Consider the following 56,748-nt stretch of genomic DNA (forward strand, 5'->3'; position numbering starts at 1 on the left):
TCTTCATCGGCGAGATCCAGCCGCACTGCGAGCAATCCCAGCTGTTGCAGCCGCGCGACGTCTTCTTCCCGGCGGGCCGAGGCGATGACGGTGAAACCCTGTTCGCCGAGCGCCTTGGCGGCGGACAGGCCGATGCCGCTTGAGCAGCCAGTGATGAGCACGAAGGGGTGGGGCATGGGGATCCTTGCGGTGTCGAGTCCTGTGATGGGGCATGGTAGCCTGCCCGGCCCAAAAACAAAACCGGGCCCAAGGGCCCGGTTTTTCAGCAATTCACGTTCCCGATTACAGGATGGTGAACGGCATGATGATGTGGAACTTGACGTCATGCTCGGAGCTGAACATGTTCGGGTAGTACCAGCTGCCCTTGTCATCCTGCTCGTTGTTGTAGTCGGTGTAGTGCAGCTTGAACAGGGTGCCCTTCAGCTTGCCGTCTTGCACTGTGTACATGACGTCGAAGTTGGCCGCCCACTCTTTACCACCTTCCAGGGACTTGTCGCCATTGTTGGCATCCCAACCGTAGGCGCCGGAGACACCGAGTGCCCAGCCAGGTGCACCCACCAGATCATCCAGGGTACGGGTCACGCCGAAGAACACGGCCTTCTCGTCGTTGTGGTTCCAGTCAGAGCGGGAATCCCACCAGATCTCGTTCGCGCCCTGGGAGTTGCCGTAGCCACGGGTCAGACGGGGCAGGTAGTTGCCCAGATCCCCTTCGGCCTTGGTCCACATACCTTCCAGACGGAAGCCGTACTGGGCGTAGTTCCAGGCGGCGGTCAGCGCTTGCTGCCATGCCAGACCATCGTAATCGCTGTTGTCAGTGTCGGAACCGTAGAACTGGTAGCTGGTGGAGAGGCCACCCAGGACGTCAAACTTGTGAGCCAGCTTGAAGTGGTAGCTGTCCATGTAGCCTTCGGACTGACCGAAGCCACCGGTGACCGCGGTGCCATCCTCGAAGGTGTAACGAGCGGCCAGACCGTGGATGTAGTCGATCTTGTTGGCATCGGTGAAGGGGTCGCTGGCATAGGGGCTGCTCTTGGAGAAGCCGGCGGTATTCTTGAACCAGGGCGCCTTGTACTCATCGGCGATGGCGTAGGTCAGGTAGAGACCACCGAAGTTGCCTTCGATCTGGCCACCACGGTAGGTACCGGGTTGATAGGACCAGTTCACACCGAGGATGCCGGGTACGTACAGCTGGGTGAAGCCACCCTTGGCGGTGACGGCACCATCGAAGAATTTCAGTTTCAGGGCGGCGGTGGAGAGGCTGAAGCCATTCTCGGGAACACCGTCACCACCTGAACCCCACTTGTTGCCCCAGAAGGAGAACTCGTTCTCTTCGTTGACGCCGTTACTCTCGTCGACGGCCAGGTCATAGGCACCGAAGCCGCCCACGTCGATACCGACTACATCCCAGGCATAACCGGAGTTGAAGTTGAGGGCAGCTTGGGTGGTGGCGTGGCTCAGGTTGGAGTGGTATTTGCCATCTTGGCCGGGACCGGCCTGCTTGCGTTCACGGTCGCGCTGGAAGTAGAACAGACCACCGGTGACTTTGGCGTCTTCGGCAAACGCCTCATAGGATTTTCCGTAACCCGGACCCATAGTGTCCTGGGCGGCGAAGGCCATTCCCGGGGCAGCCAGTGCGGCAACCACAGCGGCGCTCAAGGCGGCACGCTTGAAAATCACTTTTTCCATTTTGTATTGCTCCTGATTTTATGGACTTAGCTTTTTTTTTTGTCCGGCAGTCAGGCACAGGCCCGCCGCTCGGTAATGGCATTGCAATCAAGGCCCCGGAGGGCAAAAAAATCGTTTGTCTGTGCTGTGCCCCTCCCTGCATGCCTTGGCGCATCAGTGGGGGTATCTGTGTATTTACAATCTTTATTTTTTATGTACGGCCCTTGGCGACCGGACACCACAAGAGTACGTTCGCGGTGCGAAATATCAACATGAAGTTCCATCGAAGTTTCAAAAATATGACCGAGTGCAAATAATCATGACCCTTGTTGTGGACACTGTGATCCCGCTCATATCACCAATGACAACGCTTTCATGCTGGGTTGGCCGTTTCCGTGGATGAAACTCGATGAGGAAGCTGAACTTTCTTTGTTAACCGACTGATAACAGATAATTTTGTGTTGCAAAAAAAGATGGCCCCGCAGGGAGGCGGGGCCATGGTGGGTCAGTCGTCAGGGATCAGGCTTGTCCCAGGATGCGGGGGATCTGCTGGGCTTGATGGTGAATGTGTTCCGACACCTGCACCGAGAGCTGGCTGCCCTGGCGGGCATGCTGGCTGATGCGGCCGATGAGGGCGGCGAAGCTGGCCAGCCTGTGCTCCTGGCTTCTGGCGTTGTCGGCCCCTTGCAGGGCGATGACGGCGGTGCTGCGGGCCATCTCCCGCACCGTCAATGTGGTCTGGCGCAACTGCTCGGCCTGCTGACGCTGGCCGGCGGCCTCGCTGGTGATCCGGGTCATCACGGTGGCGAGCTGATCCCCGGCCTGGGTCAGGCTTGTCAGGATCTCGGTGATCTGGCCGAGGGAGCGCTGGGTATCGGCGGAGAGGTGGCGTACCTCGTCGGCCACCACGGCAAAGCCGCGCCCCTGCTCGCCCGCGCGGGCGGCCTCGATGGCGGCATTCAGGGCCAGCAGGTTGGTCTGCTGGGAGATGTGTCCGATGACGTCGACGATGGCGGTGACATCCTCCACCGAACGCTTGAGCTGGGCCAGGGCCGCACTGCTCTCGTCGATGGCGAGTCCGGTCTGGGCAGTGGCGGCCAGCATGCCGCCGACCAGCTGCTCGCTCTGGCTCATGGAGTGCTCGTTGTGCTGGGCGTGCTGGGCTATCTCGGCGGCGACCTGGTGCACCTCGCTGGCGAGCTGGTTCAGCTCATTCATCATGTGGTCGCTCTCGTCCACCGCCTGTTCTGTGGTGCGGGTGCTGTGATGGATCTCCTGCACCTGATCCACCATTTCCTGCAGGCTCAGGGAGACGGAAGAGAGTTGCCCTGCCTTCTGTTGCTGATCCTGTTTCAAACGCAGGATGAGGCGATTGTAACTCGCCACTATGTCGGCCAGCTCGTTGCGCTCCCGCCCCTCGGGCAGCATTTGTGCTTTCCCTGTGGTATCGAGTTGCAGGAAGGCGCCGCGCAATTGCAGCAGTGGCTTGACCAACCAGCGGCGCTGCACCAGGGCGAACAGCAGGGCCACCCCCACCAGCGTGAGCGCCAGGGAGCCGAGAATGACGGCGAGCTCCCGGTTCACCCCTTGGCGCAGGGCGGCGAGGCGCTCCCCCAGTTTGTCACTTTCCTGCAGCAGCTGACTGATGTCCTGCTGCACCATCAGGCGAGCCTCCTGCTGCTGTTGCAGGGCCTTGCGACTGTTATCCAGCTCCTGGGGGTAGCGTTTTAGCAGGGAGACCAGTTCGCTGCGCGGGAGATCGCCGAGCTCCTTGCGCACCGGCTCTCCCAGGGTGAATTCGTCGGCAGGGGCTTCCTCGAACAGCCCCAGGCTCGGCAGCGCAGCCAGTTGCTCTGCCTGCCGTTGCAGGGCCGCCAGTTCGAACTTCAATCCTTCCAGCAACTTGGGGCTGGCCTGATCCATGTAGTTCTGGCGCAGATGAGCCAGGGCGGGCAGGGCCGCCAGGATGTCGGCGGCGCCCTGACGGTAGCGATCGGCACTGGACGGATCCGTCGCCTCCGCGCCTTGCTGGCCGTAGCGCAGCAGCGCCTTGGCATGGGCGGTCAGCTCGTTCTCGGCATTTTGCAGCAGCAACTGGCTGTTGCCGGAGAGCTTGCCTGCCGCCAGATAGTCGCCGTCGATGCGGCTGCCCATCTGCTCCAGCAGGGTGCGCAGCGGGGCACTCTGCTCGGGATCCTGTTGTTCCAGTTGGCCGAGTGCCTGCTTGCGTACCCCTTGTGCCTCGGTCAGGCGCAGGGGGTCGCCACTGCCGAGGTAGTCCCGCAGCGCCTCTTGCAGGGGGCCGCTCAGCCGCTGCTGGAGGCGCTCGTGCTGGCGTTGATCCTGTTCGGTGTCATTGAGTTGCTGCCAGCCATGGAACAGGGCGGTGGCCTGGGTGGCGGCCACCAGCAGCAATATCAGAGAGGAGAGGGAGGCATAATGGGCAATCTTCACGTCAACATCCTGCTTGAACCACGCAATGGCTGCGAGCTTAAGCAGGAGTGATGGCGTTTTTATGACAAGGGTTTGACAACCCTCTGACTCTTGGGGGATTTCACCATCAGGCCGAGCAGGGCACCCCCCATGATGAGGGCTCCGGCCAGCAGGTGACGAGACGTGAGTTCTTCACCGTTGAGCCACACCAGCAGCAGGGTGCTGAGAAGCGGCGTCAGGTAGGCGAGCGCCCCGATGCGGCGCGGATCCCCGTCTCGCAGTGCCAGATACCAGGTGACGAAGGCCGCCCCCATGGGCCCCATGGCCAGGCCCATGATGAGCAGCCAGTCTGCCCGAGGAATTTGGGCAAGGGGCAAGGGGCCTTCGAGCCCCCAGGCGAGCAGCAGGGCCAGCAGACCCGCCGGCAGGCAGGCGGCGGCAGTGACCACGGCGGGGGCGGGAGGCAGACGGCGGGAGAGCACGGAGTAGGTACCCCAGACGATGGCGGCTCCCAGCGCCAGCAGGTAACCGGGGAGATAGGCCTGCTGCAGCTTCAGCTCCCCATCCACCATCACCAGCACCGAGCCGACGAGACCCAGCGCCCCCGCCAGCAGATGCTGGGGCTTGAGGGGATGGCCTGGCAGCAGCGGGGTGAACAGGATGATGCACAGGGGCCAGAGGTAATTGATGAGGTTCGCTTCGAGCACGGGGGCGTGACGAAAACTCATGAACAGCAGGCTGTGGTAGAGCAGCAGGGCCGTGATGGTCACCAGCCAGCTGAGGGCGCTGGCCCGCCATTGGCGCCAGAAGGGCAGGGCCCCCAGACCGCAGAAGAACAGCACCAGCCCCACCAGCACCAGGGGGGAGACGCTGGTGACCCGGGAGGTGAGGGCGGCGAGGGAGGCCCACAGCAAGATGGTGAGCAGGGCCAGGGCGGTGGATCTATCCCACCAGGAAACAGCAGACATCCAACACTCCTTTGTCGGTGGATGAAAAAGAGGGCCAGTCTAGCAGACTGGCCCTCGCTGGGTAGTGGGTGTGTGGAGTGAACCCTTATGACTCCCGGCTCGCCACCGCACCTGCCGTGGGGGCCAGGGACTGGCCCTTGACGTACCAGACGATGAGCGCCAGCACCAGCAGCGGTAGAACCGGGTCAAACCAGGTGCCACCTGAGCCGAACATCAGGTTCAGCAGGGCGACGCCGGTGCCGCCGATGGCCCAGGCGATGGTGGTGGGAATGGACCAGACGATCATCTGCTGCTTCACGTCCGAGATCCCCATCATGCGGTTGACCACCCAGAACAGGCTGTCGTTGAAGTAGCCGAAGAAGAGCGACCCCATGGTGGCTGCCTGGGCCGCCAGCAGCATGTTGACCCCGGGGATCTGGGCCAGTATGGGGGCGGAGATGGAGGCGGCCGTCACCATGGCCACGGTGCCGGACCCCTGAATGAGGCGAACCAGGGTCGCGACGATGAAGGGGATCAGGATGGGGGAGATGGGCAGCTGGGCAATCTGCTCCGCCAGTTGCTGGCCCGCGCCGCTGTCACGCAGCACCGCGCCGAGCGCACCACCGGCACCGGTCACCAGCAGGATGATACCGGCCGATTGCAGCCCCTCTTCCAGGCGGGCTGCGGTGGCGTGCCTATCCATGTGGGGCACCAGGGTATAGACCGCCAGCAGCACGCTGATGGCCAGCGCAATGATGGGGGTGCCGATGAAGTTGACGCCCTGCACCAGCGGGTTGGCGGCCAAGTTCTCCATGCCTTCCAGGGTGGCCAGGGTGGTGAAGATGGCCTTGAGGAAGATGAGCACGATCGGCACCAGGATCGGCAGCAGCGACAGGGTCAGGCTCGGCAGGCTCTTGCCTTCCTTCTCCTTGAGATAGGTCTCATATGTGGCCTGCAGCTCATCCGGGGTCTGGGCGACCTGGGCGGCAAACTCGGGGTACTTCTTGTCCAGCCACTGGGCATAGAAGACGATGCCGAGCACGCAGGGGATGGCCAGTGCCATGCCCATCAGCAGCATGGCGCCGATGTCCACGCCAAACAGACCGGCGACGCCGAGCGGCCCCGGAGTCGGCGGCACCGTGTGGTGGGTCACCACCAGGCCGCCTGCGAGGGCCACGCCGAGGGTGAGCAGGGAGCGCTTGCCGCTTTTCGCCAGGGCCTTGGCGACCGGATAGAGGATGACGAAGGCGGAATCCACGAAGATGGGGATGCTGACGATGTAGCCGGTGATGGCCAGTGCCCACTCTTCACGGCGTTTGCCCAGCCACTTGATGAAGCTGTAGGCGATCTGCTCGGCTGCGCCGGAGACCTCCAGCAGACGGCCCATCATGACCCCGAGGCCGATGACGATACCTATGCTGCCAAGGGTGGAGCCAAAGCCCTGGGTGATGACGGTGAGGGTCTTGTCGATGCTCATGCCGCCCGTGATACCGGCGATACAGGCCGCCGCCAGCATGGCGATCAGGGCGTGTACCCGGGTGCGAACCACCAGGAAGACCAGTACGAATACGGCGATGATAAGGCCGATGATGGGGGTTGGGATGTCGCTCATGATGCCTCCTGCATGTCATGGGTGATGAAACTGTCGATGATGTCGGCAAACGTCCTGTCTGCCGTGAAGCCGAGGGCATGGGCCCGCTGGTTGTCGATGCGACCGGGCCAGCTGGCGACGATGCGCTCCACCGCCGGATCGGCGGCAAATTGCACTCGCTCCCTGGCTGCGGCTCCACCCGTACGGCCGAGGGCCTCCAGCATCTCGCCGACGGTCACGCTGATGCCGGGCAGGTTGACGCTGCGCCAGTCACCGGTGGCAGGCAGGTTGGCCGCCAGCAGGAAGTTCGAGACCACGGTGGCCGGGCTCGACAGCCAGAGCCGCAGATCCGTGCTCACCGGGCAGATGGCCTGCTCCCCTTGCAGGGGCTCGCGGATGATGCTGCTGACAAAGGAGGAGGCGGCCCGGTTCGGCTTGCCCGGCCGCACGCAGATGGTGGGCAGGCGCAGTACCAGGCCGTCCACATAGCCCTTGCGGCTGTAGTCGTTGACCAAGAGTTCCCCCATGGCCTTCTGGGCACCATAGGAGGAGGTCGGGGTCAGCGCGGTACCATCGTCCACCAGGGCCGGCAGGCGGCCGCCGTAGACTGCCAGCGAGCTGGTGAAGATGAAGCGGATGCCGGGCTTGGTATGACGGCAGGCCTCCAGCAGGGTGCGGGTGGTGTCCAGGTTTACCTTCCAGCCGAGATCGAAGTCCTGCTCCGCATGGCTGCTGACGATGGCCGCCAGGTGATAGACGATGGCGGTCTGCTCGCCGATGAGGGACTCGGCCACGCCGGGGGCGGTGAGATCCGCCTGCAGGCAGCGCACCCTGACATCCGGGAGTGGCGCCTGGGGCAGCTGGATATCCACCAGCAGCAGTTCGGTGAAGGGGTGTGTGCTTTTCAGCAGGGCTTTGGCCAGTTTCTGGCCCAGGAAGCCACCACCGCCGGTGATGATGATTTGCATCTCGTTATCCTCAGACTCGTTCGTGTGTAGGTTGTGTTTTTTTATTGTTGGGTCAGCCAGCCGAGCCCTTCACGGGTGCCGGCTCTGGGGTTGTATTCGCAGCCTATCCAGTCGTGGTAGCCAGCCTGGGCCAGCGCCTCGAACAGATGGGGGTAGGCGATTTCCCCCTCGTCCGGCTCGTGACGATCCGGCACCGAGGCTATCTGGACATGGCCGATGGCCGGGCCCAGCTTGCCGATGAGGCGGGTGAGATCCCCATCCATGATCTGGGCGTGATAGAGATCGAGCTGGACCGCCACGTTGGGTCTGTCTATCTCCTGCACCAGGGCCAGGGCATCGAGCTGGTGAGCCAGGAAGTAGCCAGGCACATCCCTGTCGTTCAGGGGCTCGAGCAGCACGCGGATGCCATCGACCGCCAGGTAGTCGGCGGCGAAGCGGATGTTGTCGACCAGGGTCTGGCGGTGGGTCGCCAGGCTATGGGCCGGGTCGACGATGCCGCTCATGGCGTGCACCTTCTTGCAGCCGAGCGCCAGGGCGTAGTCCCGCACCATGGGCAGGTGGGCGCGAAACTCCGCCTCCCGACCCGGGATGGCGGCCATGCCGCGCTCCCCCGCGCCCCAGTTGCCCGGCGGCATGTTGAACAGCGCCTGGGAGAGCCCCTGCTCGCGCAGCTGGCGACCCAGTTCGGCGGCGGGCCAGTCATAGGGGAAGAGGAACTCCACCGCCTCGAAGCCGGCGCGGCGCGCCTCGGCGAAACGCTCGAGGAAGGGGACCTCGGTAAACAGCATGGTGAGATTGGCGGCAAATTTGCTCATGGCATGATGTTCCTCAATGCGGTGTTGTCATATCGGGTCAGAGGGGCACAGCAGGCTCTGCTCATGGTTTCATCCTCCGGAGTTCATCGATTTCGTGTTCGCTCAGGTAACGGATGGACTGGCCGTGCAGCAGCAGGGCGAGACGAGCCGTCTCCTCCAGCTCCTCCATGTTGTTGACCGCATCGATGAGATCGTGCCCTGTCACCACGGGACCGTGGTTGGCGAGCAGGAAGGCCTTGCCATCTTGCGCCCGCTGTCCCAGCTCCTCGGCGATGCGGGCATCCCCCGGCTTGTAGTAGGGGATGAGCGGCAACTGACCGACCCGCATCACGTAGTAGGGGGTGAAGGGTCGGATGACGTTGGCCGGATCCAGCCCGTCCAGACAGGAGAGGGCGGTGAGATAGGTGCTGTGCAGATGCACCACGGCCCGGCACGCCGGATTGTTGTGATAAAGCGCCAGGTGGAACGCCACCTCCTTGGAGGGACGATCTCCATCCAGGTGCTCCCCCATCAGGCTGACCCGGGAGAGGCGCTCGGCGCTCAGGCGACCGAGGCAGGAGCCGGTGGGGGTGGCGATCAGGGTGCCATCCGGCAGCAGGGCCGAGAGGTTACCCGCTCCGCCGGTGGCGTAACCACGCTGGAAGAGGGAGGCCCCCAGCATCACCATGGTGTCGCGCAAGGCTTGCTCAGTCATGAAAGAACTCCTGTGCCTTGGTGAAGAACGCCTCATCGCCGAAGTTGCCTGACTTGAGGGCCAGGGAGAGGGGGGCGTCCGTGGCGCGCACCCAGGGCACCCCAGGGGCAATTTGCGGGCCGATGTGGAAGGCCTTGACCGCGAGGGCCTGGGTGATGCGGCTCGAGGTCTCGCCACCGGCGATGATGAAGCCATCCACCCCGGCGCCGCGCAGCAACTGGGCGAGCCGGGCGAAGCAGTGCTCCACCGCCTCGCTTGCCGCCTGCTGGCCGTGGCTTTGCTGGATACGGGCAAGATCGGCCGGGCTGGTGGTGGCATAGATCATGGGCGCGGGGGCGGCGGGCTGCGCCAGCACCCAGCGGGCGAGCTCCTCGGGATAATCCGGGCGGCCGAGGCAGGCATCCACGTCCAGCGCGAGAGCAGGGGCCTGCTCGCGGTAACGGGCCACCTGGTGGTTGGTCATCTCGGAGCAGGAGCCCGACAGCACTACGGCACGTGTGGCGCGGGGCCAACCCGCCTCGCGAGCACCTTGCAGATCGCCATGGCTGAGGGCGCGGGCCAGGCCAATGGCGAGACCGGAGCCGCCGGTGAGCAACGGCAGCGTCAGGCTGGCGCTGGCGATATCCAGCAGGTGCTGTTCCGTCAGGGTATCCACCACGGCGTAGCGCACCCCCTCGGTCTGCAGTTGCTCGAAGGCGCTGGTGATGGCCTCGGCACCCTGCGCTATGGTGGCGAAGGGAACCAGACCGGCGCGGCCAGCGGCCTGGGACTCCATCAGCCGCAACAGGTTGCTGTCCTGCATGGGGGTGATGGGGTGGTGGCGCATGCCGGACTCGGCGAGCGGCTGGGGCCCCACGAACAGGTTGCCCTGATAGACGGTGCGACCGTTGACCGGCAGGGCCGGGCAGATCAGGGTGAAGTCACTGCCAAGAGCCGCCAGCAGGGCGTCGGTGACCGGGCCTATGTTGCCCTGGGCCGTGCTGTCGAAGGTGGAGCAATATTTCTGGTAGATGCGTGGGCAGCCGCGGGCCTTGAGCCACGCCAGCGCCGCCAGGGAATCGCGCACCGCCTCGTCCACCGGGCAGGAGCGGCTCTTGAGGCTGATGACGATGGCATCCACCTCGGGCAGATCATGCTCTTCCGGGATCCCCGAGAGCTGCAGGGTCGAGAGACCATTCTCAACCAAAAATCCTGCTATATCGGTAGCGCCGGTGAAATCATCTGCAATGACCCCGAGTTTCATGGTGTATCCCCCTGTCCCGGCAGCTGGATGCCGGAGAACGTCTTGATGACGGCGCTGTCGTCCTCCTGGCCGTGACCGGCGTTGCTGGCGGCGAGGAACATGTTCAGCGCCGTGCTGGCCAGCGGCAACGGGAAGTGCAGCGCCTTGGCCGTGTCCGCCACCAGGTTGAGATCCTTGACGAAGATGTCCACCGCGGAGCGGGCTTGGTAGTCGCCGGTCAGCACGCGAGGCATGCGGTTTTCGAACATCCAGGAGTTGCCGGCGGCGTGGGTGACCACGTCATACATGAGGTCCAGAGAGATGCCCGCCTTGCTCGCCAGCGCCATGGCTTCGGCGGCCACGGCGATGTGCACCCCGGCCAGCAGTTGGTGAATGATCTTCACCGTGCTGCCCTGGCCGGGTTCGCTGCCGACCCGGTAGACCCGGCCTGCGACCGCGTCCAGCACCGGAGCCAGCTTGTCGAAGGCCGCCTCGGCCCCCGCCGCCATGACGGTCATCTCCCCCGCATCGGCCTTGATGGCGCCGCCGGAGACGGGGGCATCCAGCATCAGCAGCCCAAGCTGCCCCAGCTCGTCGGCGAGGGAAGCCGCATCCGCCGCCGATATGGTGGAGGAGATCATGACGGCGGTGCCCGGTTTGAGATGAGGGGCCAGCCCTTCCTCTCCCAGCAGGATGCGGCGCACCTGGGCGGCGTTGACCACCAGCAGCAGGACGGCGTCCAGCACCTCGGCCAGCGGTCTGGCGTCGGCCATGACGGCGGCGGCCCCGGGTTGCTGCAGCTGGCTGCGGGCCGATTCACTGAGATCGATGCCATAGGTGGTGAGCCCGGCCCGCAGGCAGGAACGGGCGGCGCCCATGCCCATGGCACCCAGGCCGATGACGGCGACGTGGAAGGGAGTGCTCATCTTGTGATTCCTCGGTTACGACTGATGAGCCGATAGTAGAGGCTTGTGGCGATGAAATATCAGGCGGTTGTCACAAAAATTAACTATTCGTGTGTTAATTTTTGTTATTTCGTTGAGGTTGGATTTGTATGGGTCACAGTTTTATGTGAATAAATGTGATTTGTGAGTCGCTTCGAGCTTATTTATCATTTTTTCCCATGTCACTGGGGTAGAATGACCCCCTCTTTTCCCAAGGTGTGAACCCCATGATACCCGTAGAGCGACAGCAACAGATCCTGCACCTGCTGGCAGAGCGCGGCGTGGTCAGCATAGTGGAACTGACCGACCTGCTGCAGGTCTCCCACATGACCATCCGGCGGGACATCCAGAAACTGGAGCAGATGGGACGGGTACTCTCGGTATCGGGAGGGGTCAGCCTCTCCCAGCGGATCAAGAGCGAGCCCTCCCATGCCACCAAGCGCAGCCTGATGCAGGGAGCCAAGCTCGCCATCGCCCGGCTGGCGGCGGCCCAGGTGGCGGAGGGTTGCACCGTCTATCTGGATGCGGGGACCACCTCCCTGGAGCTGGCGCGCGAGCTGGCGCTGCGAGAAGATCTCATGGTGGTGACCAACGACTTCATGGTCTGCGCCTACCTCATCGAGCACGGCCGCTGCCGGCTCTACCACACCGGCGGCCAGGTCATTCGTGACAACCAGTCCTGCGCCGGTGAGGCGACCGCCCACTTCCTGCGCAACCTGCACCTGGACGTGGCCTTTCTCTCCTCTTCCTCCTGGGACGGGCAGGGGATCTCCACCCCGAGCGAGCAGAAGGTGCCGGTGAAACGGGCGGTGGTGGAGTCGGCGGCGAGCCGCATCCTCATCTGCGACTCGTCCAAATATGGCAAGGTAGGGACCTTCAACGTGGTGGGCTGGGATGCCATCGATCAGGTGATCACCGACGATCAACTGCCGGACAGCGCCCGGGAGCTGCTGGCCCAGCACGGGGTCAAGCTGACCATGGCCCCCCTCACCATGGCGGCGGCAGGCACGGACTGAGGGTTGGGATCTGCCGCTGCTCAGCGGGCCGTTTCGTCCGCGAGCTTGGCGGATCCCTGAATGACTTCCCCGGCCCGCTCCACATCCCGACCCATGCCGTGAATGGTGCTGCAGCCCAGCAGCAACAGGCAGGCGCACAGCACCAGCAGGTTTCGACACTTGTTCATACATCCTCCTTGTGGCGCCTCGGCCATCATCACATCCGGATCAGGGGGTGAGCCTGAGCAGCCGCCCCTTGCCCGAGTCGGTCAGCAGATAGAGGGCGCCGTCAGGCCCCTCCTTGACGGTGCGGATCCGCTCCCCCAGGTCGGTGAGCAGCCGCTCCTGCGAGACGACCTTGTCCCCCTCCAGGCTGAGCCTCATCAGGGACTGACCGCGCAGGGTGCCGACGAAGAGATCTCCCTGCCACTCCTTGAATAGCGTCCCCTGATAAAAGGTCATGCCGGAGGGGGCGATGGAGGGTACCCAGATCCAGAGCGGCGCCGTCATGCCGGGGGCACTCTGGCCCGTGCCAATCTTGCCGCCCCCATACTCCTCGCCGAAGGTGACCTTGGGCCAGCCGTAGTTGTGGCCGGGCTGGATGAGGTTTATCTCGTCACCCCCCTGCGGGCCATGCTCGTGCGTCCAGAACTGCTGGTTGCCGGGGCGCAGGGCGGCCCCTTGCATGTTGCGATGGCCCAGGCTCCAGATCTCGGGCAGGGCCCCGGCCGTCTTGACGAAAGGGTTGTCGACGGGGACCCGGCCGTCCCTGTGGAGGCGCACCGTCTTGCCGAGGTGGTTGTCGAGACTCTGGGCCCGCTCCCGCTCTGTGTAGCGATCGCCCAGGGTGATGAAGAGGTAGTCATCCAGCAGCACCAGCCGGGAGCCGAAGTGGGCACCGCCGGCTACCTTGGGTTGCTGGCGAAACAGCGGTTGCCAGTCCATCAGGGTATCTTTTTGCAAGCGGGCACGGGCCACGGCGGTACCGGCCCCTCCGTCACCGGGCTCGCTGTAACTGAGATAGAGCCAACCATCCCCATCCAGGGCGAGATCCAGCAAGCCCCCCTGGCCCTGACTGGCGATGGGCGGCAGGCCGGCGATCGGATGACGCTCTCCCTTGGCATCGATGCGCAGCAAGCGGCCGGGCCGCTCGCTCACCAGATAACCCCCATCCGGCAGGAAGGCCAGCCCCCAGGGATGGGCAAGATCGGTTGCGATCGGTGTCAGGGTCAGGGCCCGCAACGGAGTGGCGAGGCAGATCAGCAGCAGGGCAAGCAGTCGAACGGAGAGTGAAAACAAAGGGATACCTCCTCTCAAGATCCTGGCGTGGTCAACACCAACATGGCTGAAGTGTAGAGGGAAAGGGGCGACACAGGATGTGACAAGCCCCTGCACGGGCAGGGGCAGGCTGGGGATCAGAACAGTTCCGGCACGTAGCGGAAGGGGTGATCGGTGGGCTTGGCCTTGCCAATCTTGCGCTTGGGCAGCTTGACGTGATCCACCGGCAGTTCCTCGTAGGGGATGTGGGCCAGCAGGTGGGAGATGATGTTGAGGCGCACCTTCTTCTTGTCCTCCGAGTGGGCCACGAACCAGGGTGCCCAGGTGGTGTCGGTGGCGGCGAACATGGCGTCCCGCGCCTCCGTGTAGTCATCCCAGCGGTCGAAGGATTTGATGTCCATGGGGGAGAGTTTCCAGATCTTGCGGCCGTCGTCGATCCTGTCCCGCAGGCGACGCTCCTGCTCCTCTGGCGTGACCTCCAGCCAGTATTTCAGCAAGATGATGCCCGCATCGACCATGGACCACTCCATCTGCGGTGTGCTGGCCAGAAACTTGTCGCTAGCCTCCGGGGTGCAAAAGCCCATGATCCGTTCCACCCCGGCCCGGTTGTACCAGCTGCGATCGAAGATGACGATCTCGCCGGCGGCGGGCAGCAAGGGGACATAGCGCTGCATGTAGAGCTGGCTCTTCTCCCGCTCCGTGGGGGCAGGCAGGGCAACCACCCGAAATACCCGTGGGCTGACCCGCTCGGTGATGGCCTTGATGACGCCCCCCTTGCCGGCCCCGTCGCGCCCCTCGAATACGATGCAGACCTTGAGCCCCTTGTGGACGACCCAGCGTTGCAGCTTCACCAGCTCCACGTGCAGGCGGCGCAGCTCTTTTTCGTACTCCTTGGTCCCAAGGGGTTTGAGCTCTGGCGTCGGCGCCGCCTGTTCTGCCTTGGTTTTCTTCTTGTTGCCCATGATGTCCTTCTCTTGCAGCGATGCCATGACGTCTGGCCACCGATATCGGCGACCGATTTTCTGAGTGTACATGAGGATGCGGGCCATCATAGCCACAGGTGGAGCCAAAGCGGCCGGGATCACAGATTGCCCCGTGCGTCTTGTCTGTGCCGGGCGACATGGTCAGGAAGGAGTATCGCAATGGCTGTGCTCATCCTGGTGGGACTCTGCAGACGGAGTGACGCTGCCAGGGTTGCAGGAGACCCATAAAAAAGAGCCGCGATGGCGGCTCTTTAGGGGGGACGACTTACCAGGCGTAATTGATCGCTGCGTTGAACGCGCGGCCCGGGTTGTAGTAGTTGGCGGTCGCCGAGCCGACCACGTACTGCTTGTCGGTCAGGTTGGAGACATTGAACGACAGGTTGGCATCCTTGGTGATGCGGTAGGCGAAGGCGGCATCCAGCAGGGTGGCGGCTTCACTCTTGGCGGTATTGTCCGGGTCGAAGTAATAGCTGCCAACATAGCGGGCACCCAGGCCGACATCCATCGTCTCGATGGGCAGGGTGTAGTAGCCCCACAAGGACGCGGAGTGGTTCGGCGTGCTGGCGAACTCATTCCCTTCCAGGGAGGCGCCGGAGCGTGTGGAGCCGCGCACGACCTCGGACTTCATGTAGGAGTAGCCGCCCGTCAGGTTGAAGTTTTTAGCCACTTCCGCCTTCATCTCCAGATCAAAGCCTCTGACCCGGGTTTCACCGACGGTTTCCCGCTCTATGGTGCCGTTGTCCTGAACGATGGCCATGGTGACATCTTTCTTGTTCAGGTCATAAATGGCGGCAGAGAAGAGGGCGTTGACCGACTCGGGCGCGTATTTCACCCCCAGCTCAAGCTGCTCGCCGCGCTCGGGTTTGACGCCGATGGCGGGCGGGGCAACGGACTCAACCTGGCTGACATAGGTGGACCACTCCTGGGTCAGCTTGTAGGTCAGGGCCGCCCGCAGCGAGGTCTCGGAGAAGTCATCGCTGCTCTCCACGTCGCTGATGTCGCGGCTCGACAAGTCCATGTAGTCATGACGGGCACCCAGGGTCAGGATATAGCGATCGTCCAGCGAGAGGTTCTGCTGCAAGAAGGCCGAGGTGGTCTGGTAGTCCTGATCGTTCTTACTGTAGGGGGCACCGATGACGGGGACACCGCTGTAGACCGGATTGTCGATGTTGATGGGGCTGGCCGAGCCATAGACGGACTGATCCTTGCTCGAGGCATCGCGATACTCCAGCCCGATCAGGGTGCTGCTGTCGATGCGGCCGAAGTTTGCATCGTATTGCAGCATGGTGTTGCCGATCAGCTCGTTGGACGAGGTGTCGGTACCGAAGTAGTAGCGGGAGACATCACTGCCGGTACGACCGACGAAGTCGTAGAGGTAGATATACCCGAAGTTGTCCTTCAGATCGCTGTAACGCAGGTTGGCGCTCAGCTTGAGATCGCTGGAGAAATAGTGGGTGAGCTGGGCACTGACGTTGGTCCGCTCTACATCGTGCTTGTTGTAGTCAGGTTCGCCATAGAAACTGCTGCGATCATACTCTTTATCCAGAGGATATCCGCCGCTGTTCGGGGTGGAGTCCCGGCCGAGGTAATCGATGATCAGGCTGGCCGTGGTATCCGCGGAGGGCTGCCAGGTCAGGCTGCCCATCACCAGCTGGGAGTCATCTTTCGAATGATCGTATTCCAGCTCCCCCTTCTTCAGCTTGGTGGTGAAGCGGTAGGCCAGGGTCTTGTCTTCGTTCAGGGTGTCGCCAAAATCGACCCCGATCTCTTTGCTGTCAAACGAGCCATAGGAGATGTAGCTGTCACCGAAGCGCTTGAACTTGGGGCGCTTGCTCACGAAGTTGACCGAGCCACCCGGATCGGCCGGGCCAAACAGGGTCGAGTTGGCGCCGCGGATCACTTCCACGCGCTCATAGGCGTAGGGGTCTTCACGCACGCCACGCATGGATCCCAGGGTCAGGCCATCGCGATAGGTGGTGGCCTGGAAGCCACGGATGGTGAAGTAGTCGTTGCGATCATCCGAGCCATAGTAGTCGGTGACCAGGCCGGGGGAATACTGCAACACCTCTTCCGTGGTGGTGGCGTTGCGCTGGTTGATCTCTTTCTCGGTGATCACGGAGACGAGGGCCGGCGTATCCAGCACGCTGGTGGCGACCTTGCCGCCCACCCACAGCTCCTTGGAGACGGTCGTCTCACTATCGTCCGATACCGGCTGGCCATAGACAGTGATGGTGTTGATGCGATAAGCCTCGGTTTGCTGATCGTCGACCTTGTCCTCCGCGTAGGTAAATCCTGAGCAAGTCAGCGCAGAGGCGCAACATAACCACAGGTATTTGATCTTATAGCGATTTATAGGTGAGAGAGTGCCACTGCTAGTATTATTCATTCTGTCCGGTTCCGTTTGACAAGCTTTTAACGTTGTGATAACGCAAATGATAATACTTGTCATTTGCAACAAATTAAATTAATATATAAACATCGATTGATGCCGACAGGGAAAGAAGTCGAGTGGAATTACGTCAGCTGAAGTACTTTCTGGCCGTTGCTGAAACGCAAAATATCCGTTCAGCTGCCCAGAGGGTTCACGTCACTCAACCTGCCATCTCAAGAAAGATAAAAGAACTGGAATCCGAATTGGGTGTGCAACTGTTTGATCGCCTGCCGAGAGGGCTGCGTTTAAACAGGGCGGGAAAGGTCTATCAGAAGGAACTGGGGGCCATCATTCGTCAAATTGACGATGCCAATGAGAGAATGCGCCAGTTTACCCATACGGAATATGGTTCGCTCACACTGGGCGCACCGGATTTCGTATTATGGGAAGGTGAAGTCACACAATGTGTTAACCAGTTTCACCACACCAATATCGAGGTCGAACTGGAAGTCTACTCGGATACGCCCATGGTGTTGCTAAAACGCCTGGAGCTGGATCAGATAGACGGCGCCTTCTTGTATCACTTCCCAGAACTTCCCTCTGAATATGTGGTGCAACCGATCGCACAAGATAAACTCGTGCTTGCCTACCCGGCCAGTTGGGATATTCATATTCCGTGTTCCATCACGGTCGAAGAGTTGAATCAGTTCTCTGCCGTTCGTCTGCCCAGAACCACGGATCCCAATTACTACGACTGGCAAGAGGCATTATTCCAGGAGATGGAATGGCGGCCGGAAGTTACCCAATGGGCACACGGTGAAGGCACCATGTTGGGATTGGTTGCCTCTGGCAATGGCATCGCCATCGTCAATGAACGCCACCTCAGTCGTCAGTCAAAAATGATCCGCTATACCTCCCTGGATATTCTGCCTCAGACGACACCGCTGCACTTCATTTATAAACACACCTCCGACAACCCTGCACTCAGCACCTTTCTCGAACTCCTGTCTCAGCATGAATAAATAATGCCCATCGTGTTGCGATGGGCATTATTTTTCGATGTTTACAGGGATGTATTCTGCTTGTGGCGCCCGATCGGGATCATCATGGGAATATGCGAGATCGGATCTTGAATAATATGGCTATTCAAGCCGAAGACCGTCTGGATCATCTCTCTGGTGAACACCTTTGGCGGCTCGCCATGGATGTGAACCTGGCCATTCTTCATCGCCAGTAAATAATCTGCATAACGTGCTGCCAGATTGAGATCATGTAGCACCATCACTATGGTGACGCCGCGCTGCAGATTCAGATCGACCAGCAGATCCAGCACGTCTATCTGGTGGGTGACATCCAGGAAGGTGGTCGGCTCGTCGAGCAGCAAGATGTCCGTCTCCTGGGCCAGGGCCATCGCTATCCATACCCGCTGGCGCTGCCCCCCTGACAGCTGATCCACGTCCCGGTCGATAAGATCTGCGGTCTTGGTCAGCGCTAGGGCGTTGGCCACGGCTTCATCATCCCGGCTGCTCCAGCGGGACATGAACTGATGGTGGGGGTGGCGCCCTCGCCCCACCAGATCCCCGACCGTGATCCCCTCGGGGGCGATGGGAGATTGCGGCAAGAGTCCCAGGGTGCGGGCCAGCATGCGGGTCGGGGTGTGATGGACCGATTTCCCGTCCAGCAGGACCTGCCCCTGGGTCGGGGCCAGCAAGCGGGACAGGGTACGCAGCAGCGTCGATTTGCCACAGGCATTGGCCCCGACAATGGCGGTGATCTTGCCTGGCATGATGTCGAGATTTACATCCTGCAGGATGGTTTTTTCACCGTAGCCAGCAGACAACTGCTCAACCACCATGCGATGAGCGATGGTCACAGCGCACCCCCTTTACGATTGACACGGATGATGAGATAGATGAGGTACGGCGCCCCCAGGGCCCCGGTGACGACACCAACGGGATAACGGCTTGGCAACAAGAACTGGCCAATATAATCCCCTGCCAACACCAGGCTGGCGCCCACCAGGGCCGCCGGAATGAATAGAGAGCCGTTCGTGCCGACGATGCGTGCCGCAATCGGGCCGGACAGGAAGGCGACGAAGGCGATGGGGCCGGTTACCGCCGTCGCGACGGCAATCAGTCCGACGGCGCAGATCATCACCACGAGACGTGTCAGCCCGATATTCACCCCCAAGGCCGCGGCCGTGTCTTCCCCCAGCCGCAAGGCTTCAATATCTTTGCCGCGATGCAGCAACAGACCGCCGAAGACGGCAAGGGAGAACAGCAGGGGCAAGGCCTGATGGAGCTGAACCGAGTTGACGCTCCCCGCCAGCCAGCGCATCGCCTCCTGCAGATCCCAGGAGTTGGCCTGGGAGAGCAGATAGGCGATGAAGCTTTCGATCATCGCCGATACGCCAATGCCGATGAGGATAAGGCGGGTGCCGGCGACCCCGTTGCAGTAGGAGAGCCCGTATACCGACAGGGCCACCGCCAATCCGGCCGCGATGGAAAAGAGTGCGATGGAGGATCCATCCATCTTGAGTACCACGATGGCAAAGACGGCGGCGGCGCTGGCACCCGATGAGACGCCGACGATATCCGGGCTGGCCAGCGGGTTGCGCAGCATGGTTTGAAACACGACCCCGGCCAGGCCAAAGCTCATCCCCACCAGCAGGGAGATCAGCGCACGGGGCAGGCGCAGCTGCCCCACGGTGAAGCTGGCGCCTGGCACCTGTTCACCGGTCAGCACTTGCCAGACGACGGAGGGTGGGGTGTAAGACTGCCCCAGCAGCAATGTGAGCCACCAGGTCGCCGCCGAGAGCAGCAACAGGGTGAAGGCGATGCCCATCCAGCGGCGGGATCGTTGCAAGCGTACCGCTTTTACCTGACGGATCAGGTTCACTCGCTCATTCATCACAGCTCCCTGACCCGTTGACGACGGACCACCCAGATGAAGAAGGGGGCACCGATGAAGGCCGTTACCACCCCGACGGCCAATTCGCTGGGCCTGGCAATCAGGCGACCGACGAGGTCTGACAGCACCAGCAGGCTGGCGCCGCCGAGGGCGGAGAAGGGCAGCAGCCAGCGGTGATCCACCCCGACCAGCAGCCGACAGAAATGCGGAACAACCAGGCCCACGAAACCGATGGGGCCACAGATGGCGGTGGCGGCGCCACACAGCAGGATGGCACCGAGCCCGGCGCTCCCCCTGGCCCAGGCCACGTTTTCACCGAGGCCGGCGGCCAAGTCATCCCCGAGGGCGAGGGAGTTCAACTTTCTTGCGGTCGCCAGGGTGATCACCAGGCCCGCCAGCATGAAAGGCAGCACGAATTGCATCGCCTCGAAGGTGGCCCCGCCGACCCCGCCTATCTGCCAGGAGCGGACACCGCCCGCGATGTCGTTGCGCGGCAGGACAACCGCCAGCGTAAAGCAGGAGAGGGCGGCGGAGGTGGCGGCGCCAGCCAGCGCCAGTTTCAGAGGGGTGGCCCCACCCCGGCCCATGGAGCCGATGGTGTAGACGAAGGCCGCCGTCACCGCGGAGCCCAGAATGGCCATCCACACGTAGCTGTGCAGCTGCTCGATCCCAAACCACGCCAGGCCTATCACCACAAAGAAGGCCGCCCCTATGTTGACCCCGAGAATGCCGGGATCCGCCAGCGGATTGCGGGTGATCCCCTGCATGACGGCGCCGGACAGGCCCAGGGAGGCGCCAACGATCACCGCCAGCAGGGTACGGGGAATGCGCATGGCGACGGCGGCTTCCCCCACGGTATCGATCTGCCCCTGCAGCGCGCCGGTGATCTCGGCCCAGGAGACATCACGGGTGCCGAAGGTGACCGAGAGCAGGCTGAGCATGAGCAGTACCAGCACCAGCAGCAACAGGCTGGTTGAGCGGTTCAGCAGCGGGGCGGAGGAGGCATGGCGTTTCAATGGCATGCCGCTCATTTCACCTTGCGAGCAGCGGCTGCCAGCGCCTCCAGATAATCGTCGAGCACCCAGGAGATGGACAACGGCGTCGGATTCGCCGCCGTCGCCAGCGTCCCGCCACCCAGCATGACCATGGAGCCCTGCTTAACGGCCCGCATCTTGGCCATCAAGGGGTTGGCAGAGAGCGGATCGAGCAAGGCCTTGCCGCCATAGGTGACGAAGATGTCGACGTCATCGAAGGCATCGACCTGCTCGATGCTGGCCTCCCCGGAGAACTGCCCGGAGCGGCTGAGTGCCTCGATGCTGCGAGGGGAGGCGAGACCCAGATCGGCAAAGAATTTGACGCGGGAATCGTTCGCCGTATAGAAGCGCAGCACGCTCAAATCGGTGGGGTCTAGGTGGGTAATGAACATGGCGGTCTTGTCGTGCAGCTCGGGATACTTGGCAAGACGCCGGGCAATATCCTGCTCGATCTGCGCAATCAAATCCTCTCCCTCTTGCACCATGCCGAGCCCTAGGCTGTTGATGCGGATCATGCTGCGCCAATCCGTGGCCCAGGGGGCATCGGGGTAGGCAACCACGGGGGCAATCATGCTCAGGGTGTCATAGTCCGAGCGGCTCAGCCCGGAATAGGCGGCCAGGATCACGTCGGGCTCAGTGGCGGCGACAGCTTCAAAATCGATGCCATCCCCCTCGTCGAATAATTTGGGTATGGGGGCATGCAATGAATCCAGTTGAGCCTTTACCCAGGGCAATACGCCATCCCCGTCATCATCGCCAAATTTCGCGGCCGCAAACCCCACCGGCACAATACCCAGCGCCAGCGGAACTTCATGATTGGCCCAGGCCACCGTCGCCACCCGTTGTGGTTTTTTCGGTATCACAGTGGTGCCAAAGGCATGAGTAATGGTGATGGGATAACTGACATTATTTTCAGCCAGACACAGGGTGCTGGTCAGTGCCAATACAAGGGTGATGACAATCGCTTTAACATTAAACATCAGTTTTGCTTCTACTCAATCGAATCACTATTTGATTGCAGGGGTGGCTGGGGGCTCGTTATCATGAGCGCGATTATGATAATGGAAACCATTAGCAGTTAGAAGTGAGCCGAAAGTCAGTGTCATTTACAAATAGTTTATGACCGATAACCAAAGAGAATGCATGTGATGAGTCAGATAACCACACTGGAACAACTGAGGGAACTTTACAGCCTGCCGGCGCCGTTGGCGGTGGCGAAAGACCTTCACCATATCGATCAACATACCCGGACATTCATCGAGAACAGCACCCTGTTCTTTCTGGCTTCCCACACGAAAGAGGGCTTTCTGGACTTGTCCCCCCGGGGGGGCGATGCGGGGTTTGTGAAGGTATTCGATGACAAGACGCTGGGTTTTCCCGACAGTCCGGGAAATAACCGTCTGGACACGCTGACCAATTTGCTCGAAAACCCGAAAGTCGGCCTGTTGTTTGTGGTGCCGGGCATCGAAGATGTCGTCAGAATTCGGGGGACGGCATCCATTCATGCCGATGAAGCAAGCCGTGAAATATGCCTGGATGGCAAGACTATGCCCAAGCTGGTTATCAAGGTCTCTATCGATACCCTGTTATTCCATTGCCCCAAGGCACTGATGAAAGGGGGGCTCTGGAATAAAGACAATTACCAGCAGCGTGATTTCCTGCCATCCCTGCTCAAGATCATTCAGGATCAGCAGATTGAGAAACATGAGCGAAGCTGAAACGGATTGTTATTTTATGGTGGGTGAGAAAAATAACGAATTCATTATCTGTGCCGGTGCAATAACCCGGCATTGAAATATATCGACGATTATTTTCAGGATTAACGAAAGGGACAACTGCTCGTCTGTTGAATGCAGTCTCATCATTGCGCCAACAGATATGACCGGAAGGTGAGGTACTGAGAGCGCGGTGGATGACACTGAGTGATGAGAGGACGCCGCGAGCGCATCGCGGCGCTTCTGTCAGCGAGGCTCGCACTGGCACTTCAGGCCGCGCATTCCTCTTGCTGGAAGACGCCAAGGGGATGGCCCGTGGCACTTGTCCAAAACGACCAAGGGGTTGGCATCTGATGATGCCAACCCCTTGCTTTATATGGTGTTCCCGACTGGAGTCGAACCAGTGGCCTGTCCCTTAGGAGGGGACCGCTCTATCCTGCTGAGCTACGGGAACCTTGTGGCGGGCATTATACAAGAAGCCGCCCGCTTTTAAACCCTTGATTCCTATTCCAATACCGCCAAATCGCCGACCTGGATGTTAAACGGCGAATATTTGTTCTGACTGCTGATGACGGCGCCATCCTCGAACACCTGCACCACCTCGAACAGACCATCGGCCGGGTTGCGCATGACGCGGGACTTGCCATAAGGGTCGACGAAGTCGGCGCTGTGCTGGACGCGGAACTGATCCCCGAGCTTGACCCCGTTGCGTCTGCCCAGATTGATGTGGGGGCCGCGCTCGTGCTGGCCGACGATGCGGGCGGTGACCTGGGCGCAGGAGAGCTCGGCGATGATGTCGCGGGCCGCCTCCTGCAACTGGTAATTCACCTCCTGGCCGTAGCTCGATTGCCAGAACTGGCCGCTGTTGCTGCCGACCTGATCGCGCTTGGAGAAGGTCCACTCGGCGCGCCCCTTGTACTCCTTGCGACCGAGCAGGCTGCCGTTGATGCCATCGAACAGGTAGAGCTGCATGCGGAAATTGCGGATGGGATCCTTGTACCAGCGGGTCAGCTCATTGCCCTGGGGCTCGAGGGAGAGATCGTCGATGCTGCCGAGCACCAGGTACTGGCTGTCGGTGCGCAGACTCAAGGCCTTGAGTTCCTCCAGCACGCTGCGATCCCCCTGCTGCAGATGCAACGGGTCGATGCGCAGGTTCTCGTCCAGCCACTGGCGGGCGACGACCCCCTGCGGTGCGGCAGCCAGGGTCTCGAACAGCTGGCGGGAGAGATCGGCCGGCATGTCGTCGAGGGCACCCGGGCTCGCCTGATCCGGGTAGCGCATGCGCAGGCGTACCAGCGTCAAATCCTTGGCGTAGTGCTGGGTCTGGCAGAGCTGGCGTTCCGCCAGGATGTCGGCCTGCACCGTGATGTACATGCGGCCGTTGCGCACCTCTTCCCGCTTGAGCCGATACTGGCGAATGTCGCCACCGGAGCGGATCTGGATCTGCTCAGAGCGCAGGCTGCCGTTCTCCAGCCGCTGGATGCTGGAGACGGCGGCGCCGCTCGCCAGCAGCGCCTGGCGCAGGGCATCCCGGGTCGCCTGCTCGCGGGCATAGGCCTCATCGCCGCCGATGATGGCGGCACTGCCCTGGGCCTCGATGATCTCGGCCCGGGCCGACAGGCTGGCCAGCAGCAGGGTTAACAGCAGCGCAACTCTCATATCAGATACCTTGAATAGACGGACCACGTCGGCCCTGCCACGGGGGCGCAGGTCGACCAACGGCCTGCACCGGCAGGCCTATGTCATTGCCCGAAATAAAAGCAAGATCCATGCCTTATTCTTCGGGATCGCCGCCAGGTCAGGGCCGAGGCCATCTGGCGCCAGGTAACGGGATCCGCTTCTGCGGATCCGGCGCGATCCTCGGCGCAATTCGGGCCTCAAGTGTTGGCCGCCGCGACCGATAACAGAGTCAGGTGTAGATACAGGAAAGGTATCAATGAACAGATTCTTCACGGCGTTGACCCTGGCGCTGGCATTGGTCGGCTGCGGCTCCGCCGACCCCATCAACCGGGATCAGGGCGACCCCAGGCAGGCGGCCAAGGGGATGGAGCTCAACTGGCTGGTGGCGCGCATGACCGATCAGCTGATGGAGCGCAAGTCCCTCACCACCCTGACCGAGCCCATTGCGGTGGCCTCCTTCGTCGATCTCGACACCCTGAAGGACACCAACTGGATGGGCCAGCAGATCGAGGAGAGCTTCATCTACGAGCTGAACCGGCGCGGTGAGGTGGTGGTGGACTTCAAGACCACGGGCAACATCCAGGTGACCCCCCAGGGGGACTTCGTGATGAGCCGCAACTACAAGGATCTCTCCTCCCGGCTGCCCATCTCCCGCATCCTGACCGGCACCTTCAGCCGCAATTCGCAGGGGATCCTGGTCAATGCCCGCATCATCGACCTGCGGACCAAGATGGTGGAGACCACGGCCCAGAGCCTGATCCCGCAACAATATCTGTCCGGTGCCAGCAACTCGTTTGGCCGGGCATCCGTCAACCGGGGTTACCTGATGCGGGGGGGCCAGAGCCCGTCCGGCCATCTGGTCAACCTGACCCCCTGATGAGGAAGATGCGATGAAAATCCTGTTGGGCTGCCTGATGGCAATGCTGTTGACCGCCTGTAGCGGGAATCGGGTCGTGAACTACGACGTGGCGCAAAAGCCGGACGATTTTCCCGTGCTCAAGGCAGTGGGTTACGCGGTGATCGACATCCAGCCGGGCCCCTCTCAGTCCGAGAAGATGCTGCAGGCCATTCGCGCCTCCAAGATGGATGCCTACCGGGAGCTGGCGGAACAGCTCAACGGTCAGCAGGTGCGGGGCAGCAGCAGCTACAAGGATCTGACCCAGACCGCCAACTCCCTGGACGTGTCGGTGGCCGGCGTGGTGCGCGGTGCCCGGGTGGTGGCGACCTATCCCCGTGGCAACACCTATGCCACCGAGATGGAGCTCGATACCCGCAACCTCTATAGCCTCAACCAGCTGATGGCGGGCCAGTTCTAGGGGAGCAGCCACCATGCAAAAAGGCGAGCCCGGGGCTCGCCTTTTTGTTGTCCGGGATCTGGCCAGCCCGGCGCCACGTGAGCGCCAACACCGCATCCCGCTTGCCTGAGGGCCATGCAGGTTGTCCATTTTGCATCAAAAAACTAAACGCCGGGTGCTTGTCGTTCAATTTGATTAAACGATTCGGCGGGTGTGAGCATGGGGTGCAAGCAGAGGCAAGCTCAGGGAGAGAGGGGCGGAGAGCGAAAAAAGCGAGGCGAGCCATTGGCTCGCCTCGCGCATTCGGGGCGGCTTAGCTGCCCATCAGTACCGGCGGCACCGTGGTCGGCTTGACGTCTTCGCTAGGGTAGCAGCCCAGCACCTTGATGTAGCGGGTGATGGCGGTCAGCTCCAGCAGGGCGGCCTGCATCTCCGGGTTTTGCAGGTTGGCGGAGACGTCCAGGTAGAACATCTCTTCCCAGGGGTTGCCCTGCACCGGCCGGGATTCCAGCTTGGTCATGTTGATGTCATGGCTGCGCAGCACCAGCAGCGCCTCCACCAGGGAACCGGGCTTCTGGGAGGTGGACATGATGAGGGTGGTCTTGGCCGGGATCTGGGACGCCACGTCGATGGGCTTGCGCGCCACCACGATGAAGCGGCTGTAGTTCTCTTTCTGGTTGGCGAGCTGCTCGGCCAGCACATCCAGGCCATAGAGCTCACCGCCGGCGGCGCTGCCGATGGCGGCGGCGTCCGGGCTTGCCAGCTCCTTGACCTTCATCATGGCACTGGAGGAGGAGTCGCAGATCTCGTGGCGGGCTCCGTCCAGCTTGCCGAGGTAATGGGAGCACTGCTGGAACACCTGGGGATGGGCGTAGAAGGTTTTGATGCGAGAGAGTTCGGTCGGCACCGCCGTCAGGATGCAGTGCTCGATGGGGTAGGTCAGCTCACCGACGATGGAGAGGGTGGTGTGCTGCATCACGTCATACACCTCGTTGATGGAGCCCGAGCTGGTGTTCTCGATGGGCAGCACCCCGAAGGCGGCGCGGCCGGATTCCACGCTGTCGAGCACCTCGCGGAAGTTCTGGCAGTTCACCTCGATCACCTGATCCTTGTAGCGCGCCAGGTACTTGCGGGCCGCCAGGCTGGAGTAGGAACCGCGCGGGCCCAGATAGGCGACGCTGGTCATGGGTTCCTGCTGCTCGGGGTTCAGCAGGCTCTGCAGATAGGCCTGCTGGGAGAGCACGGAATCTTCGATGATGGTGTGGTAGATGCGGGTGATGTACTGGGCATCCAGGGCGAGGGGGCGGCCTTTCTGGATCAGGGCGACCAGCAGGTCCTGTTCGCGCTGGGTGTCGCGGATGGGGCGGGGATTGGCCTGTTTGGCACGGGCTACCTCGATGCTGAGGGTCTTGCGCTTGGCCAGCAGAGCGAGCAGCTCCTCATCCAACTGGGTAATGTCCTGTCTGATCTCGTCGAGCGTCGCCATTGTGGTTCCCTATCCAACTATTCGATGATGGTGAATGCAAAAAAAAGCCTCCGCTAGGGGAGGCTCGATTCGTCTTTGTTTTCTGTTCATGCGACGACAGGGCCTTCCCTCATGTGGGCCGGATAAACGAGAAAACGAAGAAGAATGGTGCGTGCATGGGTGTGTCCTTGAGTTAACGCCATAAGCATTAAGGGATTTGGGCATCCGATGCAAGTAAAACTTGCCCGCTCCCCTGTGTTGAAGGCAGGGTAGGGAAGCTGGGGCTGGCTGGTGTCAGTGCCGTACTGGTCCCTTTTTCAACATCCGATTTCAGCGGTGTCACAGGCCGCATGCAGGAGGTGAGACGATGGTGATTATCTTCGATCTGGGACGCGTGGTGGTGAGCTGGGATCCGGTGGCCATCGTGCGCTCCGTGATGGGGACGGTGGATGCCGAACTGCTGGCCGAGCGGCTGTTCAATCACCCGGACTGGCTGGAGGTGGACAGGGGCACCTTGTCCCTTCACACCATGGCGCGCCAGGCCGAGGCGCGCACCGGGCTCAGTGCGGCGCAGAACCTCGCCATCCTGCAGGCGGTGCCCGCCTCCCTGCTGCCGGATCCCGCCATGGTGCGCCTCATCAAGGAGCTGCATGGCGCCGGTCATCGCCTCTATGCCCTCTCCAACATGGGCCATGCCAGCATCGACTGGCTGGAGCAGCACCAGACGTTCTGGCGTTTCTTCAGCGGCAAGGTGGTGTCGGCACGGGTGCGGATGATGAAGCCCGAGCCCGATATCTATCGCTACCTGCTGATCTCTTTCGATCTCAAGGCCGAGGAGTGCCTGTTCATCGATGACAGTCCGGCCAATGTCAGGGCCGCCGAGGCCCTCGGCCTGCAGGGCTTGATCTTTCTCGACCATAAGATGTGCCGGGATGACATGATTGAGCGCAAATTATTGCCAATCTGAGGGGCGGCATCGCCTCTATCAGCCGGAAATTTCCTAGCATAAAAAGCATGGAAGGTAAATCTTTTCAGAATAAAAAATGGATTTACCCTCATTCTTTAAGGGTCTATTCAGCTTTATAACAACAAAATAGTATCCAATTCACCATCCGGAGTCGTTGTATGGATGCCAATGTTGTCATGCTGAATCGGGGATACGATCAGACCTTTCAGGCTAGGGAACAGCGCATCATCGAGACCCTGGCCAGTTATGATGAGCTCGTCGTCTCATTCTCGGGCAGGCTTGCCGCCTGCTACTGCATGGATCTCTGCCGGGCCAGCGGGGTTCGCATTCGCGCCGTCACCCTGGACAGCCCCACCCTCAGCCGCCAGGCGGTGTCACGGGCCAAACGCTACTGTCAGCACCATGGCATCGAGCAGAAGGTGATCCAGACAGACGAGATCCTCATCTGCAACTATCTGGGCCGGCTGGGCAAGGTGATAGACCCCATCCGCTATGTGTGCGAGCTGGCCTCCCTCGAGAGCAACTGGGGCCATCAACCCATACTGCTGCCGGCCTCCATCGATGAGCAGCGCTGCTATCTGCAACGCTTCGACAGCCTGCCTGCCAACACCCTCTGGTGCTTTGCCGAGCAGGGGATGACGGATCAGGACTTCCGCTACGGCTTTCACAAGCGGCGGCTGGATCATTGGGGCAAGGGGGGCAACGGTTGCCTGAGCAGCCGCTTCATCGACCCCGTCACCCTGGACAGACACCATCTGCGCATGGTGGACATGGCCGAGCAGATGCTCTCCGACATGGGGCTGGAGGAGGCGCAAGTCTTCTTCCACACCCTGGCGGACCGGGTCACCACCCTGGCCAGGGTGCGGGTGCCCCAGCGGCTGCGGGCCCGGGTGTTCGACATGCAGGGCAGCATTCTCAAGGCATTGAAGAGCACGGATTTCGATCTGGTGACCCTGGACATGACGGTCATCGACGAGCCCCTCGAGCGGGTGGTCTGAGCGGTCGATGGCCGGGGCGTGAGGCCGGTCATAGGCAAGGGTCGCCCGACTCTTTATACTGACGGCTTTCGCTTATCTATCGAGCCATCGCCTATGAAACCCTTGTCCCGACTGCTGATCGCCCTCTGCCTCTCCCCCCTGCTGGTGCAGGCTGCCCCCCTGACCCAGGTTACCCTGCCGGACGGTCGCCAGATCCAGCTCAACGATGACTTCACCTGGGAGTATCTGCTGGTCAAGCCGGCGGCCCCCGCCGAGTTGACGACGGGCGCCAAGGGCACAGTCGCGGCCACCACGGTGGCGGTGGCGGCTCCGGTGCTGACCGAGCAGGCGCTGGCCAACCCCGAGCTGCTCTCCCAGGCGACCCGGGACGGGATCACCGCCAAACTGGAGCTGGTGGAGGGGGCCGATCCCCTGCTACTGCACTTCCAGCTGAGCAACACCGGCACCCGCAATGTGGTGCGGGTCAACGGCAGCGTCACCCTGTTCAGCGAGCAGGGGGTGCAGCTTGGCAGCCAGCCCGTACGCCTCTGGGCCGGTGAGAACCGCCTGCCGGAGTCCTACCTGCGCAAGGGCGAGCAGCGTCCCTCCCGCGCCATCGAAGTGGCCCGCCCCGCCGGTCTGAGTGGCAAACCGCTGGTGAGGGTGCAGATAGACGAGGTGGAATTCCGCTAATCCCATCGCGACCATGCTGCCATTCGCTTGCTTTATGGATAAATCGACCATGAAATAGCGATGGATGCAGATAAATCGCTGCCCGCAGGCCGCCATCAGGCCAGGACGTCAACGTCCCGGCCCCTGAAAAGGCGCCGGCAAGGTGAGGGGGACAGGGGGTCGCCGGGCCCCCTTTCTCTTGAATGTTGCACCGGCAATCCCCTGCAATATTTGCTTACATCTGCAATGCTTTGGCAACAGCTTGCCGCTCGGCACCGCGCGCTTTGCCCGTCACAATGACCCCATTCCAGCTAGTCCTCACTAGCTCAACAAATGGAGTCAATCCCATGAAAAAAGTCGCACTCTCCGCTCTGGTTCTGGCCGGTTTCGCTTCCACCTCCGTCATGGCACAGGATGCCTTCAGCTATGCCAAGGGCGCAGCGACCTGGACCCACGCCAAGTCCGACTACGTCGGCGGCAAGGACAGCAACAACCGTGACTTCGGTGGTCTGAGCCTGGATCTCTCCAAGAGCTTCGGCTCCAATTTCTACGGCCGTCTGGGCACCGAATACAGCTCCCGCAACAGCGGCAACGACAGCATGAGCATCTCCAACCTGGGGATGGGGGTGTTCACCCCCCTAAGCACCGGTCTGAACCTCTATGGGGAAGCGGGTTTGATGGGTTACAGCATGGAGCGGGAACTGGCTTCCAACGTGAACGACTCCGGCTGGGACAACATCACCCGCAAGCAGAGCGGCAGCCTGTACGGTGAAGTGGGCCTGCGCTACGACATCGGTGCGGTCGAGCTCTCCACCGGCTATCGCTACGCCAACATGACCGACGACATGCACGATTTCAAAGTGGGCGGCGCCTACAAGTTGACCCAGAACCTGGCGTTGACCGCCGACTACACCTATCGCCACTGGGATCTGCAACAGGGTTCCATCACCAGCCTGGGTGTGAAGTACAGCTTCTGATCTTCCTGTCCGTAGTAGTGTCTTGGTTTTTTTGCCCATGGTGTCGACCATGGGCTTTCTTGTTTCTGTGGTCCTGCGCGCAAAAAAGTTATACGGCTTTACCAATCTTGTATAAGTGCTATAACTGAGAAATAGTTATACGCGAGGCTTTGTCATGTACAAGATAAGGGTCGGGATCAGTGCCTGCCTGCTCGGTCAGGCGGTACGCTTCGACGGGGGCCACAAGCACTCCTCTTTCTGCGAGCGCGAGCTCGGTGCCCACTTTGACTATCACCCCGTCTGCCCCGAGACGGCCATCGGCCTCGGTGCGCCCCGCGCCGCCATCCGGCTGGTGCGGCGGGATGGCGAGTTGCGGGCCCAGAGCCGGGACGGTGCGCTGGATGTGACAGATCGACTCATCGCCTTCAGCGAGCGGCAGGCTGGGCGCCTCGATTTTCTCTCCGGTTATATCCTCTGCGCCAAGTCGCCGAGCTGCGGCATGGAGCGGGTGCGCGTCTATACCGCCAACGACAAGGGGTCGGGTGGGGAAGGGGGCGCCAAGGAGGGGGTGGGCCTGTTTGCCAGGGCGCTGATGGCGGCCAACCCCCTCTTGCCGGTGGAAGAAGATGGCCGACTGTGCGATCCCGTGCTGCGGGAGAACTTCGTGCTGCGGGTCTTCGCCTACCACGACTGGCAGCAGCTCTGTGCCCGCGGCCTCAGCGCCGCCAGCCTCACGGACTTCCACGCCCGCTACAAGTACCTGGTGCTCTCCCACGCCACCTGCCATTACAAGACCCTCGGCCGCCTGCTGGGGGATCTGGGACGAGCCCCCCTCGACGAGATCGCGCAGCGCTACATCCAAGGGCTGATGGAGGCCCTTGGCCTGCGGGCCAACCGGCGGGGTCACACCAATGTGCTGATGCACCTGCAGGGCTATTTCAAGCGGGTGCTGACCCCCTCCCAGAAGCAGGAGCTGTGCGAGCTCATCGACAAGTACCGCACCGGCCTGGTGCCCCTGCTGGTGCCCCTGACCCTGCTGCGCCACCACCTGCGCGAGCACCCCAACCCCTATCTGGCTCGCCAGGTCTACCTCAATCCCCACCCGGAATCCCTCAGGCTCCGATATGGCCTGTGAGGGGAGGGAGACAATTTTTCGCCGATGCGGGGCAAGGCGCCCCCCGGTATTGCTCATTGAACGGACGATTCATGCCACAACAGATTGATGAAGAGGGGCTCTACCCCATTCGCGACGTCGCTCGCCTGACCGGGGTCAACCCCATCACCCTGCGGGCCTGGCAGCGGCGCTACGGCCTGGTGCAACCCGCCCGTACCGAGAAGGGCCATCGCCTCTATAGCGCGCAGGACATCCGCCAGATAGGGGAGATCCTGAGCTGGTTGGAGCGCGGGGTCAGCATCGGTCAGGTGAAGGGGCTCTTGAGCGAGCCCCATCTCCCGCTGAGCCGCGATCACTGGCAGCAGAGCCTGCAGCAATTGGGGGAGGCCATGCTCGCCTTCAACCAGCGCAGGGCGGAGGCACAGTTGCAGGAGCTGCTCGCCAGCTATCCATTCGAACTGGTACGCGAGCGGGTGTTGCAACCCTTGCAGACGCAGTTGCTGGGGCTCTGGCGGGAGCGACCCGACGGGGAGTGGTTGCAGCGCTTCTGGCTGGGCTGGCTGCAGGCCCACTTCGCGCGCCATCTCATCGGGCAGGAGAAGGGGAGCCCTGTCTGTCTGGCGAGTTGGGGCCTGGTCGGGCCGCTGGATCTGCTCTGGCATGCCTATGAGCTGATCAACCAGGGCCATGAGGTGCAGTTGGTCGGCCCGTGCGATCCCAGGGGGGCCGCCCTGCTGGCAGGAAGGGTGCCGGATGCGTGGCGGGTGCTGCTGGGAGTCGGGCTTGGCAAGGGGGAGCTCGCCGAACCCTGGCCGGCCACCTGTCAGCTGTTCGGTCCTCTGGGTGCCCTCTATGAGCCGGACTGGCTCGCGGTGCATGCCTGGTCGCCGACCCTTGAGCGTCCGCTCGTGACACCCATGGATGAGCCGCAGGGGAGGCAGCCATGAGGCTCATCTGGTTTCGCAACGATCTGAGGCTGGCGGACAATCCGGCCCTGCGCCACGCCTGCGCCACCTGCGGGGATGAAGAGGGCGGTGTCACCGCGCTCTTTGTCATCAGCCCGGCCCAGTGGCGCGCGCACAAGATGGCCCCCATCCGCCAGCGCTTCCTGCTGGCCCAGATCGATGAACTCGGCAAGGGGCTGGCGGCCCTCGGCATTCGGTTGCACCTGCTGCGGGTCGAGACATTCGCCGAGGTGCCGGCCGAGATGGCGGCCCTGGCGACCCGGCTCGGGGTGCGCCAACTCTACGCCAATCAGGCCATCGAGCTCGACGAGCAGCGGCGGGATCGGGCGGTGAGCCAGGCGCTGCAGGGGCTGGATATCCGAAATCACTGGTTCAACGGCTGCTGCGTGCTGCCGCCGGGGCGGGTGCTGACGGGCAGTCAGGAGATGTTCAAGGTATTCACCCCCTACAGCCGGGCCTGGCTCAAGGCCCTGGAGGAGGAGGGGTTCGTCATTCATCGCTCCCCGGCGCCGCGGGGAACCCCCTTGCCCTGGACTCCCCTGGCCGAGACCGGCCTGGTGGAGGGGGTGGCACGCGAGCCTGAGGAGGCGGCCCGCTGGCCGGTGGGGGAGGTCGAAGCCCGGCGCCGGCTGCACGATTTTCTGGAGCAGGCCGTGCTGGACTATGGGGAGAACCGGGATTTCCCGGCCCAGGCTGGCACCTCCACCCTCTCCCCCTATCTGGCGGCGGGGATCATCAGCCCACGCCAGTGTGTGGCGGCCCTGCAGCAGAGGCTCGGTTATCGACCCCAGTCCAGGGCGCAGCCCGGTTTTGTCTGGCTGAACGAGATCATCTGGCGCGAATTTTATCGCCACCTGCTGATGCTGGTGCCGAACCTCTCCATGAACCTGCCGTTCAGGGACGAAACCCGGGCCCTGCCCTGGGGCTGGGATCCCGAGGCGCTCTCTGCCTGGTGTGAGGGGCGCACCGGCTATCCCATCGTCGATGCCGCCATGCGCTGCCTCAATGCCACCGGCTGGATGCACAACCGGCTGCGGATGATAGTGGCGAGTTTTCTCACCAAGGATCTGCACCTGCACTGGCGGCTCGGGGAGGATTACTTCATGAGCCAGCTCATCGACGGGGATCTCGCCGCCAACAACGGCGGTTGGCAGTGGGCGGCGGGCACGGGTGCCGACGCGGCCCCCTATTTTCGGGTCTTCAACCCCACCACCCAGGGGCAACGTTTTGATCCTGACGGAGCCTTCATCCGTACCTGGGTGTCAGAGCTCGCGGATGTGCCGACCGCCCAGTTGCACAGGCCTCACGAGTGGTTGCAGCAGCATGACAGACATGATTACCCGCTCCCCATGGTGGATCACGCTGCGGCACGGATAAGGGCCATCGAGATGTTCCGGGAACTGGAGAGAAAATAGGATGAATGCACCGCTGGCCCATTTCATCGTCATCTATCTGCAGCGGGATCGGCAGCAGTGGCACCGGCTGCCGGAGATCTACGCGGAGCAGGTGGTGTTCGTGGATCCTGTCTGCCGGATCGAGGGCTTGGCGGCGCTGACCCGGTATTTTTCCGCCCTCTATCGGCGCTTCGAGCATTGCCGCGTCGAGATAGTGAGCCAGCAACAGCAGGGGGATGAGGCCTGGCTCGGCTGGGTGATGACCTTCGTTCACCCGCGTCTCGTCGGTGGCAAGCCGATACGGGTGGAAGGGGCGACCCGGCTGCAGTTCGACCCCTGGGGCAAGGTGCGCCTGCAGCGGGATTATTTCGATCTCGGCGCCATGCTCTATGAGCAAGTGCCCCTGCTCGGACGGTTTGTCCGCACCCTGCGAGCCAGGTTGGGCGCCTGAGCGCGTTCAGGCGTGGCTGGCAATCTGCGATGACGGATGGGGGCGGGGAAAAATCCCCTGTATGGTGAGCGCTGCCCCGGAGCCGATACACTTGTCTTGGGAGTCGGGATCCATGCGCTGTCGCAGCGCAGATCCGGATATGGGAATGGGTCAAGCTGGAGGGGGAGCCAATATGAGCACCTTTTCGACCGACACTCTGCTGTTTTCCAAGTGGACCCGAGAGGGCCAGCAAGGGCCGGGGGCGCACTTCTATCTGGTGGTCTCCTGCCAGCGGGATGCCCAGGGGCGGCTGGCGAGGGTGGTGCTGCAGGATATCAATACCCTGCAGGAGCAGGAGCTCGATTGCCATGAACTGGAGGATGGGGCGCGCTGGCATATGGGCTGGAGCTAGCCTGCGGCCTCGTGGCGAAGGGGTGTATATGGTTCAACCCGGTGAACAGGGGATTTTTGATAGACATTCACTATGGATGGGCAAGGGAGAGTCGATTGTCCTTTGAGTCTATGCGGGGATATTCTAGCCCTGTTCCCCAATTTGATGTCCACCTGGAGGTGAATGATGAAAAGCCCAATCGGTCTTGATACCGTTCAATCACAAGCCCTGGCCGCCGAGCTGAACAAGTTGCTGGCCAGCTACCAGATCCTCTACATGAACGTCCGTGGCTTCCACTGGAACATCCGCGGCAACCAGTTCTTCGAACTGCACCTGAAGTTCGAGGAGATCTACAACGATCTGCTGCTCAAGGTCGATGCCCTGGCCGAGCGCATCCTCACCCTGGACGGCGTGCCCATGCACAGCTTCAGCGATTACCTCAAGGTCTCCGCGATTCCCGAACAGAAGGGGCTGCACTACGGCCGCGCCTGTGTCGAATCCCTGCTGGAGAGCTTCCGCGAGTTGCTGGTGGCCCAGCGCCGCATCCTGGGGCAGGCAGGCGATGCCGGTGACGAGGGCACGGCCTCCATCCTCTCCGACTATGTGCAGCAGCAGGAAAAACTGGTCTGGATGCTGCGCGCCTACCTGGCCTGACAAGCTGGAAAGCAGCGGCGTATTTATCCAGCCTGATGGTTTGAAATGAGGGTAAAGCGGGTTGACCCGACCCGCTTTCCCGGCACCCGATCCTTGAGTTGTCTCTCCTTTTATCCACCCTGTTGCCGCCCTTTCGGGCGGCTTTTTTGTTTTTGATCTGCATCAATGAAAACTTAATTGGTAAATTGAATGCCTATTAAGTTTTCCATGAGGGGAATAGAATCGCCACAAAACAAACAACTGAAATGTCCAATTAGGAGAGGCATGATGTTTTGTGTGCAATGTGAACAAACAATTCGTACCCCGGCAGGCAATGGCTGTGCTTATGCGCAAGGCATGTGTGGCAAGACGGCGGAAACCTCGGATCTGCAGGATGTGCTGATCTATACGCTGCAAGGCCTCAGCGCCTGGGCGCTGGCCGCCCGCGAGCACGGCATCGTCGATGCCGAGATCGATGCCTTCGTGCCCAAAGCCTTCTTCGCCACCCTCACCAACGTCAACTTCGACTCCGCCCGCATCGTTGCCTACGTCAATCAGGCGCTGGCCCATCGTCGCCACCTTGCCGCTCGCCTGGCCGAGCTGGCGGTGCAGGTCAACGGCTTGCCCGCCGCCGCCGGTTTCGAGCCGGGTGCCGAGCTGCTGGAACAGCTGGCCCATGCGCCCCAGACCGCGGTCAACCGTGGCAAGAGTGAAGTCAACGAAGACATCATGGGGCTGCGTCTGCTCTGCCTCTATGGTCTCAAAGGTGCCGCCGCCTACATGGAGCATGCCCGGGTACTGAGCCAGCAAGACAGCGAAGTCGCCGCCGAATTCCACCGCATCATGAGCTGGCTCGGCACGGATCCGAGCGATCTGGATCCCCTGTTCAAGTGCGCCATGGACATCGGTCTGCTCAACTTCAAGATCATGGAGATGCTGGATCTCGGTGAGACCACCGCCTTCGGCCATCCGGAACCGACCCAGGTACGTGTCACTCCCGTGCCGGGCAAGTGCATCCTGGTTTCCGGCCACGACATGGTGGATCTCAAACTCATTCTGGAGCAGACCACCGGCACCGGCATCAATGTCTACACTCACGGCGAGATGCTGCCCGCCCTGGCCTACCCCTTCTTCAAGCAGTACCCGCACCTGGTGGGCAACTACGGCTCCGCCTGGCAGAACCAGCAAAAAGAGTTCGCCAACTTCCCGGGTGCCGTGGTGATGACCTCCAACTGCATCATCGACCCGAACGTGGGCGACTATGCGGATCGCATCTTCACCCGCTCCATCGTCGGCTGGCCCGGCGTCACCCATCTGGAAGGGGAAGATTTTTCTGCCGTGGTGGCCAAGGCCCAGGCGCTCGATGGCTTCAAGCACACCGAGCTCGAGCACTTCATCACCATCGGCTTTGCCCGCAACGCCCTGATGCAAGCCGCTCCCGCGGTGATCGACAAGGTCAAGGCCGGCGAGATCAGCCACTTCTTCCTGGTGGGGGGCTGTGACGGTGATCGCGCCGAGCGCGCCTACTACACCGAGTTTGCCAAGGCGATCCCGCAAGACAGCCTGCTGCTGACGCTGGGCTGCGGCAAGTACAAGTTCAACAAGCTCGACTTTGGCGACATCGGCGGCATCCCCCGTCTGCTGGACGTGGGTCAATGCAACGATGCCTACTCCGCCATCCAGCTGGCGCTGGCGCTGTCCGAGGCGTTCGAGTGCGGCGTCAACGATCTGCCCCTGACCCTGGTGCTCTCCTGGTTCGAGCAAAAAGCCATCGTCATCCTGCTCACCCTGCTGGCGCTCGGCGTGAAGGACATCCGTACCGGTCCGACCGCACCGGCCTTCCTCACCCCGGCCCTGCTCAAGGTGCTGGAGGAGCAGTTCGGCCTCAAGGGCACCACCAGTGCCGAAGCGGATCTGGCCGAGATCCTGGCAGCCTGACCCTTGTGCCGGCCCCTGTGCGGGCCGGACCCAGATGTTGTAAGCCTTTGGCGAGCCTGATGGCTCGCCTTTTTTCCAAGACGGATTCCCCCTATTTTCAACAAGAGGAGCCTTGCGATGACCTCCACCTCTTTGACCCTGCGGTGCATCGGCCGCCGGGCAGATACTCACGATGTGGTGAGCTGGCAGTTCGCCCCCCTGACGGGCACTCTGCCCCCCGTGCTGGCGGGCCAGTGTGTCACCCTGCATACCCACATCGACGGCCAGCCCCAGTGCCGTGCCTACACCTTGTCCTCCAGTCCGCAGGATGCCTGCTGGCAGGTCACCATCAAGGACGTGGGGCTGGTCTCCCATCATCTGCACCAGAGTCTGCAAGTGGGGGACGAGATCCGGGTCGATGGCCCCTTCGGCGACTTCAACCTGAGTGCGCTCCCCTGCGAGCGGCCACTGCTCTTGAGCGCCGGCTCCGGCATCACCCCCATGTGGGCCATGCTGCGGGATGAACTCGCCAAGCGGCCGGATGCAGATATCCGCTTCATTCACAGCGCCCGCTCCCCCGAGGACGTGATCTTCGCCGCCGAGCTGGCTGCGCTGGCCGAGGCCCACCCCGGCGTGCGCCATGCCCTGGTGCTGGAGCAAGCCTGCGCCACTCACCCCTGGGTTGGCCGCCTGACTCCCGCCATGCTCCAGGAGCTGGCACCGGATCTCTTGAGCCGCCACGTCTATCTGTGCGGCCCGGCGCCTTACATGACCGCCGTCTGCGCCATGCTGACGGAGCTGGGGTTGCCCGCCGACCAATTGCACCAGGAGTCCTTCGGCCTGCCGGCAGCGGCGCCGGTTGCAGCCGGCAACGACCACTTCTGGCTGACCCTGAAAAAAAGCGGCAAGAAGGTGAAAATCTTGCCGGGCCAAACCCTGCTGGCGGCGCTGGAAGGGGCGGGAGAGACCATGATGGCCGCTTGCCGCGCCGGGGTCTGCGGCGCCTGCCGCTGCACCACCACGGGGGAGATCGAGCGCCAGAGCGTGATGACCTTGAGCCCGCAGGATCTCGAGAGCGGGGTGGCGCTGGCCTGCTCCTGCACCGCCAAAGGGGATATCAGCCTGGATTACTGATGGTGTCATCAGAGACTTGTGCTTTTCCCGCACCGGGCAGGCGGGTACACTCTGGCCAGTTTCATCGGCATACGGGATAACACATGACAATCTTGGTTACCGGGGGCGCCGGGTATATCGGTTCCCATACCCTGGTCGAACTGCTGGACGCGGGCCAGCAAGTGGTGGTGCTGGACAACCTCTCCAACGCCTCGCCGGAGTCTCTCAAACGGGTCGAGCGGATCACCGGCAAGGCGGTCGACTTCGTCGAAGGGGACATTCTGGACAGGGCCTGCCTGCAGCGGCTGTTTGCCCGCTACCAGATAGAGTCTGTCATTCACTTCGCCGGTCTCAAGGCGGTGGGGGAGTCCAGCCAGATCCCGCTCACCTACTACCAGAACAACGTGACCGGCACCCTGGTCTTGTGCGAAGAGATGGCCAAGGCGGGGGTATTCCGGCTGGTGTTCAGCTCGTCGGCCACCGTCTACGGCGATCCCGCCTCGGTGCCCCTGCGGGAAGACTTCCCCACCGGCGCCACCAATCCCTATGGCCGTTCCAAGCTGATGGTGGAGGAGATCCTGCGGGACCTTTCCAAGTCAGATCCGCGCTGGGCCATCGTGCTGCTGCGCTACTTCAACCCGGTCGGCGCCCACCAGAGCGGCCTCATCGGTGAAGATCCCAACGGCATTCCCAACAACCTGCTGCCCTATATCAGCCAGGTTGGAGTCGGCAAACTCAAGGAGCTGGGGGTGTTTGGCGACGACTACCCGACGCCGGACGGCACCGGAGTGCGCGACTACATCCACGTGGTGGATCTCGCCATCGGTCACCTGAAGGCATTAGCGCGCATCGAGAGCGACACCGGCGTCTTCACCTACAACCTGGGGACCGGACAGGGCTACTCGGTGCTGGAGATGGTCAAGGCGTTTGAAGGGGCGAGCGGTCGCCCCATCCCCTATCAGGTCAAGCCCCGTCGCCCCGGCGACATCGCCGAGTGCTGGGCCGAACCGACCCTGGCCCGGGACGAGCTGGGCTGGCAGGCGGAGCGGGGATTGGAGCAGATGATGGTCGATACCTGGCGTTGGCAAAGCCAGAACCCGAACGGTTATCAGGCCTGAGCGGCCAGTGCGCAGATAGCAAAACGCCCCGGCATGGCCGGGGCGTTTTTTATGGGCGACGGGCGGTCTTACTGGATGCTCTTGCCGGCGCGCACGTCCTTGATGATGGCCTGCAGACTCGCCAGATCCCGCGGTGCACCGCGCAGGATCTGGTCGCCGACGATGAAGGCCGGGGTGCCGGAGATGCTCATGGCTTCGGCCAGAGCCCGGTTGGTGCCGAGGTTCTTGTCGATGCTGCCATCCTTGATCTTGGCCTCGACCTTGCTCCAGTCGACACCGGCAGCCTTGGCGATCTCTTTCACCTGGGCTTCGTCGGCGAGGGGGCCCTGATGGGCGTACAGTTTGTCGTGGAAGGCCTGATACTTGTCCGGCTGGCCGAGCTGCACCGCCAGGGCGGCGCGGGCGGCGTAGTAGGAGGTCTCGCTCAGGATGGGGAACTGCTTGTAGATGTAGCGAATGTCCTTGTCCTGACTGAGCAGCTGCTTGACCAGGGGATGGGCGCGCTTGCAGTAGCCGCAGTTGTAGTCGAAGAACTCCACCACCGTCAGGCTGCCCTTGGGATTGCCGCTCTCGGCGTCGTTGTTGGCGTAGAGCTGCTTGGCGTGGGCCTGGATCAGGGCCTTGTCGCTCTCGGCCTGCTGGCTCTCCTGCTTGGCGCGCAGGGCATTGGACATCTCGACCAGGATTTCCGGATTCTTGACCAGATAATCGCGCACGATCTGCTCGACATCGCTCTTGGTCAGCTCACTCGCCTGCAGCGGGGCGGCGAACAGGGTCACGCCGGTCAGGGCGGCACAGAGGGCATGTTTGATTCTCATAAGTCCATCTTGCTGGGAATATGGGGGTGGGCCCTATAGTGGTTGAGTCTGTTTTCAAGTCAAGTTATCCGATTGAAAAAGCGCGGGTTATGCCTAGTTTGCGGGATTTGTGCGTCATTTAGGCCAATAAATCGGCAAACGGATGGGGCGGGGATTTACAAGGGGGAAGGCGATGGGTAGTATTCGGCGCACTGCTGCGGAGGGGTGGCAGAGCGGCTGAATGCACCGGTCTTGAAAACCGGCGATGGGCGACCATCCGTGGGTTCAAATCCCACCTCCTCCGCCATCTATATGGCCCACCTCATTGAATGAGGTGGGCTTTTTTGTATCTGTATTTTTTGGTATGCCGTTGATGCACCATCAGGTGTTGGCTGTCCTACTGCTTGCTCGCACTCCTTTGGACAGGTCAACGCCACTACTCTCGTCCCTTCAATTTACCCAAAACAAGAGAGGGTCATTGGCCCCTCTTGTTATTTATTTTGTTGGTCAGTGAAAACAGTACTGCTTGTCGCTGCCAGAGGCGCGCGGCTCACAGAGCTGGTTCAGCTGTTTGACGGTGAGTTAGCAGACTTCCTGCGTGAACCCGATGACCGCCCCACCGAACAAGGCATTGTGCTCAGCCAGCAGTTGGCCAAGCTTGGTACAGCTGGTAGAGGGTCGGTGTGGAAAGAGGTTGATAAGCGGGTAGCACGACGGGGTCCTTGATGGCTCTTTGTGCGCATCAATGACAGACGATGCGCGGATGCCAAGGTCGATAACGTGGGAGACAGCTATGGCGCCCTTGAGTGGATTTTCTGTGATCTGAGCCTGATGTCTCCTGATGATATCTATTGGCGTTGATTTTCAATCGGGCTCAAGTGGCGATTCGTTGGCATGTCTACTTGGGACCAATGTCAGAGTGGGGTCGCACATTTACGGTATTCGCTCGGGCTGACCCCCACCCGTTTCCTGAACACCCGCGAGAAGTAAAGTTGATCGTCATAGCCCACCTGCTGGCCTATGGTGGCCACTGACAGAGGCGTGGTCTGCAGCAGCAGTTTGGCTCGGATGATCCGCTGATCCTCGCGCCAACGGACTATGCTCACCCCCACCTGCTCACGAAATAGGTGAGCCAGCCGTGAAGGGGACAAAAACACCTGCTCCGCCAGCGCCTCCACCGAGATCTCGGCACTGAGTGACTCGCTCAGGATCTGACTAGCTTGATGAACTCGGTGGTCGATAGCGGGGTAAGCGTTGAGGGAAGAGGCCTCATAGCAGCGAATGAGCAGCCGCTCCAGCAGATTCATCGCCAGTTGTTCCGACATAGGTCTCAGCTGTTTGTGAGTTTCCTCTATGTCGAGAAACAGAGTATCAAATTCAGAAAGCAACCCAGCATCTGCCAGTTGTAGCCGCCCCACCTGTTCCGTTACTTGCGGCCACTTGAGCCAATCGGCCCAATAGGCTCGAGGCCTGAAATAGACCCAGCGGTGATACCACTCCTGCGCGCCCGGCGCCCGGCCGTAATGGTGCACGGCCGCGGGCGGGAACAACAGCAAGTCGCCGGGCTCCACCGTGAATGCCTGATCCCCTTGAAAGATTTGCCCCTTGCCCCTGATGGTCAAATTGACGATGAAGCCCTTCATCCCGAGGGGCCGGTCAATGATGAAGTCGAGCGTGCTCCCCTTCTCGATGGGAGTCATACCCGAGACTAGGAACACATCGAAGGCATAGCCCGGCAGCAGGGGGTTGAGTTGTTTCGGCTTCTCTTTTTGCATCGAGGACATGGCAGAAAACAGTGCTTGGGTAAAAAAATCAGCTTGGGCCATTGTAAAGACTCACGTTGGGAACGCGCCACCCGACGCTCGGCGCTATGTAAAATTGGTGAACTGGCTCACAACGGGATGAGTCGTGAGCCATGGAGTAGCCCTGGTCAGACCCGCTAAACGCAGAACTGTGCAGGCTCGATAGGGGATCAGATGCGTGTCTTGCGCACCTGTTTGTAGCGGTCGAACAGCACGGCGGCAAGCAGGATGAGGCCGCGCACCACGTACTGGGCAAACGGGGATATGTTGAGCAAGTTCATGGCGTTCTCCATCAACCCCAAAATCAACACCCCGGCGATGATATAGGAGATCTTGCCGATCCCTCCTTTCATGGAGACCCCTCCCAGTACGCAGGCGGAGATCACAACCAGCTCGAAGCCGATAGAGGTCATAGGCTGACCCGAGGTCATGCGCGATGCCAGGATGATGCCGGCAATCGAGGCAATCAGCCCCGTCATGGTGAAGATGATGATCTTGGTGCGCACCACGTTGACCCCGGCTAGGCGTGCGGCTTCCTCATTGCCTCCCATGGCCAGGGTGTTGCGTCCGAAGGTGGTCTTGTTGAGCAGCAACCCGAACAGCACGAAGCAGACGGCGGTCAGCCAGACCGGGGTCGGGATGCCAAACAGGGCTGAGTTGCCCAGTTCGAAGAAACGTTCCTCGACGATGCCCACCGCCTTGCCGTCGGAAATGATGTAGCCCACCCCACGGGCCATCTGCATGGTGGCGAGGGTGGTGATGAGGGCGTTGATCTTGAATTTGGCCACTACGATGCCGTTGATGAGGCCAAACAGCACTCCTACCGACATGCCTGCCAGGATGCCGAACGTGATGCTCTCGGTGGCGTTGATGCCGACCGCGCAGGCGACGCCGGAGCAGGCCACCACGGAGCCTACCGACATGTCGAACTCACCGGAGGCGAGGCAGAACAGCATGCCGCACGCCACCATGCCCGACATGGAGACGGCGAGCCCGAGTCCGCGCATGTTGATCAGGCTGGCGAAGTTGGGTACCAGCACGCAGGCCAGCAGGAACAGGATGGCGAAGATCACCAGCATGCCGTATTGATCCCAGACGCGGGCCAGTTGCAGACGGGATCCGCTGGCCGCCGCAGCGCTGGCGGCCTGGCCGACTGAGGTAGTAGTTGTCATGATTTTTCTCCTGATAATTCTGGGTGCTATCTCGTTGCGGTCAATGGATCAACGGGCCGGCATGGCCAGATTGAGCGCCTTGACCTCGTTGGCCTCATCGTGGGAAAGCTCGCCGGCGATTTCCCCCTCCCGCATGACCATGATCCGGTCCGCGATACCCAGCACTTCCGGCAGCTCGCTTGATACCACCACCACGGCGATACCCACCTTGGCCAGATCGTAAATCACGTTGTAAATCTCGTTCTTTGCCCCGACGTCGATGCCGCGGGTCGGCTCGTCGAGCAAGATGACCTTCATGTCTTCGGAGAGCCAGCGTCCCAGAATGGCCTTCTGCTGGTTGCCGCCGGAGAGGTTCATGATGGCCTGCTGGGGAGACGGGGTCTTGACCCGCATGTCGCGGATCCGCAGCCTCGCGTTCTCGTTCTCCCACTGCTGGTTGATCCAGAAGCCCCCCCACGCGTGGTGACGGCGGGCACTGATGTTGATGTTTTCCTGCACCGAGTGGATGGGAATGATGCCGAGCGCCTTGCGGTCTTCGGTGCAGAGCATGATGCCGCTGCGAATGGCGTCGATGGGGCTGCCGATGACCACCGGCTTGCCGAACACCGCTATCTCGCCACTGTGCATCTTGTCGGCGCCGAAGATGAGCTTCATCAGTTCGCTGCGTCCGGCCCCCACCAGCCCGAAGATGCCGAGGATCTCCCCCCGTTTTACCTCGAACGATACCGGCGCCTTGAGCCCGGGCCCCATCAGCTGATCCACCTTGAGGCCTGCCTCTCCAAGCGGCCTTGGGCTGTAGCCATAGATGTCGGTCAGCTCGCGTCCTACCATGGTCTTGACCAGCAGATCCCGGTCCACCTCATCCATGGAGGCGAAGGTACGTACGAACTGACCATCTTTGAATACCGTGATGGCGTCGCACAGGGCGAAGATCTCGTCCATGCGGTGGGATACGTAGAGAATGACCTTGCCTTCGTCACGCAGCTGACGGATGACCCGAAACAGCTGCTCGATCTCGCGGGACGAGAGGCTGCTGGTCGGCTCGTCGAAGGCGATGACACTGGCATCCCGGGTCAGCGCCTTGGCGATCTCCACCATCTGCCATTGCCCGAGGGATAGGTACTTGAGCGGCGTCTCGGGGGAGACCTCCATACCGAGGCGTGCCAGCTGCCTGGCCGCATCCTGATAGAGTTTCTCCCGATCAATGACCCCGCGCCGGGTCGGTAGCTGACCGAGGTAGATGTTCTCGGCCACCGTCATCTCTGGCACCAGGTGCAACTCCTGATAGATGATGGCGATCCCGCTCTCCAGCGCATCGACCGTGCTCTGGAACGTCCGCTCCTGGCCAGCCAGCTTCACCACTCCTGTGGTGGGAGACTGAAAACCGCTCAGTATCTTGAGCAGGGTGGACTTGCCTGCGCCGTTTTCCCCCATCAGCGCGTGCACCGAGCCCTGCTGGCAGGAGAAAGAGACATTCTTCAGCGCCTTGACGCCGGGAAACTCCTTGCTGATGCAGCAAAACTCCAGATAAGGAACTGACTGATTCATGTTTCACTCCAGCCGATCGGCATGGCGTACTCCGCCATGCCGGTTTCGGTATCAGGGTTTGGATGGCGTCAATCACAGACCTTTCTTCTGCAGCTCGGCCTTGAAGTTGTCGCGGGTGATGAGCACCACGTCGGTCACCTCGGTGAACTTGGCCGGTTCGGTGCCGTTGACCACCCAGTCATGGAGCATCTGGATGCTCTTGTAACCGTGCACATCGGGGCTTGGCAGCAGAGAGCCGAGGAAGCCGGTGGCGCTGGATTTGGAGAACTCATTCACCGCATCCACCCCGTTGATGCCGATGCCGATGACGTTCTCCGCCTTGAAGCCCTGCCCTTCGGTAGCACGCACGCCGCCGAGCACTGTGTTGTCATTCATGCCGACGATGAGCCAGTTCTTCACCTCCGGGTGCTGCACCAGCATGGAGTTGGCGGCATCCAGTGCCCCAGGAATGTCGTTGGCCTTGGTGGGTGAGCGGTAGATCTGGGCCTCCGGGAAACCGGCGACCTTGAGCGCGCTCAGGGAGCCTTCGACCCGGCGGCGGGCGGTGTCGAGCTCGTCGGCGGTGATGGCGAGCACCGCGGTCGTCTTCACGTCCCACTGGCGTTTTTGCATCTCCTTGTACAGCTCCTGGCCTTGGCGTTCACCAATCTTGGTGGCGGCCATCATCACCAGTGGCACCTGCTCCATGGGCTGGCCCTTGGCGTTGACGAACTGGTCGTCCACCGTGATGACCTTCAGATCCATGCTGTTGGCCTTGGCCATGATGGCGGCCCCGAGCTTGGGATCAGGGGTGCAGATGACGAAGCCCTTGGCGCCATTGGCCGCCAGGCTGTCGATGGCATTGAGGGTCTTCTCGCCATCGGGGACGGCTATCTTTATCACCTCGAAACCGAGATCCTTGCCCGCCTTGTCGGCGAAGTTCCACTCGGTTTGGAACCAGGGCTCCTCCGGCTGCTTGACCAGATAGCCCAGCTTCAGCGCCTCGGCCGAGAAAGCAGAATTTGCCATACCAAGGGCAAGCCCCATCGCGATCATTCTGTTAACGATTTTGTTCATGTGAGTGTCTCCAGGTGTTCTATCAATCCATGTATCCATGAAGCACAGCCATCGGGTCCATTCTTCAGGCCGCAACATAAAAACATGTCCAAACATGACGTTATTGTTATTGCTAGATGAGCGAATCAAGTTGTAATCGTTTTCACATAGAAAAATGGAGAGCAGGATCACGCCGTGAAATTGCAGCTATTTTGTCTATGTTTTTAGCAAAATAGTCACATGTCGAAACCTGGATGGCCGTCACCCTCTTGCCGGTATAGCGTTTAAATCCATATTTCCAGCAGCCAATGGCTAACCGCCCGTCCGGTCCATCTCCTATGGTTCCTCACCAGTCACCCTCATTGATGGTCAGGAGCACTTATGTCTGAGCACCCCAGGTCCGAGCACATCGCCATCGGACTCGATTTCGGCAGCGATTCGGTCAGGGCTCTTGCCGTGCGCTGCCATGACGGCGCCGAGCTGGCAACCCATGTCGTCTATTACCCGCGCTGGCAGGCAGGTCATTACTGCCAGCCGGTCATCAACCAGTTCCGCCACCACCCCCTCGACTATCTGGAGTCCATGGAGCAGGCGGTGGTCGCAGTGGTGAGTCAACTCACCCCGGCCCAGCGCGCCGCCGTGCGTGGCATCGGGGTGGACAGCACCGGCTCCACTCCGGCTCCCATTGATGGGGAAGGGCGTGTGCTGGCCCTGCGCCCGGAGTTTGCCGATAACCCCAACGCCATGTTCGTGCTGTGGAAGGATCACACCGCCATCGAGGAGGCCGAAGCCATCACGGCGCTGTGCCACGGCGGCCTGTTCCCCGACTACAGCCGCTACATCGGCGGGGTCTACTCCTCCGAGTGGTTCTGGGCCAAGATCCTGCACGTCTCCCGAGCCGATGCCGCCGTGCGCGCCGCCGCCTGCAACTGGATCGAGCTGTGTGACTGGGTCCCCGCCATCCTGAGCGGCACCCAGGCCCCGGCCGACATTCGACGCGGGCGCTGCTCCGCTGGCCACAAATCCCTCTGGCACCCGAGCTGGGGCGGCCTGCCCCCCGCCGAGTTTCTCAACGCGCTGGATCCGTTGTTGACCCAGGATCTCGACTACCCGCTCTTTACCGACAGTTGGACCGCCGATCTGCCGGTCGGCACCCTGACGCCGGAGTGGGCAGAGCGACTGCACCTCTCCTGCGAGGTGGTGATCGCCGGTGGTGCCTTTGACTGCCACATGGGGGCGGTGGGGGCCGGAGCCGGCAACAACGCGCTGGTCAAGGTGATCGGCACCTCCACCTGCGACATCCTGATCGCCGACGAGGCCACCATCGGTGATCGCGCTATTGCCGGGATATGCGGCCAGGTGAACGGCAGCGTGGTGCCGGGCATGGTGGGGCTGGAGGCGGGACAGTCGGCATTTGGTGACATCTATGCCTGGTATCAGCGCCAGCTCGGCTGGTCGCTGGAGAGCCTCGCGACCCAGTATCCGGAGCTGCGCACCGCCATCGAGGCCCACAAACGGGAATTGCTGCCAAGCCTTGCCGCCGCCTGGGAACAGCAGCGCGATCTGGCCCACCTGCCGGTGGTGCTCGACTGGTTCAATGGTCGCCGCACCCCATATGCGAACCAGCGTCTGCAGGGCACTATCACCGGGCTCAACCTCGGCACCGATGCTCCTGACCTGTTCGGTGCCCTGGTGGCCTCCACCGCCTTCGGGGCTCGCAGCATCATGGAGTGCATGACCAGTCAGCAGGTACCGGTGGAGCAGGTGATTGCCCTTGGCGGCATCGCCCGCAAGTCCGCCACCGTGATGCAGACCTGCGCCGATGTGATGAACAGGCCCATCCAGGTGGTGGCCTCGGATCAGTGCTGTGCCCTGGGGGCGGCGATCTTTGCCGCCGTGGCAGCCGGGATCCATCCCGATGTGGCAGCAGCCCAGCGCCACATGGCGAGCGCCGTTGAGCGCACCCACCAGCCGCAACCCGAACGGGTCGCCGAATACGAGCGTCTCTACCAGCGCTATCTCGCCTGGGGCGCCGCCGCCGAGCCGCTCTACAACCGGGGGATACCAGCATGAATCTCAAAATGCTCAAGGAGCAGGTGCTCGCCGCCAACCTGGATCTGCCACGCCATGATCTGGTGACTTTCACCTGGGGCAACGTGAGCGGCATCGACAGAGAGCGCAATCTGGTGGTGATAAAGCCGAGCGGCGTCAGTTACGAGCGGATGCAGATCGAGGACATGGTGGTGCTGGATCTGGCGGGCAAACAGGTGGAGGGATCTCTGCGTCCCTCCTCCGACACTGCTACCCATCTGGTGCTCTATCGCGCCTATCCCGAACTGGGTGGCGTGGTGCATACCCACTCTACCCATGCCACCGCCTGGGCCCAGGCGGGACGCGCCATCCCGATTTTCGGCACCACCCAGGCCGACTATTTCCACGGCGAGATCCCCTGCTCGCGCCTGCTCACCCCGGGAGAAGTCGAGGAGGATTACGAGGGACTGACCGGTCATCTCATCGTCGAGACCCTCAAGCAGACCCCCATTCTCACCATGCCGGGGGTGCTGGTGGCCAACCATGGCCCCTTCAGCTGGGGCAAGAGCGCCGAGGATGCGGTACACAACGCCGTTGTGCTGGAAGAGGTGGCGCGCATGGCCTGGCTCACCGGCCAGATCAATCCCGCAGCCCTTCCTTTGCCCGATTACCTGCTGGAGAAGCACTACCAGCGCAAACATGGCAAACACGCCTATTACGGCCAGACAAAAGCATAAACAGAGGACACCAAGATGGAATTCATGAAACAGCTGGAAGTGTGGTTCCTGGTCGGCAGCCAGCACCTGTATGGCGCCGCTACCCTGAAGCAGGTGGCCGATCACGCTCACACCATCACCAATCAACTCAACGAGCATGCCGGCCTGCCGGTCAGGATAGTGCTCAAGCCCACCGGCACCACGCTCGATGAAATCAGCTCGGTGGCCCGGGATGCCAACCACGACGAGCGCTGCATCGGGCTCATGGTGTGGATGCACACCTTCTCCCCCACCAAGATGTGGATCCCGGCGCTCAGCCAGTTGCAAAAACCCCTGTTGCAGTTCCACACCCAGTTCAACCGGGATCTGCCGTGGAGCGAGATCGACATGGACTTCATGAACCTGAACCAGACTGCCCACGGCGGCCGCGAGTTCGGTTTCATGGGCGCTCGGTTGCGGCTGCCGCGCACCGTGGTGGTCGGCCACTGGCAAGATGAAGAGGCCCACCGCAAGCTGGGCAGCTGGATGCGCGTCGCCGCTGCCATTCACGACAGCCGCCACCTGAAGATCGCCCGCTTTGGCGACAACATGCGCAACGTGGCGGTCACCGAAGGCGACAAGGTTGAAGCCCAGATCCAGTTCGGCTATCAGGTGAACTACCACCCGGTCGGCGATCTGGTCAAGGTCATCGACGCCATCCCCGCCAGCGACATCGAGGCGCTGCTGGCCGAATACGAAGAAACCTACACTCTGACTGAGGCGGTGCAGGCGGGTGGGGAGCTTCGTACCTCCCTCTATGAAGCGGCGCGCCAGGAGCTGGGGATGAAGAAATTCCTCACTGACGGCGGCTTTGGCGCCTTTACCACCACCTTCGAGGATCTTCACGGCCTGCACCAGCTGCCGGGGCTCGCCTGCCAGCGCCTGATGCAGCAAGGCTTCGGCTTCGGTGCGGAGGGGGACTGGAAGACCGCGGCCCTGCTGCGCACTATCAAGGTGATGGGGGCCGGTCTTGCGGGCGGCACCTCCTTCATGGAGGACTACACCTACCACCTGGAGGCGGGCAACAACCTGGTGCTGGGATCCCACATGCTGGAGGTCTGCCCTTCCATCGCCGCGAAGAAACCGGTGCTGGATGCCCAGCACCTCGGCATAGGCAAGAAGGCCGACCCGGCCCGCCTGCTGTTTGCTGCTCCGGCCGGCAAGGCGGTCAATGCCAGCCTCATCGATCTGGGCAACCGTTTCCGACTAGTGGTCAATCAACTGGAGGTGGTGGACTTGCCAGAGGCCATGCCAAAACTGCCGGTGGCGAGCGCCCTGTGGCAGCCCATGCCGAATTTACAGATCAGCGCCGAGGCCTGGATCCTGGCCGGGGCCGCCCACCACTCGGTGTTCACCCAATCGGTGGATATCGAACAGCTGCGTACCTTCGCCGACATCATGGGTATCGAGTTCGTGGTGATTGACGAGCAAACACGCATCCCCGAGTTCAAACAGACCCTGCAATGGAATGAGGTGTACTACAAACTGTGCAGTAAGTGAGTTGGGTCCAGGGGCTGTCGTCATGAGATGGCGGCCCACAAGGGCGCACAGCGGATCTGTCGTGGTCTGATCATCCTGGTCACCTGCTCCGCCATTCATTCAAGAGCCCAGATGATTCCATCATCTGGGCTCTTCTGTTTTCTTCTCTTCCCATTCATCCATCTCCTCGCCGGGCTGCCGGGCTCGACCCTGTTTTTGCTCGCCACCTTGGCCCGAACGCTCCTCAAGGCGGCATTTCCCTTGCCCCATAAATACGGTGAATGACTGTGTTATTTCCATTCACCGAATGAATAATGGGAGCCTTTTCGCCCATCGCGCGCTTGGCCGGGCTCAACGATCGCTATTTGTCGGCCTTGCCGGCGGCGTCGGCGAGGCGGGCGAGACGCTTGTCGAGCCAGCGCACGGGCAGCCCTGCATCCTCCGCCCTCTCTTTCCTGCGAATGGCGCTGCGCACCAGCATGGCCCCCAGCCAGCGTACGGGCTCGGGCGGGAAATAGCCGCGCGGCCCCCCCACCAGGGCGCATTCACGCCAGGGGATATCCTCTTGCCATTCATCGTCTCTCACCATGGCCGCCAGGATGCGACCGCCGATCCAGCTCTGGGCCACCCCGTTGCCGGAATAACCGAGGCCGTAGACGATGTTCGGCTGGCGGCGCCAGTGGCCGAAGAAGGGCAGGCCGTCCACGGAGCGGTCCGAGGCGCCGCACCAGCTGGCAGCGATGGGCACGTCTTTGAGGGCGGGGAAGAAGCGGTGCAAGGCCCGGGTGAGGGGGGCCAGGTAGCGGCTGGGTTCATCGAAGCTGGCCAGATGACGGTTGGCGAAGGCGAAGGTGTTGCCTCCCTTGCCGAGCATCAGGCGTCCGGCCGGGGTCGAGCGCGCGTAATAGACGAAGGTGCGTCCATCCACCGTGCTGCGACCGTGATCCATCCCCTGGGCGACCAGGGCTTCGGGGGCGGGTTCCGTGATCACCATGTCGGAGGAGACCAGCACGATGGCGCGGCGAAACTCGCGAAAATGCTCCACCATGGCGCTGTTCATGGCGAGCACCACCTTGCCGGCGCTGACGCTCCCCGCTGGCGTCTGAACGCGGGCCGGTTGGCCGGCATCGAGGCGCAGCATGGGGCTCTGTTCATAGACCGCCACCCCGAGGGTGCGGGCGACTCGCAGCAGGCCGCGCACCAGCAGGGCGGGTTGCACCGAGCCCGCGTGGGGGCTGAACACGCCTTCCAGATGTGCCGCCGAGCCGCACTGACCCGCCAGATCCTGCGCCGCTATGGGTTGCCACCGGTTCAATCCCGCTTCATCCAGTCTCGCCATGATGGGGGCCATGGCGCCGCGCTGGGCCTCGCTGGTGGCGGTGTAGCAGGTGCCTTCCACTCGCAGCTCTGCCGCTATGCCGTGAGCCTCGCAAAAACGCGCTATCTCGTGCACCGCCTGCTCCGAGGTGCGTACCAGCCAGGCGGCCTGTGCCTCGCCAAATTGCTTGCACAGGCTGGGGTACTTGGCGGACCAGGTGAGCAGGCAGCCGCCGTTGCGACCGGAGGCACCGCCGCCGCACAGCCCCTTCTCCAGCACCAGCACCCGCAATTCGGGCTGCGCCTGTTTGAGCTGGATGGCGCACCAGAGCCCGGTGAAGCCGCCGCCGACGATGCAGACATCCGCGTCATGTTGCCCTTGCAAAGGAGTAGGCTCGGCAGGCTGCTCGGCGGCCAGGGCCTCGGCTAGCCAGAAGGAGAGTTGAGTGTGGGGCATGTTGTCTCCGTTGAACGTCAGGGTTGGCGCCAGCGCTGGGTACGCGCCAGCAGGGTGCGGCTGAGACCGAGTTGCAGCAGCTTGACGCTGGCGGCGGCCAGCAGGATCAGGGTGGCCATGGCGGCGGCCGCGGCCGTGTCGCCGGAGTCCTCCATGTTGAGCACGGCGATGGAGGCGAGCACGCTGTCGCTGGAGTAGAGGAAGATCACCGCCGAGGTGGTGGTCATGGCGTTGACGAACAGGTAGATGAAGATCTCCAGCAGGGCGGGCAGGCTGGCGGGCAGGGTGACGCGCCAGAATGCCTTGAGCAGCGGGATGCGAAGGGAGATGGCGACCAGCTCCAGCTCCCGCGGCAACTGCTTGAGGCTGGTGAGCGCCGTCATGTGCCCCACCGTGTAGTAATGGATGATGCAGGAGAGCACCATCAGCGGCAGGGTGCCATAGAGGCTGCCGAGCAGGCTGTCCGGCCGGTTGAAGAAGAAGATGTAACCCAGCCCCAGCACCATGCCGGGCACCGCCAGGGAGAGCATGGCGAGCAGGTGCATCAGCTGGCGCAGGGGGGCGAAGTGGCGCCCCTTCTCCTGGGCCCAGGCCAGCACCACGATGAGGGCGGTGCCAAAGATGGCAGTGAGGGCGCCGAGCTTGAGGGTATTGGTGAAGGGTTGCCAGCCGTAGACGCTGTTGCTGTCGAAGGCGTAGTGCGCCAGGGTCAGGTTGAGGTTGTAGGGCCAGAACTGCACCAGGGAGCCGTAGATGGCCATGCCGACCAGGGCCAGGAACAGCAGGGCCCAGAGCCCGCACCAGAGCAGCGCCAGCAGATCCCGCACCTTGTGGGGGCTTGGCCGATAGGGAACGGACTTGCTGCTGCTCTGCTCCTGCATCTTGCTGCGCACCCTGTGCTCCAGCGCGAAGCTCAGCAGGGCGGGCAGCAGCAAGGTGACGCTGGCGACCGCCCCCAGGGAGAAGTTCTGCATGCCGATCACCTGGCGATAGATGTCGGTGGCCAGCACGCTGTACTGGCCGCCGATCACCTTGGCTACCCCGAAGTCGCAGATGGTCAGGGTGAACACGGCGATGGTGGCGCTGAGCAGGCCGTAGCGGGCGGTGGGCAGGGTCACGGTGAGGAAGGTGCGAAGGGGCGAGCTGCCGAGCACCCTGGCGGCCTCGTACAGGCGGGCGTCGCTGTGACCCAGTGCCGTGATGAGGATCATCAGGGCATGGGGGAAGCACCAGAAACCCAACCCCATCACGATGCCGATGGGGCCGTAGATACTCTCCCCGCCGAGCAGCCCCTTGGCGACCCCCTGATTGCCGAACCAGTAGACCAGGCTGATGGCGGGCAGCAGGGAGGGCATCAGCAGGGGAATGAGGCCGATGAGGCGAAACAGTCCCTTGGCGGGCATGCAGGTGCGGGTGAGGGCGTAGGCGTAGCCGAAGGCGACCCCGACCACCAGAGTGGTGATGAGCAGGCCGAGCCAGAGGGTGTTGCCTATGGTGCGGGTGAGGTGGGGGGAGAGGAAGTAGTCCCGAAAGTTCGCGAGTCCCACCCAGTTGCCGTCCAGATCCTGCAGGCTCTTTTGCAGCATGGCGAGCAGGGGCAGCAGCAGGCCACCGGCCAGCAGGGCGATGCCGATCAGCAGCAGCGCGAGCTGGATGACGCTGTCCCGACTCCAGCCGCCGAGGTGCTGGCACCAGCGCAGCCTTGGGCGGTTTGTCCCAAGGGTCTTGGGCTGCATCATCATCATGAGGCCTCCCCGTCGAAGCAGCGCACGGCGTCGGCGGGCCAGTGCAGGGAGCAGGTCATGCCGGTACGCCACTGGGCCTTTTCGTCATTGGGGCCTTGTACCAGCACCTGCTGGGGGCCGAGATAGGTCTGGGCGCGGCAGATGAGGCGTTGGGTGGCGCCCAGAAACTCCACCTGCTCCACCTCGGCCAGCAAGCCGCCGTGGGGTGAGGGAGACAGACTGATGGCCTCGGGGCGGATGGCGAGCTGCAACTTGCTGCCGGCCTGGGCCCGGTTGATGAGCGCCAGGGGCTGCTCGTTCAGGCGCACCTGCTGCGGGCTCAGCACCAGGGCGTCGAGGAAGTTCATGGTGCCGACGAAACTTGCCACGAAGCGGTTCGCCGGCTGGTGGTAGATCTCCTGCGGGGTGCCCACCTGCACGATGCGCCCCCCCTCCATCACCACGATGCGATCCGCCATGGTGAGCGCCTCCTCCTGATCGTGGGTCACCATGATGGTGGTGATGCCGAGACGCTGTTGCAGGGCGCGGATCTCGCTGCGCAAATGAGTGCGAACCAGGGCGTCGAGGGCGCTCAGGGGTTCGTCGAGCAGCAGCAGGCCGGGGGAGAGGGCCAGGGCCCTGGCCAGTGCCACCCGCTGCTGCTGACCGCCGGAGATCTGGCTCGGATACTTGTGGGACTGGGCATCGAGGCCGACCAGGGCCAGCCAGTGTTGCACCTTCTGCTGGATGTTCTCTCTATTCTGTCCCTGATTTTCGAGGCCGAAGGCGATGTTCTGGGCCACCGTCAGGTTGGGGAAGAGGGCATAGGACTGAAAGACGATGCCAAAGTCCCGCTGCTGGGGGGGCAGCCGGGAGATGTCGCGCCCTCCCTGCCAGATCTCGCCCTCGTCCGGCAGATCCAGGCCGGCGATGGCCCGCAGCAGGGTGGTCTTGCCGCAGCCGGAGGGGCCGAGGAAGCAGACGAACTCCCCCTGCTCGATGCCAAGGGAGATCTCTGTCAGGGCCTGAAAGTGCCCGAAGTGCTTGTTGAGGTGCTGGATATCCAGATAGGGCCGGGTCATGGTCGAGCTCACTGCTATTTTGGTATATACCAGTTTGCGGTTGGAGTGTGACCGAGCCATGACAGAAAGATGACGGGAGCGTGACGGCGGGTCAGGGCGGAGGGGGCAAGGCGAGCAGGTTGGTGAGGATGGATGCCGGACGCGCCGCTTGTCCGCAACGACAAAAGGCCGACGGGAGTCGGCCTTGTTGACAGCTGCTCACCTGAACGGCGCTTACTGCTTGGCTTCCGACTTGCCGTCGAAGCTGGCGGTCCATTGACTCAGGATCTGGTTGCGCTCGCGGGCGGCCCAGGCGAAGTCGTTCTCGATCATCTGGCCCTTGATGTCGGCAGGATACCCGTCCCTGGCCTTGGCGACCTGGGGAATGGCGACCACGGCGAAGGACTTGTTGTAGAGGCTGTTGGCCTGCTCGGTGGCGGCGAAGTCCAGCAGTTGTTTGGCGGCCTCGAGCTTGGGCGTGCCCTTGAGGATGGCGGCGGCCTCCATGTCCCAGCCCGAGCCTTCGCTTGGGAAGATCACGTCGATGGGCGCGCCCTTGCCCTTGAGGCTGGTGGCGGGGAAGTCAAAGGAGATGCCGACCACTGTCTCGCCGCTGGCCGCCAGTTTGCAGGGGGCCGAGCCGGAGTGGGTGTAGCGGTCGATGTTCTGATGCAGGCCGGTCATGTACTGCCAGCCCTGCTGCTCGCCCATGGTCTGCAGCCAGCCCGCCACGCTCAGGAAGCCGGTGCCGGAGGAGCTGGGGTTTGGCATGATCACCTTGCCCTTGTAGATGGGCTTGGTGAGGTCGCTCCAGCTGGTCGGCGCCGGGATCCCCTGCTTCTCGGCCTCGACCTTGTTGAAGCAGATGGCGCTGAAGAAGGCGTCAAGCCCGATCCAGTGCGGCTCTGCCTTGGGGTCACGGAAGCGGCTGTCGAGCTTGTCCAGCCCCTTGGGTGCATAGCCTGCCAGCATCTGCTGCTGGTCGAGCTGCATCAGGCTGGTGGCCGCCAGTCCCCACACCACATCGGCCTTGGGCTGGGCCTTCTCGGCCAGCAGCCGGGCGGTGACCACGCCGGTGGAGTCCCGTACCCACTTGATGTTGATGTCCGGGTGCTGGCGCTCGAAGGCGGTTTTCAGCTCGGCGAGCTGCTCCGGCTCGAAGGCGGTATAGACGGTGAGGTCGGTCGCGGCCATCACCGGGGCTGTCATGGCGGCCAGCAGTGCGCTCGCCAGCAAGGGGGTTCCCTGTTTCATCCTCTGTCTCCATCAAGTGTTGGTATAAACCAGATTGGTCGAGAGAGAGGCTAGGGGAGGTTTGTGACGTTCGGGTGACAGCCCCGTGACGTTTTGATGAGGCTACTCCCCGGTGTCCACCTCGATCTCCAGGCTGTCGTGGCGCCAGTATTCCAGATCGAAATCGAGCACCCGGCCGTGCTGATCGAAGTTGAGCCGCTCAAGGCGCAGGGCCGGCAGGCCGGCGGTGGCCCCCAGCGCCTTGGCCACCTCGTCCGGCAGGGCGGTGGGAAAGAAGCGCACCTGCATGCGGGCGTACTGCAGACCGTAGTGGGCCTCGTAGATCTCGGTCAGGCTGCCGTTGAGATCCAGTTCGAGCAGGCCGGGCACCCGCTCGGGCAGGCAGTGGTTCTCGCAGTAGCAGAGGGCGCGTCCGTTGGCGTAGCGCAGCCGCTTGAGCAGGAACAGGCTGTCGAATGGCTTGAGCTGCAGCCGCGTCATCAGGGCGGGGGGCACCGGCTGGCGGCCCTTCTCCAGCAGCTCGGTACAAGGCTCCCCCCCTTGCTCGCGCACAATCTGGTGGAAGTTGGAGGTGCGTCTCGGGTTCAGGCGATAGCGGGGCGGGGTCACGAACCAGCCGCGCCTGTCTTCCCGGTAGATGAGGCCGTTTGCCTCCAGTTGTACC

Annotated in this window: 51 protein-coding genes, 2 tRNA genes and 1 other annotated feature (2 of these 54 cut by a window edge); of the genes, 22 read left to right on the forward strand and 31 right to left on the reverse strand. The window is 62.3% G+C overall.

Annotated elements, in window-relative coordinates; all coding sequences use genetic code 11:
- The 10 genes from VZC39_RS04555 to ltnD all read right to left on the reverse strand — a co-directional run.
- On the reverse strand, nucleotides 1-176 hold the beginning of the coding sequence (locus VZC39_RS04555; RefSeq protein ID WP_349921262.1) for an SDR family oxidoreductase. The gene continues 655 nt to the left of window position 1, outside the view; 176 of the gene's 831 nt are visible here — the first part of the coding sequence; it begins with the start codon at nucleotides 174-176; the stop codon falls past the left edge of the window.
- Between the two features lie 106 nt (nucleotides 177-282).
- Nucleotides 283-1,686, reverse strand: coding sequence for an OprD family outer membrane porin (locus VZC39_RS04560; RefSeq protein ID WP_349921263.1), 1,404 nt, complete (start codon nucleotides 1,684-1,686; stop codon nucleotides 283-285).
- 498 nt (nucleotides 1,687-2,184) lie between these two features.
- Complete coding sequence (locus tag VZC39_RS04565) at nucleotides 2,185-4,119, reverse strand: methyl-accepting chemotaxis protein (RefSeq protein ID WP_434666092.1); 1,935 nt, start codon at nucleotides 4,117-4,119, stop codon at nucleotides 2,185-2,187.
- A 59-nt stretch (nucleotides 4,120-4,178) separates the two neighbouring features.
- Nucleotides 4,179-5,066, reverse strand: a complete 888-nt coding sequence (locus tag VZC39_RS04570; protein ID WP_434666095.1) for a DMT family transporter — start codon at nucleotides 5,064-5,066, stop codon at nucleotides 4,179-4,181.
- 85 nt (nucleotides 5,067-5,151) lie between these two features.
- A complete protein-coding gene (locus tag VZC39_RS04575; RefSeq protein ID WP_434666097.1) occupies nucleotides 5,152-6,657 on the reverse strand; it encodes a GntP family permease in 1,506 nt (501 codons plus the stop codon).
- The gene (gene denD, locus VZC39_RS04580; protein WP_434666100.1) at nucleotides 6,654-7,604 is read right to left on the reverse strand and encodes a D-erythronate dehydrogenase; all 951 of its coding nucleotides are present in this window, start codon (nucleotides 7,602-7,604) and stop codon (nucleotides 6,654-6,656) included. Before denD ends, VZC39_RS04575 begins: the two co-directional genes overlap by 4 nt.
- A gap of 41 nt (nucleotides 7,605-7,645) precedes the next feature.
- Nucleotides 7,646-8,419: a 2-oxo-tetronate isomerase gene (gene otnI / locus VZC39_RS04585; protein ID WP_434666102.1), complete on the reverse strand. Its 774-nt coding sequence runs from the start codon at nucleotides 8,417-8,419 to the stop codon at nucleotides 7,646-7,648.
- 61 nt (nucleotides 8,420-8,480) lie between these two features.
- The gene (locus tag VZC39_RS04590; protein WP_434666104.1) at nucleotides 8,481-9,113 is read right to left on the reverse strand and encodes an aldolase; all 633 of its coding nucleotides are present in this window, start codon (nucleotides 9,111-9,113) and stop codon (nucleotides 8,481-8,483) included.
- Nucleotides 9,106-10,356, reverse strand: coding sequence for a 3-oxo-tetronate kinase (gene otnK, locus VZC39_RS04595; RefSeq protein ID WP_434666106.1), 1,251 nt, complete (start codon nucleotides 10,354-10,356; stop codon nucleotides 9,106-9,108). Before otnK ends, VZC39_RS04590 begins: the two co-directional genes overlap by 8 nt.
- A complete protein-coding gene (gene ltnD / locus VZC39_RS04600) occupies nucleotides 10,353-11,261 on the reverse strand; it encodes an L-threonate dehydrogenase (RefSeq protein WP_434666109.1) in 909 nt (302 codons plus the stop codon). The genes otnK and ltnD overlap by 4 nt, the downstream gene beginning before the upstream one ends.
- Nucleotides 11,262-11,506: 245 nt before the next feature.
- Between ltnD and VZC39_RS04605 the strand changes: the two genes are divergently transcribed.
- The gene (locus tag VZC39_RS04605) at nucleotides 11,507-12,295 is read left to right on the forward strand and encodes a DeoR/GlpR family DNA-binding transcription regulator (protein WP_349921272.1); all 789 of its coding nucleotides are present in this window, start codon (nucleotides 11,507-11,509) and stop codon (nucleotides 12,293-12,295) included.
- 20 nt (nucleotides 12,296-12,315) lie between these two features.
- Here VZC39_RS04605 and VZC39_RS04610 read toward each other — a convergent pair whose 3' ends face one another.
- The 4 genes from VZC39_RS04610 to VZC39_RS04625 form a co-directional block, all read right to left on the reverse strand.
- Nucleotides 12,316-12,462: an entericidin A/B family lipoprotein gene (locus VZC39_RS04610; protein WP_434666112.1), complete on the reverse strand. Its 147-nt coding sequence runs from the start codon at nucleotides 12,460-12,462 to the stop codon at nucleotides 12,316-12,318.
- Nucleotides 12,463-12,502: 40 nt separating this feature from the next.
- Nucleotides 12,503-13,573 carry a PQQ-dependent sugar dehydrogenase gene (locus tag VZC39_RS04615; protein ID WP_434666115.1) on the reverse strand — a complete coding sequence of 357 codons (1,071 nt, stop codon included), beginning with the start codon at nucleotides 13,571-13,573 and terminating at the stop codon, nucleotides 12,503-12,505.
- 116 nt (nucleotides 13,574-13,689) lie between these two features.
- Entirely contained in the window at nucleotides 13,690-14,514 is an 825-nt protein-coding gene (gene ppk2 / locus VZC39_RS04620; RefSeq protein WP_434668347.1) for a polyphosphate kinase 2, read from the reverse strand.
- Between the two features lie 286 nt (nucleotides 14,515-14,800).
- Nucleotides 14,801-16,921, reverse strand: a complete 2,121-nt coding sequence (locus tag VZC39_RS04625; RefSeq protein ID WP_434666118.1) for a TonB-dependent siderophore receptor — start codon at nucleotides 16,919-16,921, stop codon at nucleotides 14,801-14,803.
- Nucleotides 16,922-17,043: 122 nt separating this feature from the next.
- On the opposite strand from VZC39_RS04625, the gene VZC39_RS04630 reads away from it, so the two are divergent.
- Nucleotides 17,044-17,928, forward strand: a complete 885-nt coding sequence (locus tag VZC39_RS04630) for a LysR family transcriptional regulator (RefSeq protein WP_434666121.1) — start codon at nucleotides 17,044-17,046, stop codon at nucleotides 17,926-17,928.
- A gap of 41 nt (nucleotides 17,929-17,969) precedes the next feature.
- Here VZC39_RS04630 and VZC39_RS04635 read toward each other — a convergent pair whose 3' ends face one another.
- Genes VZC39_RS04635 through VZC39_RS04650 form a run of 4 tightly spaced genes read right to left on the reverse strand, consistent with a single transcriptional unit; the run spans nucleotide 17,970 to nucleotide 21,830 of the window.
- On the reverse strand, nucleotides 17,970-18,779 hold the full coding sequence (locus VZC39_RS04635; protein WP_434666124.1) for an ABC transporter ATP-binding protein: 810 nt from the start codon (nucleotides 18,777-18,779) through the stop codon (nucleotides 17,970-17,972).
- Nucleotides 18,776-19,816 carry a FecCD family ABC transporter permease gene (locus VZC39_RS04640; protein WP_434666127.1) on the reverse strand — a complete coding sequence of 347 codons (1,041 nt, stop codon included), beginning with the start codon at nucleotides 19,814-19,816 and terminating at the stop codon, nucleotides 18,776-18,778. Before VZC39_RS04640 ends, VZC39_RS04635 begins: the two co-directional genes overlap by 4 nt.
- The gene (locus VZC39_RS04645) at nucleotides 19,816-20,838 is read right to left on the reverse strand and encodes a FecCD family ABC transporter permease (RefSeq protein WP_349921280.1); all 1,023 of its coding nucleotides are present in this window, start codon (nucleotides 20,836-20,838) and stop codon (nucleotides 19,816-19,818) included. Before VZC39_RS04645 ends, VZC39_RS04640 begins: the two co-directional genes overlap by 1 nt.
- Before the next feature lie 5 nt (nucleotides 20,839-20,843).
- A complete protein-coding gene (locus VZC39_RS04650; RefSeq protein WP_349921281.1) occupies nucleotides 20,844-21,830 on the reverse strand; it encodes an iron-siderophore ABC transporter substrate-binding protein in 987 nt (328 codons plus the stop codon).
- Between the two features lie 168 nt (nucleotides 21,831-21,998).
- Here VZC39_RS04650 and VZC39_RS04655 point away from each other — a divergent pair, with 168 nt between their 5' ends.
- Entirely contained in the window at nucleotides 21,999-22,568 is a 570-nt protein-coding gene (locus VZC39_RS04655) for an MSMEG_1061 family FMN-dependent PPOX-type flavoprotein (protein ID WP_434666132.1), read from the forward strand.
- 374 nt (nucleotides 22,569-22,942) lie between these two features.
- Here the strand turns inward: VZC39_RS04655 and VZC39_RS04660 are convergent.
- Nucleotides 22,943-23,019 (reverse strand) — tRNA-Arg (locus VZC39_RS04660).
- 50 nt (nucleotides 23,020-23,069) lie between these two features.
- Nucleotides 23,070-24,224, reverse strand: a complete 1,155-nt coding sequence (locus VZC39_RS04665) for a flagellar assembly protein FlgT (RefSeq protein ID WP_349921283.1) — start codon at nucleotides 24,222-24,224, stop codon at nucleotides 23,070-23,072.
- A 277-nt stretch (nucleotides 24,225-24,501) separates the two neighbouring features.
- Here VZC39_RS04665 and VZC39_RS04670 point away from each other — a divergent pair, with 277 nt between their 5' ends.
- Nucleotides 24,502-25,122, forward strand: coding sequence for a FlgO family outer membrane protein (locus tag VZC39_RS04670; protein WP_434666136.1), 621 nt, complete (start codon nucleotides 24,502-24,504; stop codon nucleotides 25,120-25,122).
- 13 nt (nucleotides 25,123-25,135) lie between these two features.
- Complete coding sequence (locus VZC39_RS04675; RefSeq protein WP_349921285.1) at nucleotides 25,136-25,561, forward strand: LPP20 family lipoprotein; 426 nt, start codon at nucleotides 25,136-25,138, stop codon at nucleotides 25,559-25,561.
- Nucleotides 25,562-25,853: 292 nt separating this feature from the next.
- Here VZC39_RS04675 and pheA read toward each other — a convergent pair whose 3' ends face one another.
- Nucleotides 25,854-27,026, reverse strand: a complete 1,173-nt coding sequence (gene pheA / locus VZC39_RS04680) for a prephenate dehydratase (RefSeq protein WP_349921286.1) — start codon at nucleotides 27,024-27,026, stop codon at nucleotides 25,854-25,856.
- A gap of 38 nt (nucleotides 27,027-27,064) precedes the next feature.
- Nucleotides 27,065-27,187 (reverse strand) — a sequence feature (Phe leader region).
- A gap of 185 nt (nucleotides 27,188-27,372) precedes the next feature.
- Between pheA and VZC39_RS04685 the strand changes: the two genes are divergently transcribed.
- From VZC39_RS04685 to galE, 13 genes are all read left to right on the forward strand, one after another.
- Complete coding sequence (locus VZC39_RS04685; protein WP_434666140.1) at nucleotides 27,373-27,972, forward strand: HAD family hydrolase; 600 nt, start codon at nucleotides 27,373-27,375, stop codon at nucleotides 27,970-27,972.
- A gap of 158 nt (nucleotides 27,973-28,130) precedes the next feature.
- Complete coding sequence (locus tag VZC39_RS04690; protein ID WP_434666143.1) at nucleotides 28,131-28,970, forward strand: hypothetical protein; 840 nt, start codon at nucleotides 28,131-28,133, stop codon at nucleotides 28,968-28,970.
- Nucleotides 28,971-29,063: 93 nt separating this feature from the next.
- Complete coding sequence (locus VZC39_RS04695) at nucleotides 29,064-29,642, forward strand: DUF3157 family protein (RefSeq protein WP_434666146.1); 579 nt, start codon at nucleotides 29,064-29,066, stop codon at nucleotides 29,640-29,642.
- Nucleotides 29,643-29,968: 326 nt separating this feature from the next.
- Nucleotides 29,969-30,598, forward strand: coding sequence for an autotransporter (locus VZC39_RS04700; RefSeq protein WP_434666149.1), 630 nt, complete (start codon nucleotides 29,969-29,971; stop codon nucleotides 30,596-30,598).
- Between the two features lie 154 nt (nucleotides 30,599-30,752).
- Nucleotides 30,753-31,712, forward strand: a complete 960-nt coding sequence (locus tag VZC39_RS04705; RefSeq protein ID WP_434666152.1) for a YbgA family protein — start codon at nucleotides 30,753-30,755, stop codon at nucleotides 31,710-31,712.
- A 71-nt stretch (nucleotides 31,713-31,783) separates the two neighbouring features.
- A complete protein-coding gene (locus VZC39_RS04710; RefSeq protein ID WP_434666155.1) occupies nucleotides 31,784-32,638 on the forward strand; it encodes a MerR family transcriptional regulator in 855 nt (284 codons plus the stop codon).
- A complete protein-coding gene (phrB, locus tag VZC39_RS04715; protein WP_434666157.1) occupies nucleotides 32,635-34,071 on the forward strand; it encodes a deoxyribodipyrimidine photo-lyase in 1,437 nt (478 codons plus the stop codon). The genes VZC39_RS04710 and phrB overlap by 4 nt, the downstream gene beginning before the upstream one ends.
- Nucleotide 34,072: 1 nt before the next feature.
- Complete coding sequence (locus VZC39_RS04720) at nucleotides 34,073-34,501, forward strand: nuclear transport factor 2 family protein (RefSeq protein WP_434666160.1); 429 nt, start codon at nucleotides 34,073-34,075, stop codon at nucleotides 34,499-34,501.
- Nucleotides 34,502-34,673: 172 nt separating this feature from the next.
- Nucleotides 34,674-34,892 (forward strand): TIGR02450 family Trp-rich protein, encoded by a 219-nt coding sequence (locus VZC39_RS04725; protein ID WP_349921295.1) that lies wholly within the window; start codon nucleotides 34,674-34,676, stop codon nucleotides 34,890-34,892.
- 165 nt (nucleotides 34,893-35,057) lie between these two features.
- On the forward strand, nucleotides 35,058-35,525 hold the full coding sequence (locus tag VZC39_RS04730) for a Dps family protein (protein ID WP_434668350.1): 468 nt from the start codon (nucleotides 35,058-35,060) through the stop codon (nucleotides 35,523-35,525).
- Nucleotides 35,526-35,792: 267 nt separating this feature from the next.
- Complete coding sequence (hcp, locus tag VZC39_RS04735) at nucleotides 35,793-37,442, forward strand: hydroxylamine reductase (RefSeq protein WP_434668353.1); 1,650 nt, start codon at nucleotides 35,793-35,795, stop codon at nucleotides 37,440-37,442.
- Between the two features lie 117 nt (nucleotides 37,443-37,559).
- On the forward strand, nucleotides 37,560-38,555 hold the full coding sequence (locus VZC39_RS04740) for an FAD-binding oxidoreductase (RefSeq protein ID WP_434666164.1): 996 nt from the start codon (nucleotides 37,560-37,562) through the stop codon (nucleotides 38,553-38,555).
- A gap of 83 nt (nucleotides 38,556-38,638) precedes the next feature.
- A complete protein-coding gene (gene galE, locus VZC39_RS04745; protein WP_434666167.1) occupies nucleotides 38,639-39,652 on the forward strand; it encodes a UDP-glucose 4-epimerase GalE in 1,014 nt (337 codons plus the stop codon).
- A gap of 68 nt (nucleotides 39,653-39,720) precedes the next feature.
- Here the strand turns inward: galE and VZC39_RS04750 are convergent, their stop codons facing one another.
- On the reverse strand, nucleotides 39,721-40,470 hold the full coding sequence (locus tag VZC39_RS04750; RefSeq protein ID WP_349921300.1) for a DsbA family protein: 750 nt from the start codon (nucleotides 40,468-40,470) through the stop codon (nucleotides 39,721-39,723).
- A gap of 198 nt (nucleotides 40,471-40,668) precedes the next feature.
- Here VZC39_RS04750 and VZC39_RS04755 point away from each other — a divergent pair.
- Nucleotides 40,669-40,756: transfer RNA gene (locus tag VZC39_RS04755), tRNA-Ser, on the forward strand.
- Nucleotides 40,757-41,363: 607 nt separating this feature from the next.
- On the opposite strand, the gene araC is transcribed toward VZC39_RS04755, so the two are convergent.
- The 4 genes from araC to VZC39_RS04775 form a co-directional block, all read right to left on the reverse strand.
- Nucleotides 41,364-42,275 carry an arabinose operon transcriptional regulator AraC gene (gene araC / locus VZC39_RS04760; protein ID WP_434666171.1) on the reverse strand — a complete coding sequence of 304 codons (912 nt, stop codon included), beginning with the start codon at nucleotides 42,273-42,275 and terminating at the stop codon, nucleotides 41,364-41,366.
- 146 nt (nucleotides 42,276-42,421) lie between these two features.
- The gene (araH, locus tag VZC39_RS04765) at nucleotides 42,422-43,423 is read right to left on the reverse strand and encodes an L-arabinose ABC transporter permease AraH (protein ID WP_434666174.1); all 1,002 of its coding nucleotides are present in this window, start codon (nucleotides 43,421-43,423) and stop codon (nucleotides 42,422-42,424) included.
- A 48-nt stretch (nucleotides 43,424-43,471) separates the two neighbouring features.
- On the reverse strand, nucleotides 43,472-44,971 hold the full coding sequence (araG, locus tag VZC39_RS04770; protein WP_434666177.1) for an L-arabinose ABC transporter ATP-binding protein AraG: 1,500 nt from the start codon (nucleotides 44,969-44,971) through the stop codon (nucleotides 43,472-43,474).
- A 72-nt stretch (nucleotides 44,972-45,043) separates the two neighbouring features.
- On the reverse strand, nucleotides 45,044-46,027 hold the full coding sequence (locus VZC39_RS04775; protein ID WP_434666180.1) for an arabinose ABC transporter substrate-binding protein: 984 nt from the start codon (nucleotides 46,025-46,027) through the stop codon (nucleotides 45,044-45,046).
- A gap of 360 nt (nucleotides 46,028-46,387) precedes the next feature.
- Between VZC39_RS04775 and VZC39_RS04780 the strand changes: the two genes are divergently transcribed.
- The 3 genes from VZC39_RS04780 to araA are packed head-to-tail and all read left to right on the forward strand — an operon-like array spanning nucleotide 46,388 to nucleotide 50,292.
- Entirely contained in the window at nucleotides 46,388-48,079 is a 1,692-nt protein-coding gene (locus tag VZC39_RS04780; RefSeq protein ID WP_434666183.1) for a ribulokinase, read from the forward strand.
- Nucleotides 48,076-48,774, forward strand: a complete 699-nt coding sequence (locus tag VZC39_RS04785) for an L-ribulose-5-phosphate 4-epimerase (RefSeq protein ID WP_434666186.1) — start codon at nucleotides 48,076-48,078, stop codon at nucleotides 48,772-48,774. Before VZC39_RS04780 ends, VZC39_RS04785 begins: the two co-directional genes overlap by 4 nt.
- A gap of 15 nt (nucleotides 48,775-48,789) precedes the next feature.
- On the forward strand, nucleotides 48,790-50,292 hold the full coding sequence (araA, locus tag VZC39_RS04790; protein WP_434666189.1) for an L-arabinose isomerase: 1,503 nt from the start codon (nucleotides 48,790-48,792) through the stop codon (nucleotides 50,290-50,292).
- A gap of 340 nt (nucleotides 50,293-50,632) precedes the next feature.
- Here araA and VZC39_RS04795 read toward each other — a convergent pair whose 3' ends face one another.
- From VZC39_RS04795 to phnR, 5 genes are all read right to left on the reverse strand, one after another.
- Complete coding sequence (locus VZC39_RS04795; protein WP_434666192.1) at nucleotides 50,633-52,045, reverse strand: FAD-dependent oxidoreductase; 1,413 nt, start codon at nucleotides 52,043-52,045, stop codon at nucleotides 50,633-50,635.
- Between the two features lie 17 nt (nucleotides 52,046-52,062).
- Nucleotides 52,063-53,784 carry a putative 2-aminoethylphosphonate ABC transporter permease subunit gene (locus VZC39_RS04800; protein WP_434668356.1) on the reverse strand — a complete coding sequence of 574 codons (1,722 nt, stop codon included), beginning with the start codon at nucleotides 53,782-53,784 and terminating at the stop codon, nucleotides 52,063-52,065.
- 2 nt (nucleotides 53,785-53,786) lie between these two features.
- Nucleotides 53,787-54,851: a putative 2-aminoethylphosphonate ABC transporter ATP-binding protein gene (locus VZC39_RS04805; RefSeq protein ID WP_434666195.1), complete on the reverse strand. Its 1,065-nt coding sequence runs from the start codon at nucleotides 54,849-54,851 to the stop codon at nucleotides 53,787-53,789.
- Between the two features lie 213 nt (nucleotides 54,852-55,064).
- On the reverse strand, nucleotides 55,065-56,084 hold the full coding sequence (locus VZC39_RS04810) for a putative 2-aminoethylphosphonate ABC transporter substrate-binding protein (RefSeq protein WP_434666198.1): 1,020 nt from the start codon (nucleotides 56,082-56,084) through the stop codon (nucleotides 55,065-55,067).
- Nucleotides 56,085-56,186: 102 nt separating this feature from the next.
- On the reverse strand, nucleotides 56,187-56,748 hold the 3' portion of the coding sequence (gene phnR, locus VZC39_RS04815; protein ID WP_349921304.1) for a phosphonate utilization transcriptional regulator PhnR. It continues 146 nt past the right edge of the window; 562 of the gene's 708 nt are visible here — the last part of the coding sequence; the start codon falls outside the window, past its right edge; the stop codon is at nucleotides 56,187-56,189.

Origin of the sequence: Aeromonas sp. NJAU223 (assembly GCF_051125555.1) — a bacterium.
In the GTDB taxonomy this organism is placed as follows: Bacteria; Pseudomonadota; Gammaproteobacteria; order Enterobacterales; family Aeromonadaceae; genus Aeromonas; species Aeromonas veronii_G.

Coding starts and splice junctions, on each gene's coding strand:
- VZC39_RS04720 (WP_434666160.1), top strand. CDS start 34,073: ATGAATGCACCGCTGGCCCATTTCATCGTCATCTATCTGCAGCGGGAT.
- VZC39_RS04725 (WP_349921295.1), top strand. CDS start 34,674: ATGAGCACCTTTTCGACCGACACTCTGCTGTTTTCCAAGTGGACCCGA.
- VZC39_RS04800 (WP_434668356.1), bottom strand. CDS start 53,784: ATGATGCAGCCCAAGACCCTTGGGACAAACCGCCCAAGGCTGCGCTGG.
- VZC39_RS04740 (WP_434666164.1), top strand. CDS start 37,560: ATGACCTCCACCTCTTTGACCCTGCGGTGCATCGGCCGCCGGGCAGAT.
- VZC39_RS04625 (WP_434666118.1), bottom strand. CDS start 16,921: ATGAATAATACTAGCAGTGGCACTCTCTCACCTATAAATCGCTATAAG.
- denD (WP_434666100.1), bottom strand. CDS start 7,604: ATGCAAATCATCATCACCGGCGGTGGTGGCTTCCTGGGCCAGAAACTG.
- VZC39_RS04675 (WP_349921285.1), top strand. CDS start 25,136: ATGAAAATCCTGTTGGGCTGCCTGATGGCAATGCTGTTGACCGCCTGT.
- VZC39_RS04655 (WP_434666132.1), top strand. CDS start 21,999: ATGAGTCAGATAACCACACTGGAACAACTGAGGGAACTTTACAGCCTG.
- VZC39_RS04645 (WP_349921280.1), bottom strand. CDS start 20,838: ATGCCATTGAAACGCCATGCCTCCTCCGCCCCGCTGCTGAACCGCTCA.
- VZC39_RS04605 (WP_349921272.1), top strand. CDS start 11,507: ATGATACCCGTAGAGCGACAGCAACAGATCCTGCACCTGCTGGCAGAG.
- VZC39_RS04775 (WP_434666180.1), bottom strand. CDS start 46,027: ATGAACAAAATCGTTAACAGAATGATCGCGATGGGGCTTGCCCTTGGT.
- hcp (WP_434668353.1), top strand. CDS start 35,793: ATGTTTTGTGTGCAATGTGAACAAACAATTCGTACCCCGGCAGGCAAT.
- VZC39_RS04560 (WP_349921263.1), bottom strand. CDS start 1,686: ATGGAAAAAGTGATTTTCAAGCGTGCCGCCTTGAGCGCCGCTGTGGTT.
- VZC39_RS04695 (WP_434666146.1), top strand. CDS start 29,064: ATGAAACCCTTGTCCCGACTGCTGATCGCCCTCTGCCTCTCCCCCCTG.
- VZC39_RS04670 (WP_434666136.1), top strand. CDS start 24,502: ATGAACAGATTCTTCACGGCGTTGACCCTGGCGCTGGCATTGGTCGGC.
- VZC39_RS04710 (WP_434666155.1), top strand. CDS start 31,784: ATGCCACAACAGATTGATGAAGAGGGGCTCTACCCCATTCGCGACGTC.
- VZC39_RS04570 (WP_434666095.1), bottom strand. CDS start 5,066: ATGTCTGCTGTTTCCTGGTGGGATAGATCCACCGCCCTGGCCCTGCTC.
- VZC39_RS04810 (WP_434666198.1), bottom strand. CDS start 56,084: ATGAAACAGGGAACCCCCTTGCTGGCGAGCGCACTGCTGGCCGCCATG.
- otnK (WP_434666106.1), bottom strand. CDS start 10,356: ATGAAACTCGGGGTCATTGCAGATGATTTCACCGGCGCTACCGATATA.
- VZC39_RS04575 (WP_434666097.1), bottom strand. CDS start 6,657: ATGAGCGACATCCCAACCCCCATCATCGGCCTTATCATCGCCGTATTC.
- VZC39_RS04590 (WP_434666104.1), bottom strand. CDS start 9,113: ATGACTGAGCAAGCCTTGCGCGACACCATGGTGATGCTGGGGGCCTCC.
- VZC39_RS04730 (WP_434668350.1), top strand. CDS start 35,058: ATGAAAAGCCCAATCGGTCTTGATACCGTTCAATCACAAGCCCTGGCC.
- otnI (WP_434666102.1), bottom strand. CDS start 8,419: ATGAGCAAATTTGCCGCCAATCTCACCATGCTGTTTACCGAGGTCCCC.
- VZC39_RS04705 (WP_434666152.1), top strand. CDS start 30,753: ATGTACAAGATAAGGGTCGGGATCAGTGCCTGCCTGCTCGGTCAGGCG.
- VZC39_RS04805 (WP_434666195.1), bottom strand. CDS start 54,851: ATGACCCGGCCCTATCTGGATATCCAGCACCTCAACAAGCACTTCGGG.
- VZC39_RS04795 (WP_434666192.1), bottom strand. CDS start 52,045: ATGCCCCACACTCAACTCTCCTTCTGGCTAGCCGAGGCCCTGGCCGCC.
- ppk2 (WP_434668347.1), bottom strand. CDS start 14,514: ATGGGCAACAAGAAGAAAACCAAGGCAGAACAGGCGGCGCCGACGCCA.
- araC (WP_434666171.1), bottom strand. CDS start 42,275: ATGGCCCAAGCTGATTTTTTTACCCAAGCACTGTTTTCTGCCATGTCC.
- araG (WP_434666177.1), bottom strand. CDS start 44,971: ATGAATCAGTCAGTTCCTTATCTGGAGTTTTGCTGCATCAGCAAGGAG.
- VZC39_RS04610 (WP_434666112.1), bottom strand. CDS start 12,462: ATGAACAAGTGTCGAAACCTGCTGGTGCTGTGCGCCTGCCTGTTGCTG.
- VZC39_RS04650 (WP_349921281.1), bottom strand. CDS start 21,830: ATGTTTAATGTTAAAGCGATTGTCATCACCCTTGTATTGGCACTGACC.
- araH (WP_434666174.1), bottom strand. CDS start 43,423: ATGACAACTACTACCTCAGTCGGCCAGGCCGCCAGCGCTGCGGCGGCC.
- VZC39_RS04640 (WP_434666127.1), bottom strand. CDS start 19,816: ATGAATGAGCGAGTGAACCTGATCCGTCAGGTAAAAGCGGTACGCTTG.
- VZC39_RS04700 (WP_434666149.1), top strand. CDS start 29,969: ATGAAAAAAGTCGCACTCTCCGCTCTGGTTCTGGCCGGTTTCGCTTCC.
- ltnD (WP_434666109.1), bottom strand. CDS start 11,261: ATGAGCACTCCCTTCCACGTCGCCGTCATCGGCCTGGGTGCCATGGGC.
- VZC39_RS04780 (WP_434666183.1), top strand. CDS start 46,388: ATGTCTGAGCACCCCAGGTCCGAGCACATCGCCATCGGACTCGATTTC.
- VZC39_RS04690 (WP_434666143.1), top strand. CDS start 28,131: ATGGATGCCAATGTTGTCATGCTGAATCGGGGATACGATCAGACCTTT.
- araA (WP_434666189.1), top strand. CDS start 48,790: ATGGAATTCATGAAACAGCTGGAAGTGTGGTTCCTGGTCGGCAGCCAG.
- pheA (WP_349921286.1), bottom strand. CDS start 27,026: ATGGCGACGCTCGACGAGATCAGACAGGACATTACCCAGTTGGATGAG.
- galE (WP_434666167.1), top strand. CDS start 38,639: ATGACAATCTTGGTTACCGGGGGCGCCGGGTATATCGGTTCCCATACC.
- VZC39_RS04750 (WP_349921300.1), bottom strand. CDS start 40,470: ATGAGAATCAAACATGCCCTCTGTGCCGCCCTGACCGGCGTGACCCTG.
- VZC39_RS04785 (WP_434666186.1), top strand. CDS start 48,076: ATGAATCTCAAAATGCTCAAGGAGCAGGTGCTCGCCGCCAACCTGGAT.
- phrB (WP_434666157.1), top strand. CDS start 32,635: ATGAGGCTCATCTGGTTTCGCAACGATCTGAGGCTGGCGGACAATCCG.
- VZC39_RS04685 (WP_434666140.1), top strand. CDS start 27,373: ATGGTGATTATCTTCGATCTGGGACGCGTGGTGGTGAGCTGGGATCCG.
- VZC39_RS04665 (WP_349921283.1), bottom strand. CDS start 24,224: ATGAGAGTTGCGCTGCTGTTAACCCTGCTGCTGGCCAGCCTGTCGGCC.